At 34.7% G+C, this 42,714-nt stretch carries 32 protein-coding genes and 1 pseudogene; 10 read left to right on the top strand and 23 right to left on the bottom strand.

All coding sequences use genetic code 11. The features are described from left to right. Window positions 1-122: 122 nt before the first annotated feature. The 7 genes from F6K27_RS17230 to F6K27_RS17260 all read right to left on the bottom strand — a co-directional run bounded on the left by F6K27_RS17230 (window position 123) and on the right by F6K27_RS17260 (window position 11,397). Window positions 123-1,334, bottom strand: coding sequence for a CHAT domain-containing protein (locus tag F6K27_RS17230; RefSeq protein ID WP_287277015.1), 1,212 nt, complete (start codon window positions 1,332-1,334; stop codon window positions 123-125). 139 nt (window positions 1,335-1,473) lie between these two features. After that, entirely contained in the window at window positions 1,474-1,665 is a 192-nt protein-coding gene (locus F6K27_RS17235; RefSeq protein ID WP_287277017.1) for a hypothetical protein, read from the bottom strand. Window positions 1,666-1,839: 174 nt separating this feature from the next. Next, window positions 1,840-3,930, bottom strand: a complete 2,091-nt coding sequence (locus F6K27_RS17240) for an amylo-alpha-1,6-glucosidase (RefSeq protein ID WP_287277020.1) — start codon at window positions 3,928-3,930, stop codon at window positions 1,840-1,842. Between the two features lie 774 nt (window positions 3,931-4,704). Further along, window positions 4,705-6,432 (bottom strand): hypothetical protein, encoded by a 1,728-nt coding sequence (locus tag F6K27_RS17245; protein ID WP_287277022.1) that lies wholly within the window; start codon window positions 6,430-6,432, stop codon window positions 4,705-4,707. Between the two features lie 705 nt (window positions 6,433-7,137). Continuing rightward, the gene (locus F6K27_RS17250) at window positions 7,138-7,545 is read right to left on the bottom strand and encodes a hypothetical protein (protein WP_124145649.1); all 408 of its coding nucleotides are present in this window, start codon (window positions 7,543-7,545) and stop codon (window positions 7,138-7,140) included. 268 nt (window positions 7,546-7,813) lie between these two features. Further along, window positions 7,814-9,430 carry a glycosyltransferase family 39 protein gene (locus tag F6K27_RS17255; RefSeq protein WP_287277023.1) on the bottom strand — a complete coding sequence of 539 codons (1,617 nt, stop codon included), beginning with the start codon at window positions 9,428-9,430 and terminating at the stop codon, window positions 7,814-7,816. Between the two features lie 425 nt (window positions 9,431-9,855). Then, window positions 9,856-11,397 (bottom strand): DUF6798 domain-containing protein, encoded by a 1,542-nt coding sequence (locus tag F6K27_RS17260; RefSeq protein WP_287277025.1) that lies wholly within the window; start codon window positions 11,395-11,397, stop codon window positions 9,856-9,858. Window positions 11,398-11,707: 310 nt separating this feature from the next. Between F6K27_RS17260 and F6K27_RS17265 the strand changes: the two genes are divergently transcribed. The 4 genes from F6K27_RS17265 (at window position 11,708) to F6K27_RS17280 (ending at window position 13,211) form a co-directional block, all read left to right on the top strand. Beyond that, window positions 11,708-12,049, top strand: coding sequence for an IS630 transposase-related protein (locus F6K27_RS17265; protein WP_287277026.1), 342 nt, complete (start codon window positions 11,708-11,710; stop codon window positions 12,047-12,049). A gap of 36 nt (window positions 12,050-12,085) precedes the next feature. Further along, window positions 12,086-12,229 (top strand): hypothetical protein, encoded by a 144-nt coding sequence (locus F6K27_RS17270; RefSeq protein WP_287277028.1) that lies wholly within the window; start codon window positions 12,086-12,088, stop codon window positions 12,227-12,229. Window positions 12,230-12,355: 126 nt separating this feature from the next. Next, a complete protein-coding gene (locus F6K27_RS17275) occupies window positions 12,356-12,556 on the top strand; it encodes a transposase (protein ID WP_287277030.1) in 201 nt (66 codons plus the stop codon). Window positions 12,557-12,656: 100 nt separating this feature from the next. Then, complete coding sequence (locus tag F6K27_RS17280; protein ID WP_287277032.1) at window positions 12,657-13,211, top strand: hypothetical protein; 555 nt, start codon at window positions 12,657-12,659, stop codon at window positions 13,209-13,211. Between the two features lie 108 nt (window positions 13,212-13,319). On the opposite strand, the gene F6K27_RS17285 is transcribed toward F6K27_RS17280, so the two are convergent. The 6 genes and pseudogenes from F6K27_RS17285 to F6K27_RS17310 form a co-directional block, all read right to left on the bottom strand. Next, window positions 13,320-15,221: a hypothetical protein gene (locus F6K27_RS17285; RefSeq protein WP_287300898.1), complete on the bottom strand. Its 1,902-nt coding sequence runs from the start codon at window positions 15,219-15,221 to the stop codon at window positions 13,320-13,322. 390 nt (window positions 15,222-15,611) lie between these two features. Next, a complete protein-coding gene (locus F6K27_RS17290) occupies window positions 15,612-17,159 on the bottom strand; it encodes a glycosyltransferase family 39 protein (protein WP_287277035.1) in 1,548 nt (515 codons plus the stop codon). Window positions 17,160-17,757: 598 nt separating this feature from the next. After that, window positions 17,758-18,732, bottom strand: coding sequence for a lysylphosphatidylglycerol synthase transmembrane domain-containing protein (locus F6K27_RS17295; protein ID WP_124145640.1), 975 nt, complete (start codon window positions 18,730-18,732; stop codon window positions 17,758-17,760). 55 nt (window positions 18,733-18,787) lie between these two features. Further along, a complete protein-coding gene (locus F6K27_RS17300; RefSeq protein ID WP_287277036.1) occupies window positions 18,788-18,958 on the bottom strand; it encodes a hypothetical protein in 171 nt (56 codons plus the stop codon). After that, window positions 18,936-20,753 carry an aspartate kinase gene (locus tag F6K27_RS17305; RefSeq protein ID WP_287277037.1) on the bottom strand — a complete coding sequence of 606 codons (1,818 nt, stop codon included), beginning with the start codon at window positions 20,751-20,753 and terminating at the stop codon, window positions 18,936-18,938. Before F6K27_RS17305 ends, F6K27_RS17300 begins: the two co-directional genes overlap by 23 nt. A 181-nt stretch (window positions 20,754-20,934) precedes the next feature. Continuing rightward, window positions 20,935-21,309, bottom strand: a pseudogene (locus F6K27_RS17310) (sulfotransferase domain-containing protein); the annotation flags it as partial. Window positions 21,310-21,713: 404 nt separating this feature from the next. On the opposite strand from F6K27_RS17310, the gene F6K27_RS17315 reads away from it, so the two are divergent. Further along, window positions 21,714-23,498, top strand: coding sequence for a metallophosphoesterase (locus F6K27_RS17315; protein WP_287277080.1), 1,785 nt, complete (start codon window positions 21,714-21,716; stop codon window positions 23,496-23,498). A gap of 251 nt (window positions 23,499-23,749) precedes the next feature. On the opposite strand, the gene F6K27_RS17320 is transcribed toward F6K27_RS17315, so the two are convergent. Next, entirely contained in the window at window positions 23,750-24,907 is a 1,158-nt protein-coding gene (locus tag F6K27_RS17320) for a DUF819 domain-containing protein (protein WP_287277039.1), read from the bottom strand. 487 nt (window positions 24,908-25,394) lie between these two features. Here F6K27_RS17320 and F6K27_RS17325 point away from each other — a divergent pair, with 487 nt between their 5' ends. The 4 genes from F6K27_RS17325 (at window position 25,395) to F6K27_RS17340 (ending at window position 28,858) form a co-directional block, all read left to right on the top strand. Continuing rightward, window positions 25,395-26,327, top strand: coding sequence for a lipid kinase (locus F6K27_RS17325; protein ID WP_287277040.1), 933 nt, complete (start codon window positions 25,395-25,397; stop codon window positions 26,325-26,327). A gap of 304 nt (window positions 26,328-26,631) precedes the next feature. Beyond that, window positions 26,632-27,255 (top strand): 7-carboxy-7-deazaguanine synthase QueE, encoded by a 624-nt coding sequence (locus F6K27_RS17330; RefSeq protein ID WP_287277042.1) that lies wholly within the window; start codon window positions 26,632-26,634, stop codon window positions 27,253-27,255. A gap of 697 nt (window positions 27,256-27,952) precedes the next feature. Then, the gene (locus F6K27_RS17335) at window positions 27,953-28,138 is read left to right on the top strand and encodes a hypothetical protein (RefSeq protein WP_287277044.1); all 186 of its coding nucleotides are present in this window, start codon (window positions 27,953-27,955) and stop codon (window positions 28,136-28,138) included. Window positions 28,139-28,279: 141 nt separating this feature from the next. Continuing rightward, window positions 28,280-28,858 carry a hypothetical protein gene (locus tag F6K27_RS17340; protein ID WP_287277045.1) on the top strand — a complete coding sequence of 193 codons (579 nt, stop codon included), beginning with the start codon at window positions 28,280-28,282 and terminating at the stop codon, window positions 28,856-28,858. A 352-nt stretch (window positions 28,859-29,210) separates the two neighbouring features. On the opposite strand, the gene F6K27_RS17345 is transcribed toward F6K27_RS17340, so the two are convergent. From F6K27_RS17345 to F6K27_RS17375, 7 genes are all read right to left on the bottom strand, one after another. Continuing rightward, window positions 29,211-30,971: a bifunctional serine/threonine-protein kinase/formylglycine-generating enzyme family protein gene (locus F6K27_RS17345; protein ID WP_287277047.1), complete on the bottom strand. Its 1,761-nt coding sequence runs from the start codon at window positions 30,969-30,971 to the stop codon at window positions 29,211-29,213. A 691-nt stretch (window positions 30,972-31,662) separates the two neighbouring features. Then, window positions 31,663-32,982, bottom strand: a complete 1,320-nt coding sequence (locus tag F6K27_RS17350) for a HEAT repeat domain-containing protein (protein WP_287277049.1) — start codon at window positions 32,980-32,982, stop codon at window positions 31,663-31,665. A gap of 517 nt (window positions 32,983-33,499) precedes the next feature. Continuing rightward, window positions 33,500-34,924, bottom strand: a complete 1,425-nt coding sequence (locus F6K27_RS17355) for an NADP-dependent isocitrate dehydrogenase (protein ID WP_287277050.1) — start codon at window positions 34,922-34,924, stop codon at window positions 33,500-33,502. A gap of 571 nt (window positions 34,925-35,495) precedes the next feature. Then, complete coding sequence (locus F6K27_RS17360) at window positions 35,496-35,987, bottom strand: FxLYD domain-containing protein (protein WP_287277051.1); 492 nt, start codon at window positions 35,985-35,987, stop codon at window positions 35,496-35,498. Window positions 35,988-36,004: 17 nt separating this feature from the next. After that, window positions 36,005-36,370, bottom strand: coding sequence for a hypothetical protein (locus F6K27_RS17365; RefSeq protein ID WP_287277052.1), 366 nt, complete (start codon window positions 36,368-36,370; stop codon window positions 36,005-36,007). A gap of 9 nt (window positions 36,371-36,379) precedes the next feature. Beyond that, a complete protein-coding gene (locus F6K27_RS17370) occupies window positions 36,380-38,017 on the bottom strand; it encodes an FAD-dependent oxidoreductase (RefSeq protein WP_287277054.1) in 1,638 nt (545 codons plus the stop codon). Between the two features lie 35 nt (window positions 38,018-38,052). Further along, the gene (locus F6K27_RS17375) at window positions 38,053-39,768 is read right to left on the bottom strand and encodes a flavin monoamine oxidase family protein (protein ID WP_287277056.1); all 1,716 of its coding nucleotides are present in this window, start codon (window positions 39,766-39,768) and stop codon (window positions 38,053-38,055) included. Between the two features lie 120 nt (window positions 39,769-39,888). Here F6K27_RS17375 and F6K27_RS17380 point away from each other — a divergent pair, with 120 nt between their 5' ends. Beyond that, on the top strand, window positions 39,889-40,779 hold the full coding sequence (locus tag F6K27_RS17380) for a PPC domain-containing protein (RefSeq protein WP_287277057.1): 891 nt from the start codon (window positions 39,889-39,891) through the stop codon (window positions 40,777-40,779). A gap of 513 nt (window positions 40,780-41,292) precedes the next feature. Here the strand turns inward: F6K27_RS17380 and F6K27_RS17385 are convergent. Both F6K27_RS17385 and F6K27_RS17390 read right to left on the bottom strand, forming a co-directional pair. Then, complete coding sequence (locus tag F6K27_RS17385) at window positions 41,293-41,997, bottom strand: Uma2 family endonuclease (RefSeq protein WP_287277059.1); 705 nt, start codon at window positions 41,995-41,997, stop codon at window positions 41,293-41,295. A gap of 88 nt (window positions 41,998-42,085) precedes the next feature. Beyond that, on the bottom strand, window positions 42,086-42,714 hold a 629-nt coding region (locus tag F6K27_RS17390; RefSeq protein ID WP_287300899.1), incomplete at its 5' end, for a Uma2 family endonuclease.

Raw genomic sequence — 42,714 nt, forward strand, 5'->3', positions numbered from 1 at the left:
ACGCATCCTTAAAACTTTAACCTTTAGCGATCGCCTAATTTATGAAAAATACAGCTCATACAGTTACTTTTATGTTACATTATCAATATTTATGTAATATGTAAAGATGCCAGCGCTCATTGCTATAATACTCCCAACCTATCATCTAACTTAAAAGCACGGAGACAATTTTGTAACTGACGGCGACGACCCACAAAATCTTGACGAGTTGCCACCCTAAGTCTACCTTCTGGGTCTCTAAATTCAATAGTTTTCTGGTAACGGGGTGCAGGTTTCCTACCTGGTTTTCTCAAGGGAGTTACTAATACTCCCGGTAAACTACCCGCCACATAAAGTCGTAATTTATGCCAGTCTCTAGCATTAACCTTAATTAATTCCTGGTAAGTTTCTGCTAATGCTTCAGTTACTTTATTGCCAGAAGACAACCCCTGATATAGCTTTGCTGCTACTGTTGTTGCGTCTGTATCTAATACGCGATCGCCCCATCCTAAAACTGCTGTTGCACCTTGACTTAATAAAGATTCTGCCATTGACGGAATATTTTCCTGATGTGAATATCCACTCCGACAACCCGATAAAAAAATTAGTTTCGGGTGCTGAAATTGTAATTCTGTGGCAATATCTTCCGCACTACTATATTCTGCATCTCCATATTCTGTCTCAGTAATAAAGCAAGGTTTGTTATCCTCAAAAGTTGCATGACCTGTGAGATGAACAACATCAAAAAAATTCTCTTCCTGACTTTCCACCAGATAACCTAACTCAGTCAAACAACCACTTTCTTCTACTTCTAAATATAGAGGTGTTCTTTTAGTTGCCTCTAAAATACTTCCCTCCTCCGCTTCAAAATCAAGTTCAGGAAAATCGTCTCTAGTATTGCGGGGGGAACTTGCCATAAACACAACATTTAATGCTCGGTTATGAGGTTGATTTTGAAAATAAATTTGTTGACTATCTGTCATCCAACGAACAGGAATAATGGCAGGTTTACGCTGAACTAAAAATCCATTATCATCATGGAGCAATTCCCAAGGTAAATGAGCTAATCTTTCTGAGGTAGAAATTGCTAAGACAATTCCTTCCCGTCGATACTTATTGAGTTCTCTTTGCAAAATACGGTCATTTCCATCCAACCAATTATAAAGTCTTTGACCAGTTTTGGCGTAGTCGTCTGGCAGTCTTGTGTAATAACCTCTCTCTAACTTTTCAATTAGAGCAGAAATTTCTGTCAGAGATAATTGATAAGATTGGTAATCGTTAGGATGATTCCAAAAGTGTCGAAATTCAGTATAATTATCTCCTATTAATTTCAAGTTTAGGTGTAGAATTTGCATAGCTATTTTCTCAGAAACTTTCCAAAATATCTTTGATTTGTTCTACAGTTGCATCCTTCAGTAAAAGTAGTTTTTCTCCAGAAACAATTTCGATCTTATTTAATTTTTTCTCATGTTTTTTTAAACACTGAAAAATCTTCTATGCAATGGTCAGAGTATTATTAATAATGACAGAAGTTCCTGCACCAATTCCAACTATTGTCGCGATGGTTGCTAAAAGATCTGCTCTTTCATTACCAACTATTTCATAACTACCTTCTATACCTTCAATTGCCAGAATTTCTTCAATAACTTGGACAGCATCTAAACCATCAATGGCTATTTTAAGCATTGTTCAACTCACTAACTTTTTTGGTTTGATTATAACAAATAGCTAAAATGGTACGTTACGACGGATTGTTAAATGCCTTTGAGAGCTTATATTTTTGCCGTCTAACGCACCCTACTGGAGTACTTTCTAACTCATTTGATGAATAATTATTAATTATTAATTATTCATTATTCATTATTCATTAATTACTGACCACGCTCGTAAAACTTCTGCAACACTCCACGCTTGAGCAATACAACCACGGGGTGTCATCGGTTCATTACCATCAAAAATTTCACTGATATTGCCAATACCATGCACCATTAAATGTTCTGCCATCGGTTTTAATAACTCCTCAACTTTTGCTTGGTTGTTATAAATTCGTAGATGCGCTACAGCATAATGACCAATCAACCAACCCCAGACAGTACCTTGATGATAAGCACCATCTCTTTGATAAATATCACCTCCATAAACACCTTTGTATTCAGGATCGTCACTAGCTAAACTGCGTAACCCATAAGGAGTTAATAGCTTGTATGTGCATATATCCATCACTTGTTTTTCCTGCTCTGGAGTTAGTAGAGGTGGATAACTAAATTTCCCGATCGCTGGTAATGATAAGGCAAATATTTGATTAGGTCGCAAAGCAGCATCATTACCATTCGGTGTATCAAGTACATCGTAACAATAACCTTTCTCTTGATTCCAGAAACGAGCAAAACCCTTTTCCTTTATCAACCTTGCCAACCTTTCATAATCTAGATTATCCTTACCCAACTGTTGGGCAAACTTATCCATGATTTGCAGAGCATTATACCAAAGCGCACTAATTTCAATGGGTTTACCAATACGCGGTGTCACTACCCAATCACCTACTTTGGCATCCATCCAAGTAATCTGTGAACCTGTTTCTCCGGCATAAATTAAACCATCGTCAGTATCCAACTGAATATTGTAGCGGGTGCCTCGGCGATAGTAGTCAATGATTTCTGCTAAAGTTGGAAACAATTCTACTAAAAGTTGGCGATCGCCTGTAGCTTCATAATATGCACGAACTGCTTCAAAATACCAAAGTGTGGCATCTACAGTATTATAATCTGGTGTACTACTACCGTCGGGGAAGCGGTTTGGCAACATTCCTTGGTCAACATACTCAGCAAAGGTGAACAGAATAGACCGGGCGACATCAAATTGTTTTGTACAAATAGTTAAACCAGGTAAACTAATCATTGTATCGCGACCCCAGTCTTCAAACCAATGATAACCTGCAAGGATAGTTTTGCCGTATGGATGTTTGGACGATTTGCGATCAACAATAAATTGGTTAGCTGCTAATACTAATTGGTCGATCCAGTCTGGTGTTATTTTGGCTGTAGGTTGAGCTTTTGTCTGGGTAAATGATTTCCAGAATTTAATGACTGGATTTTTGACTTCTGAGTTAGATGTTTTGGTAGTGGCAAATTTTTGGATTATTTGTTGTTCGTAATTATGATGAAAAGCTAGTTCTCTCTCGCCATTAGTAGTAGCATTTTCTTTTGTGCTGGCAACTATTGTTAGAGATTTACCTACTTCAATTTGTGCATTAAAGGTGACAGCGTGTAGGTGGTCTTCTAATTCTTGTTGACCGCGATATTTTTCTACTGCTAAATTAAATCCGTAATACCAATTATTGGCAGGTGTGGATACTAATTTTTTGTCATCTCGATGAGTATCTGTCAGAAGATATAAGGGTGTTGCTTCAGGAAAAGCTCGTATACAGATTCCCTTTTTAATGTTTTCGGTGCTGATTTGCCAATCTTGAGCGTTGGTATGATGATGATGATCGCGATGGTTAATTAATGCTTTAATTTCCAAGTTTAAGGGTTGACTACCATTGCGCAAATTATAATGAATATAGGTGGTGTTTTCTCCTTGTTCCATCCAGATCCGCTTTTCCAATACCACATCTGCAAATGTAAATTTCCATACTGGTATTGTTCCTTCTAGGTGGAAGCTTTCTGTTTGTTGATAACCTTCTGGGTTTGCTGTGCCATCAGCCCAACGGTTACAGTAAAGAGGATAGTCTAGACCTTTATACTTGGCAGTTTCATCTAGTTTTGTTAGCAATAATGTACGCCCTAATGGGGGTTTGAGAGCTGCTATGAGTAATCCATGATAGCGACGGGTTAGGATGTTAGCTACTGTGCCAGAAGCGTAGCCTCCAATACCGTTTGTTACTAACCATTCGCAGGATTCAGCTATGTTGAGATTACTACAAGTTTCTTGATCGAAACTGATGACCATAAAATCAAATATTCACAATATATAAGTGCAGAGGTTTTTGTTAAAACCCGATTTCTTTATATCATAAAGGAAGAGGTAAGAAGGAAGAGGCAAGAAGGAAGGAGAAAGGAGAAAAAAGAAGAGAATAAGCAAAATACTAATACTAATTTTCTTAATTTTTTAGACAATCCAGAAGCAATATTTTAGGTACAAAATTCTATTGATTTGAAACTGGTTTGAGTTTCCAACCACACTGATGATTTTTGGTTCTACTATTTCTTTGTTGAATAAAAAGTCATGCGTATGGGCGAGTGACACCTAATAATAAAAGTGTATCAGAATTTTTGGTACCGCGCAACCCTAATTCCCTTCCGCCGCGCCACTTTTTTAGATCTCCACAAAATGACAAAATGTGATTATTTCTAATTCTCTGTATTGCGATCGCCGATCAAAACATGATTTTTAGTTGAATAAAAAGTCATGCGTATGGGCGAGTACCACCCAATAACAAAAGTGTATCAGAATTTTTGGTACCGTGCAACCCTAATTCCCTTCCGCCACGCCACTTTTTTAGAGCTTCACAAAATGACAAAATGTGATTATTTCTAATTCTCTGTATTGCGATCGCCGATCAAAACATGATTTTTAGTTGAATAAAAAGTCATGCGTATGGGCGAGTACCACCCAATAACAAAAGTGTATCAGAATTTTTGGTACCGCGCAACCCTAATTCCCTCCCGCGCCGCTTTTTTTTTTAGTGCTTAATGCAATGAAAAATCTAGTAATTTCTTTTATTTAAGATTGAAGCTCTAAAATACATTTTGCTTCTAATAAAACTAAGTCTGGAATATCTAGAACTTGACAACTTTTCTGAACATTTAACAAACTGGGAACGACACCATTTTCCATCTGCATCTTAACTACAGCAGCAGCAGTATTATTTAATTGTCTAAGACGATGATTTTTCGTGACATATTCTAAAGTCAACCCTTGAGAATCTAATAACCAAAAATCAATTCCATATTTTTCAATAAAATTTTGTACCTGTTTTAAATCAGGACTATATTGTGCTTGGATTAAATCCTTAGCTCGTTGTTTTATTTCCCGATAATATCCCTGATGATAAGGTAAAGCATATTCCGAACCTACTAATATTGAACGTTGAGCAAAAGTAGGAATATTATTAGCTTCTAATGCTAAAGAAGCAACCCGAATATCTGAAGGTTGTTGGGCTAAATATTCATAAAGTTGGGGTACTTTTCCCACAACATAATTAGTCACAGGAAAGTTGTTGGTTAAAGCTGGATATAAAAGGAGGAGAATTAGCACTATATATATAGATATAGTTTTGATTTTGGCTACTGGTTTTGTTTTCGAGGACTGGTTGAGTAGACGAAATTTGTGCCAGACAAAATCAATTATCAAAGTGAAGGCTATGCCACCCGCTAAAGCCATAATTATTCTGAGACTATGTTGACTGTAACGACTGGGATGATGTAACCGAAATAGTAAAAAGTGAGCAGCTAAAAATATTCCGGTTGATGCTAATAATAATTCTGGTAAAAGGATTATTTTATGAGTGATTTTTTTGGGTAGGGGGAAGTATTTTGAAAAATATTTTAAGCTTAATAAAATGAGTAATAATCCTGCCCAAACTTGAGGAGGTAAGAAAGATTGAGATAACCATTCTGGGGGGATAATGCCTGAGCGATCGCCTGTTAACCAAAAGTCAAAACTATTATTTGAAAAGAAGGAAGCTCTACCCCCTGGCCAGAATTCCGGTAAATTTTTAGCTTCAGCTAATGTAATAATCGGACTATATTCGGAGGTATTCAAAGCATAGGGTAAAAGTACGAAAAAACCTGTAGTTAAACCAATAGCTAAAATGATAAATTTTGGGCGACTTCGGAAGTGGATAAAATCTAAGACTAAGACAGCAAGACAGAGTAAAACTCCTTGGGGATAAAATAATCCGAGCAGAGCGATCGCTACAGCAATTCCTAACCAAGAATGTCTGAGGAAATAGTATAAAAATGCCAAAAATAAAGGATAGAAAAATGCTCTGGGGGTAGCGGAGATTAAGTCATCTTTTAGCCAGAGATTTTGATTCAAAAATAATGTGCTGAGAAACCCGGCAATTGGCACTGGGAATATTTCTATTTCTACCCTAAAACAATAGGCAGTTGTGATTAATCCTAATACGATTGGCAGAAATTTATTTAATAGTAAAGGTGAAATGCCGATGAGGGAAAATAATTTATAAAAATAGGTATATCCGGTGGGAGCAACAGATTGAAAATAGTCAGCAATAATATCGTTAGGAAAAAGTTCGGGATTGAGAAATCTTGCCATCCAAAAAACGTGGGAGCGAGCATCATCCTGGACTACATATTCATTACTAAAAGCGGGAATAATTCCTAAAATTCCACAAATTGCTGCTAAACCCAGACTTAAATAAAACCAAAATCTGACTGGAGTGGGTGCAGTTAAAAACTTATGCAAATTAATTTTTCCATAGTCCATAGATAGTTACAAAAAAATAGTTGTCAACTACTAAATTCCTATAAAAACAGCAAAAAAAATTATTTCCAGACAAAAAGTGACGGTACTCTAAAGATAAATTCTGACCTAATATAGCAACCGCCATAACTGTCGCCATAACTGTTAGGACGCTTGACGCAAGATAAATTCTATTCTGTGTGAGAATTGATTTGATTTTTGATTTTTAGAGATGTCTATTCATTTTGACTCCTGACTTCTAAGAAATAACCTAGTTATTTGTAGCAAATATTTATCAAATTGGTGTAAGACAGAGAAATATTTTTCTCACTGTTCCTTGTTGTAGAGTAGTACCAAAGTTTCTAAAGATTCTATGAAGACAAACACTTCGTATCTATATAAAAATACCATAAGTAAAACTTATAGTAATGAACGTATTTATGTTGTTACACGGTTTTTACTTCTATGAATAATTAATAAAAATCAATATTATTTTGCTAATAAATAAAATTGTGACTCTCAACAATTCAGATATTAAATCTAAAAAACTGGAGAGTATTGTGTATGAATAATTATGTTAATTTGACACTTAGAATCAAGCAAATATGATAATAAAACCGTCAAAGTAAATAAACTATAACCCCGCGCTTCTTGAGCATATAAGACCAAAATTGGAGAAGTTGCCGTCAGAGCGATTGCTACTTCTCCAACTAATGATTTATTAAATAATTATCGGCATAACCAATAAACACAAGGAAATACTAACAAGCTAACTACAGCAGAAAAACTTCTGATTACTTCTATAGAGTTATCAAATAATTTTACCCACCATCTCAAAAGTATAAAATATATGGGAACCTGTTCGGGATTTTCTGTTGCTAAAGAGTTAATGGTACTAATAAAAGTTTTGTTAGAGTCGATATTTAGATATTGTTGTAAATTTTCCTGCTCGACTACACCAGATTTTTTCAGAATGTCAGAAAAATTTTCTTTTGTATAGCCAGCTATTCTTACAGAAGTAATTATCTCATCGTGCCAGTAAACTTTTCGGTCAATATTGATGAATCCGAAGTAGACTCCTAAGATTAAGATGATTATAATTAAGACTCTTAACCAATGAAAGTAAGATTTTTGCATCGAATATTCTGAGGTTTAAGTAATACCATTTCTCAAAAACTTTTCAACCCGTATCTTGAGTAGGGGAGTAGGGAACTAACCCCTAACCCCTCCCAAGAGGGGAAGTAAGGGAGTAGTCAACATAATAATAATTAATGCACTCCTAGGGTGCTAATTATCAAAAAAGTGATAAGGCTAGTGTTAATTACTTAATAATTGAAGTACTACCTAAGTATAGCTTTAATGCATGGTAATTGGTATAAATATTTATCCTGAATAACTACTTGATTTATTTCCGCTGACTCTTTTTTTCTGATGCTTTTAAAATCCAGAGTTCTCCACTGTTATGAACTAATTCTAGTGGGGAGTTTTCTTGTGTTTCTAATCCTGAAATTAAACTCCATTCTGGGCGAAATACAAACACATGACTAAAACCATCAGGAATTTCTGGTATATCACCCACTTCAACAAATTTAAATTTAACTTGAGGATTAAGTAAATAACTTAGAGAAGCTAATCTCAGGGAATGATTACTAATTACAAGTGGGTTGTTTGTTTGGTTAATTATTTTTGCTACTTGAGGGTCATAATAACTACTATATTTATGCCACCAAGTTTCTGCTTGGGAACTAATTCCACAAGATATTACTCCTACAGAAATTAGAGTAACTGTTACTATTTGCCAAAGTTTATATTGAACTTGGTTACTAAAGTTGGTTAAATTAGTAGCCAAAAGATAAGCAACGGATATTTGAATTCCTAAGTAAGTAGGGATGAAATAACGAGGAATAGTTGAACGTTGTCCCCCAGAGATTAAATCGGGAATTATCAAAGTTATAGGAGTTAATAATATCAAGGTTAAAATGAATATACTTACTGATTTAGGTGCATTCCGACAAATAAAATAAATTGAGTATATGACTAAGACTACAGTTATCAATAATAGATACGGCCAGATTGTATTGAGACTTAATAAAGCATCATTATCAAAAACAATATTTTTGACATCAAATAATCTTTCTGGAGAGCCAATTTGAATATCAATAAAAGTAAAACCTAAATTAATCAACCATCTTTTCAACAAGGTTAATAAAGGTGCTGCTTGAGATACCCATTTTGTGCCATCGAAATGCTCAATTATTACTATTAGCCATGGTAAAAAAATTAAAAATCCAGAAACAGATGCTAGGAGATAAGATTTTGATTTTTTGGTTAATTTTAGTTTTTCGATTAAAAGTATATATAATCCATGACCCAAGACTACTAATATGGAAAAAAGATGAGTATATAACGCAAAGATTAAACTTACTGTGTAAATTTTCCAGTTACGTTTAGTGGGGATTTTCATTGCCCGAAGTAAGGCAATACTTGATAATAAAATTGTGACTGTAAATAAACTATAAACCCGTGCTTCTTGAGCATATAATACTGAAATTGGAGAAACTGCCGTCAGAGCGATCGCTATTTCTCCAACTAATGGTTGATTGAACAATTCTCGGCATAACCAGTAAATACAAGGAAATATTAATAAGCTGGTCAAAGCTGAGAAACTTCTGGTTACTGCTACAGAATGACCAAATAATTTTACCCACCATCTGAGCAGTACAAAATAAATCGGCAAATGTTCGGGGTTTTCTGTTGCTAAAGAGTTGATAGTATTAATGACATTTTTATTAGGGTTAGTTCCTTGATACTGCTGGAAAAATTTCCCACTAATTATGCCAGCTTCATCGGTTATATCTTCTAATTCGCCCCTAGTATAACCAGCAATTCTTAAGGAGGTAATTGTTTCATCGTACCAGTAAACTTTGCGGTCAATATTTATGAATCTGAAACATATTCCTAAGATTAAGGTAATGGCAATAAATATTTTTAGCCAAGTAAAATAAGGTTTTTTATAGAACATTAAATCAGTTATCAGTTATCAGTTATCAGTACCTCCTGTAATAAGGAGGCAAGAAAATACGGAATCTTCTTTTTCTCTTTGTCTCATAGGTATGGCTCCGAGACCTCGCCATTCCACCCTACGGAAAGCTGCAAAGATTAACCGCTTTTTATCCTCTTAAAAGAAGAAGCTTCAGACTTAAATTTTTCGGTGATATATGGTAGGTTTTACGTTCAATTTCATTAGTAATTTAAACCTCACTGACTTCTGACTCCTAATAAAGAACCTAGTCTGCTGTAATTATTTTTTTGCTTTCCCTAGATTAATTAGAGATTTTTCAGCATTTTTTGTTAGTAATTTTTTTGAACTTTATCAAACAGGGAATATTTTGTCAATGATAACTGTTTATATAAAGGAAGAAAAGAAGAAAAATTTTTCAATAGTAGCTATTTTTCAATAATTTGATACATCTTATATAAATTATCGATATAAGTTCTTTCTACTCCTGAACATTGAATAGAATCATCATTTTTAATAATTATATGAGTTATCTGATATTTATCAATTAAATTTTGCAAAGCCTGACATTTAGCTATGGCAAAATTATCATAAAACTGCTGTGCCATTAATAATCTATTGTGCCATTCAATAACTTCTGTATCTTTGTAGGGATGAGATTTAAGATTAATCAAAATTGGCGCACCTGTAGCAATTCTAAAATCAACGAATTTTCCAGAAGCGTAAGGAACTAAATATATATCTCCCGCCTGTTTATTTTCTTTGACATATTCCATAATAATTGGCGTATCTTTTTGATTAATAGTTAGCTTTTCTAGTTGTATTCCCACTCCTGACAATATGAACAGATATATTCCTACTAAACTGCCAATTTCAAGTGTTTTTTTGTATTTCATAATTTGAGGATAATATCTATCAAAAATAACAGCCACAATATAGGCACTTATCATACAAGTAGAAATCGGAACTAAAAAAGCGGATACTCGCCAAGGGGTAAGAAACGCCAAAGTATTACTGACAGAAATTATTTGAATTATTGTCAGAATAGTAGCTGTGGCAAAGGGCAAAAATAAGATAAAAAATAGTCTAGTTTTGCGGAGGAGATAGAGAGCGATCACTACTACTAAGATTTGAATTGGGGCGGCAGGTTCAGTTAACCAAATATCGGGGAAGGAATGATGGGGAATTCGATTTACAAGTAAGCTTTCAGAAATTTGAAAAAGCTCTGGAGACGTGGGTCTAAAAGTAATAGTCATATAACTGACTACTGGTAATACAGATATAAATGAAACGACAGCTATTAATAATGATTTTTTGAGATTATTTTCATTTTTATAAGTGAGAATCAGATAAGCTAAAGTGAGTAAAGCTGCACTAGGGAAATATGTGGGATGAAAGGTTGCAGCTATTCCTAAAGCTAAGACTGCTAAAAAAGGTTTTTTTCTGAGAAAGGCATATATAGAAAAGATAATTAAGACTCCAAATGTACAGGGTTGAAAATATCCACCGAGAATATATTGTTCGGCTAAACCATAGTGGAGATGTACATGAGTTTTAAAGTCAAATATTCTAATTTGTAGACAGTGGATAGTCAGGAGCAGGAGAAAATAAATTAGTAGTTTGAGTCGGGAAGTATTAATTTTAAAAATTACTGAAGCAATGCCAAGCATACTGTAAATATAGATGCCAAAAATGAGGATGTAATAAAAGTAGAAAAAGTTTTCATGAAAGTAAGTGTAAGTAATTTGAACTAAAAAAGTAAAAGCGGGTAAAGGGTCGAGTCTATTAGCTAACCAATCTTGGTTTAAATAACCTAAATCAGCTTTAGCTAATCCTTGTAAAAATTTAGTATGTTGATTTGAGGTATATAGAGGGTCTTGAGTATAGGAAATTCCGAAAATTAAGCCTAATATAAAAATTTGAGCTATCGGATTGAGGATTTTATCTTTCAAAGTGTTAATTTTCACCATTTCATTACCTTAAAGAAGGAAGAAGTAAAAAGTGGATAGGGATACTGAAAAGTTACTACTTCATGGAATTAACCCTAACTAATTATAGACACCGTGTAGATATAAGGTATTAAATCCAGATAGAATTCATATAGAAAAGATAATACTAGAAAATTTACAACTGATAACTGAAATAACACCATATTGTAAATTTATTTAGAAGTTAATCTTAATCTCTGTTGCCCAAAAACATAGAACTATAGTCGTTTAACTTAAGGATGAGAAAAAAATAGGGTAAAATACTCAAATAGAATTGAGGAGAGTTTAAAGAATGAGTTATAGTTTAGACTTAAGAAAAAAAGTGATAGATTACGTAGAAAGCGGTGGTAAAATCACCAAAGCAGCGAAACTCTTTGGAATAGGAAGAGCATCCATATATAGATGGTTAGATAGGGAAGAACTTGAAGCCACAAAAGTAAGGAATCGTCACAGAAAACTAGATATAAAAGAATTAGAAAAAGATATAAAAGAAAATCCACAAGCAAAACTTAAACTCATAGCAGAAAAATTTGGAGTCAGTACAACAGCAATTTGGGGTGCCCTGAAAAAAATAAAAATAACTAGAAAAAAAAAGAACTGCGTTATAGACAAAGCAATAGAAAAGAAAGAATAAAATATGATAGCTCCTGGAGAGAATTAATAAAAATATATGGAAGTCAAAGTAAGGGTATATATTGATGAATCAGGATTTGAGGAGGAAAGCAGTTGTATTTATGCTTGGTCAAAAACAGGTAAGAAAATTGATGGAGACAGACAAGGAAAGGGAGGAAAAAGAGAACACCTATTAGGTTAGAGAAGAAAAAGAAAAAAGGACCTAATTGCCCCAATGATATTCACAGGAAGTTTAAATGCAGAAGGCTTTGAAGGCTGGCGATAAAAATATTTATTAGTCTCATGAGAAATTCCTTGAGTATTAATTATGGATAATGCTCCAATCCATGGCAAAAATATAATTAGAGAAATGGTAGAAGAAACGGAACATCAAGTAATATTCCTCCCCAAATATTCTCCTGATTTAAATAACATTGAACATGATTTTAGTGCATTAAAGAGAGCCAGAATGTATGGCGATTCACATAAATCTTTAGATGAAATTATGCGTGATTATTGTATAGTTTAATGTCTCATTCTTAAGTTAAATAACTATATATAGCCGATCGAGCGATAAATTTTTGTATAATTTTCAAGAAGTCTACTAAATATTTATCTGATGATAAGCCATGTCAAAAAAAATTAATCTTCCTGAACCTATAGGTTTTATTTTTGCCTTTGTATTAGGATTATATTTGTTATTTGGTTCTGAACTGACAACCCTAAAATGTAAACGCTTCCAGTTAAACCAAAAAGTAACCTGTGAAGTTACTTATTTTGGCTTGCTTGGAAAACGTATTACTGAAATTATTCCAGGACAGCTTCAAGGTGCTAAAAAAAAGCGAATGGGTCATAAACGAAAGAGTGGATATGGAGTATTTCTTTTGACTGAATATGATGAAATTCCAATACAAGAAGCTTTTTCTGCTTCAAGTGAATTAGTAGCTACTCAAAAAGTAGAGCAGGTTAATAATTTTATTAACAACCCAGAGCAAATTTCGCTTGAAATGCTACAGCATCCTAACTGGTTTATAGTTTTTTGGGGAATTATATTTGTTATTTCGCCTATGTTATCATTGGTACTTATGTTGTTAGGATCTGGAGAAAGGAAATCTAGCATCCGGAGAATTCAAAGAGAACTTTCCTATCCTTATCATGAGGATGAAAAATCAGATATAAGTTAGCTATAAGCGAGTTTAAATTTAACAAAAGAATAGCAAAAATGTAATCTTGATAACGATAAATTAAATATAGAAGAAAAAGGTTGCTAATTTCAGTATTTTTCTTATTGCTTATTCAAGCAAAATACATTTACTTTCCAAAACCCATAATTTTTCTGTTTCTAAAACTGAACATTTATCTATAGTGCCAACTATGGCAGGAATAGTTCCATTTTGGAGGTTAATTCCAATCTGATTTCCCATTTGATGATACCACTGTCTCAACCAACGATTCTTCAGAACATATTTTGGCATAAATGCTTGACGATCTAAGATTAAAAAATCTATTTCATAAGTATTGATAAAATTCTGAATCAATTGAATATCTGAATGATACTGAGCAAAAATAAATTCTGTAGCTCGTTGTTTAATTTGATTGTAATAACCGAGATGATAGGGAATGGCATATTCCCAGGCAAACAATACCGAACGTTGAGAAAATGTAGGGATATAATTCACCTCTTCTGAGAGAGAAGCAATGAGAATATCTTTTGGTTGTTGAGCAAAAAATTCATAAATTTCTGGAGATTTACCTTTTTGATAATCAAGGTCAAAAAAATTTTTCCACAAGCTAAAATTACCAATAAGTAAAATCCCTAAAAATCCCATAAAAATTAATCCTGCAACTATTCTACTTTTGTCGGATGGTTGTTGAGTTACCCACTGAAAGACGGCATCTAAAATTATGCACAAAACAACGGCAGTTGCTATAGCTAAAATTATCCGAAAACTATGATTTGTGTAACGACTTGGTAAATGTAACTTGAATAATAAAAGATGAGCTGCCACGAATAAAACTACACCAGCAAAAAAAATCTGAACTAACAATTTAATATTCGGTGTTATTTTTTGAATTAAAGGTGGTCTTGTCAGAAAAATTCTTGCCCCATCAAAGTTATGGGTTTTATCTTCTTCCTTCTTCCCTCTTCCTTCTTCCTTCTTCTTGCTTCCCTCTTCCTTCTTCCTTCTTCCCTCTTCCTTCTTCCTTCTTCTTGCTTCCCTCTTCCTTCTTCCTTCTTCCTTCTGAAAAAGTATTGGCAAAAATAATCCAAGTATTAATATGTGAGGCAGAAATAATTGTTGAGGTAAAATGCCACTACGACTGCCGAAGATGAAAAAATCCCAAGAATTTTGTAAGAAAAAAACACTTCTACCAGCTGCACCAAATTCTGGCAAAACTTTTGCTTGGGATGCTGTAATTACAGGTTCATAATTACTAGAATTTAAAGCATAAAAGAAAATTACCAACAAACTTAATCCTAAACCTACTCCACTAAATAGATAATCCTGTGGACTTTTGCTCAGACAAAACCGCCTTTTTTCCCAATTTAAAAGTCTAATAATTAAAATCAAAGCAGTCAGGATAACGTATTGAGGATAAAATAATCCCAATAGAGCGATCGCTACTAAAAATGGAACTAATGATTTTCGCAATAAATAGTATAAAACTGCCAGAAATAAAGGATATAAAAAAGCTCTTGGTGTGCCAGAAGCTATATCATCTTGAAGCCAGATATTTTGACTTAATAATACTGAGGCAATAAAACCAGCAAAAGGTATGGGCAATATCTGAAAAAAAATTCCAAAACAGTAGGCACCAGTTATCAAACTTAAAGGTAATGGTAATAATTTATTCAGGAAAATTGGGTCTATTCCTACTTGGGCAAATAACCAATAGAAAATTTTATAACCCCATGGTGCAACAGACTGAAAATAATCAGCAATTAAGTCGTTGGGAAATAATTCTGGGTCTAAAAAACGACGCATCCAAAAAACGTGCTGTCGTGCATCGTCTTGCACAATATATTCTTCACTAAATGCTTGTTGAAGTGCTAATAAGCTATATATTGCTGCGAAGGTTAAGCTGAGAATTAGCCAGAATATTTTCTGATTTGTTTTTGGGGTATTTGATGGGATTAAAATTTGTTTAAGCTTTTGGATATACATGATTTTGTAGTAACGGTGTAGATTCAAAGCGTGCCTTGCTGACAGCCTGCCTCAACCTTATTTTTACTATGTTATATTGATTTATGGTAATTGCTTATCTATAGCGCTACGCGCTAGGGAATAACGAAATAATCTGTAGGGACGTTGCATGCAACCTTCCTACCTATTCCTTAAGCACAAAAATCATAGCTAAATTCACCAACACCTTGAAAATTTGTGAGTTATAAAGGGAGTTACCTGAAATTTAAGATATATCCCCCTAGAAATAAATTTTCTACCCCACACTTTCTAGGGTTTTTTAGAATTTTACTTCATACAAATAATTCAAACAAAACTGTATTGTTTTTTTGTTATAGCAAGCAAGGAGTTGGTTAGGACTTATGCGGATGATTAACCTTAGATAAAGAAATGCTTTTCCTACTGTTCCCTGCTATAACTCATATTATATAGATATACATAAGACCCTGGTTTTTCAAAGGTATCCATTCTCAGACCAATTTCATCCAAATAATAATTTAAAAATCTCCTTTCTGCGGGAATATGAGTATGAGAAAATAATAACCAAACTCTTTTATTCCCCCGCAGTTTATCTAAGTCTTTTTCATATCTTGTCATTTCAGCAATTGATAATTCTTGACCGTCATATTTATCTAAGTCATCCACACCAATAATATAATCTCCCTCTTGATAACCATATTTTTCTGCATAATACTGAAACTGATATATACCTCGTTGATAAATATATAAAATGTCTCCTGGTTGCTGATGTTTTTGAATATAATTCAGCACAGGTTTAATTTCTGAATAAGTTCTCGGGTCTTCTATCGAATCAATAGCTTTTGATAAGGGTTTATATAACAATAAGATAACCAATAAAATCCCAATAATTTTTATCGGTCGAGATTTAGGTTTACTCAGAATATAACCTCCACCTGCTGCAATGAGAAAAATTACGAATGGTGTGAGAAATAAAACTAGACGACTCCGAAATGGGTATTGGTGTAAAAAGGATGCTAAAAAAGTTACGAATAATGGAGAAAGTAACAACAACAAAATTTCTTTTCTGCTCAACCAACAAGAAATACAACCTACTAAAAAAAGGATAATAGCTAATCCATCCATCCATTTAGTAAAACCCAAAGGTTTATAGAAAAATTTGCCAAAAGTATCTAACATCCAAATAATATCAAATGGGGAATTAGGAAAACCATCCCCCCAAGAAGTTGTGAGAGTTTCGTTGCCAGTTAAATTTATCAGAGATACAAAATAGAAAATGATAAAACTTAATAACCAACCTGAGTAAATTACTAATAACTGTTTGGTTTGACTAAAGTTTTTATGCCATAAATTAATTAGTAAAGCACTACCCCCAATACTTGCCAAAATCAAGATAGAAGGATGAGAAAACCAAATAGCGATCGCTCCGAGCAAACCAAATTTAATTATTTGACCAAAGTTCAATTTTGCCTTAACCAAAGGTAGTAATAATAGATATAAAAGGAGAGCGATCGCTACATCACTAGAATATTGTTTTACTTCTGCGGAATAGTAGACTAAGTATTCCAAACTGGCAAACAAAATTAAACCGATAGGAATAGCAGATTTAGGAATCAACTTTTTTGCTAATTCATAAAATACAAACAACGAACCTACGCCACAAATAAAAGGAAATAATCGTAGAGCATACTCGTTATTCCCTAATATCTTAACTGCCAATTTTTCTACCATCAAAAAACCAATTGGGGCACCTTGGTCATAATCCAAAGGTTGGAATAATTCCAAATAAGAACGATTGACAATATTCAAAGCCAAAACCGCTTCATCCGCCCAAAGAGAACGATTAGATAAATATTGAACTAACCTTAAAGCTACCCCAAAAGCAATAATTAAATATGGCAGTATTTGATTTTCAAGGAAAAACTTAAAATCTGGTAAACCAAACTTTTTATCCCTAATAATTTCCATGTTAATTCAAAAGTCAAAAGTCAAAAGTAAGATTTTATAGAGCTACAAAACTTTAATTTTACAGTAATTTACCGAAATTATTGAACATTTAAAGTTGAAAGTTATTTGTGACATAGTCAATTCAAAAGTTAAAAGTTAAAAGTTAAAAGTAAGATTTTATAGAGCTACAGAACTTTAATTTTACAGTAATTTACCGAAATTATTTACAGCATATTTCGGGCAAATGAGGTACAAGCTTGAATAGTAAAATCATTGTAGTGCGGGCATCTTGCCCGCGACAGGTGTACCTCATAACAACGGGAAGCGCTTTAACATTTAAAATTTGAAACTATTATACCAATTTGAAAAAAGAATGCTATATTTAAGTGACATTTCAATTATTAAGTAATTAACACAAGCTGAATTTTTTTTCGATAATTATTAGCCATTTATTGTTAATTATTCTTATTTTACCTCTCCCCTACTCCCTCACTCCCCTACTCCCCCGCTGAATAAAATGTACAAAACATTTATCAAATTGGTATTAGTCAAGCTTTTATCTAGAACTAAAAAAAAGCAATGGCTGATGGCTGATTGCTGATTGCTGACAGCTAAATGCTTACTGAGATTTTCTAATATTCTGCATTTTTTCCATAGCCATTAAATATTGTCCGAAAAATGGTAAACCAGCAATTGCTGGTAATACATAACGGGATGTACAAAGTAATCCTAAAGCTGCTCCAACTTCTGTAGAAAAATAAGGTTGATAAAACAGAATAAAAGCAGCATCACGAGTACCAACTCCAGCAAAAGTTAAAGGTAATAATCCAGCCAAAATTGCTAAGGGAGATAATGCTAAACTTGCCAAAAGTGGAACCGAAACATTTAACGCTAGAGTAAAAAACCAAATTTGTAATAAATGCCCGAACCAGATAAATATTGAAGTAGTAGCAATTTTGGTTAATTGTGCTTTGTCGTGCCAAAAATATCTGTGCATTTCTATCCAAGAATGCTCTAAACTATCAATCTTTGAATCTATTTTTTTCGGAGCAATTTTTCGTGCTATTTGAAAAAATATATTGGTAAATTTGCGAGAAGATAATAATAATAATCCAATAATTAATCCTAAAGTGACTCCGGCAGTCATTACCCAAAATAATAAATCTTTTTCTGGATAAACAATCAATCCAAAAGCACACCATATTAACAAAGAAACTAAATCACAAGCCTTTTCAAATATCACTAGAGAAAGAGATAAACTTCCCTCTAAATGTCCTCTTTGTTTCATAAAATAAGCTTTGACAATATCTCCCATTTTTGAGGGTAATATCATATTTAATACACTGGCAGCTAAAATTAATTGATTTGCTTCTCTAAAATTTAGATAAGATGATGATTTACTCCCTCTTTTTGGCATTAATTGTTGTAACCGCCAAGCAGTTAACATTGTCAATGGCGCTATCATACTAACACTGATTACCATCCATACAGGGTGAGAATTTTGGAATACTTTTATCAGTCCAGTAAAATCAATTTTCCAATAGATAGCTGTCAGAATAAGTAAACTGATAATTATAGAAATTAGTCGTTTCATAAGGGATGCTCAAGTCTTTAACTTAGTCTAAATGTAAGCATTCAGCTATCAGCAGTCAGCTATCAGCTAAATGCTTACCATTTTTTCCATTATTTTCGGATAATAACTTATATCCAGTCCGCCTAATTAGTAATAAAAAACTTTCTTCTTCTCTTCCTTCTTTTTTCCTCCTGACTTCTGACTCCTGACTTCTGACTCCTTCTTCAATATGCTGGAACTTTAACAACCTCACTACCAGACAAACCAAAAGCTTTATGAATAGCTTGCAACGCTTTTACACCATCCTCCTCTTCTACCACACAACTAATTTTAATTTCCGAAGTAGCAATCATCAAAATGTTGATTTTACTTGCTGCCAACGCCTCAAACATTTGTGCTGCCGCCCCTGGATGGGCAATCATTCCAGAACCGACTACACTCACTTTAGAAATAGCATTCTCCAACACCACTTCTCCCCAACCAAACTCTAATGCTGCATTTACCAAAATTTGATATGCAGTTTCTCCCTCTGGTTGGGAGACAGTAAAAGCAAGATCGCGAGTCAAAACCCCATCCACACTATGACAACGTTGTGACTGGATAATCATATCCACACTAATATTATTCTGCGCCAACAAACCAAATATTTTGGCTGCCATTCCTGGGCGATCCGGAATTTGACGCACTGCGAGTCTTGCTTGCTTTATGTCTAAAGCAACTGCTCGCACTGGTGAGGAAACTTCTTCCGACTCAGAAGCAGCAGAGTTACTAGAAATATCTGCAACATCCACATCAAATGCTTGACACAAAGAATGAACTGCCTTTTCACAGTCTTCTGCATCAACCACACAACTGACCTTAACTTCCGAAGTAGAAATCATTAATATATTTACTCCTGCTGCTGCCAAAGTCTCAAACATTTTTGCTGCTACTTGTGGTCGTCCGATCATTCCCGCACCCACAAGACTGACTTTAGCAATAGGTAGCTCTTGTGTTTTGACTTCCGGTTCGCCCAAAGTGGGGTCAGAATTCTTACCTAAAGCAGGTAGTATAGCATCCGCTACCGCTGCCGCTTGTTTCAAGGTATCTTTCCCGACAGTGAAGGCAATATCATTAGTATTACTTTCGTGAATAGACTGAATAATCAAATCTACATCTATATTTTGTACGGCAATACCAGCAAATAATTTAGCTGCCACACCAGGGCGATCGGGAACGTGCAACAGAGAAACTCCTCCTTGGTTAATGTCATATTCCACAGCATCTACAGATTTTGTCAACTCCAAATCTTGCAAAGCACGATGTTGGGGTATTGGGGAAACTACACGAGTACCAGGAGCATCGCTCCAACTAGATAAAACTACTAATGGCATTCCATAATTTCTAGCAATTTCAACTGCCCTGGGATGCAGCACTTTTGCCCCTAAACTTGCCAACTCCAACATTTCATCACAGGTAATGTCTGACATTAACTGTGCTTCGGGTACTATGCGGGGGTCGGTTGTTAAGATTCCAGGTACGTCTGTATATATTTCGCACCTTTCTGCTTGGAGTGCTGCTGCCAATGCAACTGCAGAAGTATCCGAACCGCCTCTACCTAATGTTGTGATTTCCTGGTGGCGAGTCTGACTAATACCTTGAAAACCTGCAACGACTACAACTTCTCCCATTTGGAGATGTTCTTCTATGCGTTCGGTTTGAATATGTAAAATACGAGCGCGGGAATGTTCAGCTTCTGTGACTATTCCTACCTGCGCTCCGGTAAGAGAAATAGCTGGCACTCCCAACTCTTTCAAGGCCATGCTCATCAGAGCGATGGTCACTTGTTCCCCTGTGGATAGTAGCATATCCATTTCTCGACGACAGGGGTTGGAAGAGATTTCGTTTGCTAGTTTAACTAAACCGTCTGTGGTTTTTCCCATTGCTGAAACGACTACTACTACCGAGCGATCGCTGGCTGTTTTAGCAATACGTTGGGCCACTGCTTTAATTCTTTCCACAGACCCGACTGATGTACCACCGTATTTTTGGACTATTAGCATATTGATTTGAGAATTAGACTATTAAAATATAAACTGTATTAATTTAAATTCTTCCGTTAAAAGTTGTAAACCGGATTGATTAAAGTGTATCTTTTTATATTTAATTTGGTGTGATAACTTTAATTTCAGAACATTAAGAAAAATTGTATTAGTTTGATGGAGCAGAACATTATGAACAATATTATTCAGGAATTTGCCATAAATTTTCAGCTTCAGTACCAGCAGTTCTCATCTTCAATTTTTGACTTAATCTCTGAGTTTGATAAACTGAGAAATGTGAATTCCAATCTCCCACTTTTCCTTGACGAATAAATAGAGTCATCTTAGCAGGACGTTGACTAGACCAACGACTTTTATTTTTGCTCATGCGAGTAAAATTTGTATGGTAAAGAATGCTTTCTAGAATTTGTGAATTTTCGATTTTTTCTACATAGCGATCGCATAAAAATTTTGCTATAGCAATAATATTTATTTTGGGGTTATTTTTCATAGATTCATAAGTTAAAAACAGCACATTTTTATCGCTTTTATGTTGCACCAAACCAACTAAATGCTCGAAGTAATCTCCTCAGTCTACTTCTCTATTAATAAAACATTCAAAAAAAATCATCAAATGTACCTTCAGCAAAATCATAATGTTTGATGAATCCTTTTGATTTTGATAATCAAAAGAAACAGTACAATCAAAAGGATTACGGTAAGTATTCAGCTATCAGCTTTTGAAATAAAGAATCAAACAATGACCAAGGTTAGCTGAAAGGACTATTTCATTTCCTAGGTCATGCTGCGCAAACATATTTCACTTCTTGAATACTAATTCCTTCTTCCAAGATAATGACTTAATAACTCATAGCTGATAGCTGACCGCTAACCGCTGAATGCTTATACTCACTTTAAACATCTATAATCAAGATGCACTTTCTTGTAGTATTCTTTTTTCAAACTGGTCATATTATTTCTATGTTCTATCCTCCTCCAGAAACATTTGAAAATCCCAGAGATTCTTATCGTAATCCATGGATTTTTGGTATTTTAATTATTATTGTTATTTTCATATTTATAGTTATGTATTCTCTCGAATCTCCAGCTCAATTTTTAACAGATCCATTTCTCCAAGCTCCGACAGAAAATTCTGTACAAGTTGTTTGGTTTACTGAATTTCCTGGCAAAGGTCATTTTGTAGTTTATGGTGAAAATTTGAATCAAGTTATTGAGGCAAATACTACTAAACTTAGTCGTACTAGAGAAGACCAAGATTCTCGCGTAGGAAAACAAACAGAAAAAGGTTTAATTTATCAACAACCTATTATGCGAAATATCTGGCGACATGAGGCAAAAGTTATTGGTTTAACACCTAATATTTCTGTGCCATATAGAATTATTAGCGAAAAGGAAAATGGGGAAAATATTAGCAGTAAAATTTTTACTTTAGCTGCTCAACCAACTCCAGATACATCTTTAAAAATTCTCCTAACTTCCGACCATCAATTAAAACCAATGACTTCTGCAAATCTACAAAAAGTCACAGAAACTTTTGATAAATTAGACGCTATTTTTTTTGCTGGAGATTTAGTTAATATTCCTGACCGTGCTTCAGAATGGTTTGACGATAATCGAGGAAATGCTTTTTTTTGTAATCTCCAAGGTAGAGCAAATTATGAACTAGAAAAAAATGGTAAAAAAACGATCTACACAGGAGGAGAGTTAATTCAAAATATGCCTCTCTTCCCCACAATTGGCAACCACGAAGTTATGGGTATATTTTCCATGAAAAATTCTTTGAATTACCAATTTCGTCAACCCTACCCACGAGACGCTGCGTCAGATTTATATAGGCAAAATTCTACAAATATCAATCCTGATATAGCTTGGTTAAAAAATAATTCTTTTAATACTGATACTTACCAAGAGATTTTTACCCTGCCTAAAAATAATTCAGAGGAAAAAAATTACTATGCTGTAACTTTTGGCGATGTACGTTTAATAGTTTTATATATTACGAATATCTGGAGAGTTCCCCGTTTAGATGATAATGCTAGAGGCAAATATCGGGAACAGAAAAAAGATTTTGATAATCCGGCTGAATGGGGTTATGGTCAACATATTTTTGAACCTATTAATCAAGGTAGCGAGCAATATAATTGGTTGGAAAAAGAGTTGGCAAGTCAGGAATTTAAACAAGCTAAATATAAAGTCGTAATGTTTCACCATCCGCCCCATTCTTTAGGTGAAAATGCTATTCCTGCTTATACTAATCCCATCCAATATATTGACCGCGATGAAAATGGTAATATTACGATGATTCGTTATGAATATCCCCAAAAAAATGACTATATTATTCGAGATGTTTTACCATTATTAGAAAATGCTGGGGTACAGTTAGTATTTTACGGACATTCTCATCTTTGGAATCGCTTTATTAGTCCGAGTGGAATGCACTTTCTAGAAACATCCAATGTAGGTAATAGTTATGGAGCTTATGTAGGAGATAAAAAGCGAAATATACCTTTAGATTATCAGGAAAAATATGCTGAAATTGGAAATCCTAATGGTTTAGAACCGATAATTCCAACCATTGCACCTTTGCTAGATGAAAAGAGAAAAGCTCAACCTTATATTGCTAGTAATGATATTACAGTTTTTAGTATTTTTGAGACCGAGACAGGAAAAGTTAGTAGTTACTATTTTGATACTAGACAACCTAATTCTGAAGTAGTAAAATTTGATGAATTTAAACTTTTTTAGGGAGTAGGGAATAGGTAGGGTTTGCCGATCAAATAGCAAAGCATTGACAGATAAAACTTTGAGCAATTTTAGGTCTGGAAAAAGTACCAGCTTTTCGATCAATAGAGCTGAAAAAGTGAGGATTTTGGGGTAACGCGAGGCAAAAAAATTAAGGGACTATTCTTCTGTACGGGCGATTCAGATAGATGCCCCTACAACTCCCCGTTCCTCCTGACTCCTGACTCCTGACTCCTGACTCCTTACCCTATTTTTTAACCCAAAAAATTAGCTAAAGCAACTCCAATAAAAGTAGCTAGAGCATAACCAAAAATACCACAAAGAATGGCAGGAGTTACTAATTGATACCAATTTTTCGCTTTTGCCATAGCAGCAGCAGTAGTAGGACCTCCCAAATTGGCGTTAGAAGCGACAACTAACTCAGCCAATTCTAAGTTTAATAATTTACCAGCTAGTAACAGAAAAAGTAAATGAACTGTCAAAATTACCCCAGCGAAAAAAAATAAAACTGGTCCAAATTCTAGAACTTTCCAGATATTAGCACTAGCTCCAATTACGGCAAAAAATATCTGCATTAACAAAGTACCAATTTTGTCTGCTACTGTTAATTTTCCTAAATATTGGGGAAATATTGTGGCTAGAGAAACTATTAAAATAGTGGTGAATAAAATTGCTGCTTTAGGAATACCTAATAAACTAGCAATACTAATGCCTAGTGCACCTGATATTCCACTAATAGCTAATGCTTTACTCATATCTAGAACCGATAATTCTTGTGTGAGTGACTCAGAAAAATTCCTTTTACTTTGTTCTAGGAAGCTTGTATCTTGAGGCAAATTATTACCAGGAAAAAATTGTTTTACCCATTTCAGAGAAGGTAAAGCAAATAAAAGTAGAAAAAACAAAGTCATAGCCAAATTATCTGCTGCTGTTCCTGCAGCTAACAAATCTCCTGAATCTAAATTTAATTCGATAATTTGAGCAGTGGCAAAAAAATTCACAGATCCACCTATATAAGTAGCACAGAAAACTCCAGCTAATTTCCAATCTAACTCGCCTATAGGAATCAAATAATATGCTAGTATAGTTCCCAAAATTGTTCCCAAAGCACCTAAAAAATAAGCAATTAAAACTCGCCCACATTCATGCATAATTTGTAGTATATTAGCTTGAAATAAAAGCAGAGGAATAGAAAAGGGAACCAGAAAAGACCAAACTACATTATAGACAGGAGCATCAATAGGTATAATTCTTAGATTCGACAGAAAAAATGTTACTAGCATAGTTATGACAGCACCAGATATACTTGCACCCCACTTTTTCTGTTCTGACCAAAAACCAATAGTTGCTGCTGAGAGAAGAATTGCCCAAATAGCGAAATTTTGCTCAGGTTGAATCAAACTGTTTGTCATAACCAGTCAAAAATTCTTTTTCAAAGATAACAAAATTCTACAAAAATATGTTATTAAATTCAATAAATATCTCCAGAAAAGAGGGAGTAGGGAATAGGGGGAAAATAATTGACGGTTTCTACTTGATAATTGATTTGATTTTTTATTTTTGGAGATATCTAATATGAAATCCGGTTATATAGCAATCAGAAATGATTTTGATAGAATTTAAGAACAATTAAGATTAATCAAAATCCTTTGATATTCTGACTCCTGTACGGGTTATTTCCTAGGGAATGCTCCTAATTACGCGAATCACCCTGACGATTTATGACTCCTAATTAGCACTAAAATCTCACAAATGAAATATAATTGCTATACAGTTATTCCATTTGCTACTTCCCATCAAAACAGACCTTACTCAGTAAACTATTAAACAATTTACTTACTTAAATCCTGCCTTTTTTTATTACTTTAAAATTTTGAATTTTAACTTTTAATTTTCTTTATGAACCCAGATAAGATAGAATCAAAAAAAGCTCTTTTATTAGTAAATTATCATGCCAGAAAAGTTCAAGATAATCTAAATTTAGCCTTAACTTATTTACAAGATTTTGGTCTAGAAATTATCTGCAAAGAAACTCAATATCCCCAGGATTTTAACCATTTTATTCAAAACTATAAAAACCAGGTAAATATGGTAATTATTGGTGGTGGAGATGGCACATTAAACTTGGCAGTAGATGCTCTAGTAGACACAGGTTTACCCTTAGGAATTTTACCACTAGGCACTGCTAACGATCTAGCTAGAACTTTAGGAATTCCTGTTTCTTTGTTTGAAGCTTGTCGAGTGATCGCTACAGGTAAAAAACGTTATATAGATTTAGGTGTAGTTAATGGAAAATATTTTTTCAATGTTGCTAGTATCGGATTAAGTGTAGATATTACTAACAATTTAACTAAAGAAGCAAAACGTCGATGGGGTGTATTAGCTTATGCTATTACTGCCAGTAAAATGATTTTAAAAAGTCGCCCTTTTACTGCAGAAATTTGCTGCAATGGTGAAACAAAAATAGTTAAAACTTTGCAAGTTGCGGTAGGAAATGGCAAACATTATGGAGGTGGTATGACTATTGCTCACGATGCTGCTATTGATGACCAAAGACTAGATTTATACAGTTTAGAAATCAAGTATTGTTGGCAATTTATTGGTATGTTGCCTTCTATATGGCAAGGAAAATATCAAGAAAATTTTGGATTTCGTTTCCTCTCTGGTTCTGTATTTAATGTTTATACCCGCAAACCTCGTCCTATTAATACAGACGGGGAAATTGTTACTTATACTCCAGCACATTTCCAGGTAGTTCCTTTAGCTTTAGCCGTTATTGTACCCAGGAAACTAACAACTGAAAAAGAAAAACTTAACCCTGTAATTGATTAAAATAAGGAAGAAGAAAGAAGGAATAAAATTAATTTAAAAGTTGATAATATAATTGATAACTATTCAACTGGACATGATATACAGCAGACTGCAGATATATGAGGTACAAATATTAAGGTTAGAGTCTTTGTCGTGCGGGCATCTTGCCCGCAACAGATGTATCTCACCGAGCTGAAATATGCTGTAAGTTCTAAAAATTACTATATTTTTACCATAATTAAAAATATTTTATAAGAGAAGAAAATATAGGTATAGATAGCAATACCCGACAAAAAAACACTTTATTTTATTTTGTTAATTTCTGATGACAGAAAAACTAATAATTCCCATACATGAAACTTTCCAAAAAACCATTCAAGGGGAAGGCCATTGGGCAGGTACACCAGTAGATTTTATTCGTCTTGCTGGTTGCCCAGTAGGCTGTCATTATTGTGATACTGGTTATGCCAATGGAGGAGTTGATTTACCAAGGCAAATTAGAACTTTTGATGAGTTAATTAATGAGTTATTTTCTCCCAGAGTTGTTATTTCTGGTGGTGAACCTTTTATCCATAAACAGTTACCTAATCTAGTGAACAAAATAGAAGCTACTGGCAGACAAGTTTCTATAGAAACATCCGGTTGCTATTGGCAAGAAATTTCACATCAGACTTGGATAACCCTTAGCCCTAAACAACATATTAGTTCTAAATATCCAGTTGTAAAACAGATGTGGATGCGGGCATCAGAAATAAAATTAGTAATAGAAACTGGTAAAGAGTTAGAATTTTATAGTAAAATTTTACTGGCAAATAATAATATTCCAGTTTTTCTCCAGCCAGAATGGTACAGTCGTAATCTTGCCTTACCATTGGTCCTAGAATTACTCCAAGAATATCCTAATTACCGCCTATCAGTGCAGTTACATAAATATTTGGGAATACAATAATTTATAGTATGAAATTTAGGGATAAAAACCATGTAAAACGTAAGTTTAAACCCAATTAAAATTCAAGAGCATTACATTTTTTTAAGGCTGAGAAGATTTGAACCTAATATCTGTTCTAGAACTTAATAAAGACCTGATTCAAAGTTTGGGACTTGAGTTCGATCCTTCCTACTTATTCCGTCTTTCTTTCCTAAGACCTCTTGCAAAAGTTTTAATTAAATCAATTAAATATATGAAATCAACAATTCCCTATTCCCTATTCCCTATTCCTTGACTTCTGCAAGAAGTCTCTAGAAAATGCTGTACAAACCAGTAAACCCTCAAATTAAAAAAAGCTGTCTATTTATAAAATAAACAGCTAGTTCAGAACTGCAGATGGAGATACACCCTGATAGTTAAATGAAATAGTAGATGCCCCTGATGGATAACTCCTAGATGGACTAATTACCTGATGGTTTAACTCCCTAATGGCTTAGTCTCCACATCCCAAATAGCAGGATTGGGGAGAAAATAGTGATTAAGACTACTAACACCTCACTTCCGGCTTTTGTGATCCATCAGGTCGTGCCTATGCTTCTTTTATAATTGCAGACTGGTTCATTGGAAGACAAGAGGTCTTTTGCAACAACCCACTTTTTACAGGTTGCAGAGCATCGCGAGTCTATCTAAAACAACTAAACAGGGTTCATCTACTACTATGAAACAGAATATTATCATTTTTGGGTTAATAGCCTCCGCAGGCTTGACGTTTTGCCAACTACCAAAGGCCACAGCCTATAATTTGAGGCCATCTACTGAAAGTACCATTGAAAAGAGTCAGATAATTAGTTATGAAGGCACTGATGAAGATGGTGAAACGGAAGAAGTGGAAAAGAAAAAATAATCAGGAAGGCCGAAATAACTTCCTGGAGACAGTAAAGACAAATTAGAGTTGATATTCAGATATGGGTAGAACTATATGTTACTAATTAGGATTCTACCCTAGATTATCCTTGTATGATGTTCTGATTACTATTATCGAAAAATGATGGACACAACGACTACTACACGAAGAAAAAGGGTTATTACAAGAACTGCAGAAAGAAGACAAGCCACTCCTAAAGAAAGACAATTAATCCATTTGTTAGCTAATCTTGGTTGTAGTTGCGCAAAATATGCCTTCCAACACTCCTCTAGTAAAGGGAAAATACCTCCTGAAGACCGAAAGCATTTGGCAGAGTGGCACTATCTCCGGTTACAGCAAATTCGCCGGGTAGAAAGGAGTCTAGAACCTGTGGCCCAACTTAAGCGTGTTTACTATCGAAGTCAACTCAGTCCCAGAGCTCTTAAGTCCCTAAAACTCCTGTGGGCTGAGGAGGACAAACCAAGAGTGAAGAGGGTTGCTCCTGAATTGGATGAGCTATTAAGTTTAGCCCTTAATTTAGGAGATACCCTCAAACAGATATTTCATACTGTTGAATGTGGGGAAAGGGTTTTTTCTAGAACTCCTATACAAGGGGTGGGAGTAGTGCCATTGTGGGTTAATGAGTGGGAAGAGTCCGACTATGATATTAATTTCTTTCCTCCTTCTTTCCCTGATTGGGCTCAAATTGTTGATGACTAAGTTTCTGACACAAATTAAGTCATAAATTCTAGAATTAGAAACTACTATGTTCTAACCAATTCAATATTTGCTATAGTTTTCGGTCAAACTCTCCCATAAAATTTTTGCTAAATATTATCTAAATATTTAGGTGGGGAGAGCTGACAAATTTCGGTCGGGGATTTGAAAGTTACAAAAATTAATTTTTTTCAATAAAATTTTAAATTCCAACTTATCCATGAGGAATTTACCAAGATTTTATTTTTTGTTAATTTTTTTGCCTGTACCTCCAAAAATATTTGTGATATGTCAAGTAAAGCATAGGGATTAGAACATCAAAATAGTCAGTTTTTCCTCTAAAGTCTCTTCATTCCTAAATTGAAAAAATATGAGAAACTGCCACTCTAAAACCTACTGACTTACACTTACTTCTGGGAGTTTTCCAATTTCTATTTGCACTACGACAACCTTTAGAATAATTCAAGTATCCTCCTCCTCTCAACATTCTGTAGTTATAATTGCCATCTTTTTCCCACACATTACTATCTGAAGGAGCACCCTGATAATTATTATGCCAGGGGTCGGCACACCACTCCCAGACATTGCCATGAAGATCGTATAATCCAAAAGCATTGGGTGGAAAACTACCCACATCTGTTGTTTGTTCGCGATAATTTTGTTGTAATGAACAAGCATAAGCTTCTTCGCCATTATAGTTTGCTAGGTCAGTTATCAGACTATTACCAAAGTAAAATAATGTAGTTGTTTCTCCACGACAAATATATTCCCATTCTGCTTCTGATAGTAACCGATAAGTTTTTCCAGTTTGAGCAGATAGCTGACGACAAAATTCAATTGCGTTATACCAAGACACCATTTCTACTGGTCTATTTTCTCCTTTGAAATAAGCTGGGTTTTTGCCCATTATTGCTTGCCACTGTGCTTGAGTAATGGGATATTTGCTAACAAATAAAGGTGTTATTGTAACTTGATGTTGTGGACTTTCTGTTTCCCATTTTTCTGCTGCTGTTTTTGAGGAACCCATTAAGAAAGTATTGCCAGGAATAGATACCATTTCTAGGAAAATATTATTGGCAATATTTTCAATAAATTGTTGATTTTTCCGTTGTTCTTTTATGGTTTCAATTATTTCACCTTTTGGGTTAATTTTGATTGTTAAATATTCAAATTTAAAAGTTTGCAATTCGAGTTCAAAACTAGAATCAACAGTTAGTAATTCGGGAGGAGTTTCGGAAATTATTGGCAGAGTTGCTGGCAAAGTTGAGGGTAAATTAGTTATGACAAATTCTTCTAGTGGTGACAATAAAGTTAACCATTCAGCAACAAATTGAGGCCGTTCTTCTGGCTCTAATTTCATGCCTTTAATAATTGCATCATTGACTCGAACGCTAATTTGGGAATTATATTTTTTTGGTGGAATTAATGGTATTTTTCCTTCTTGTCTGACTTTTGCTGGTGTTGGCATTTCACCTGTCAATAAAACGTATAGAGTTGCTGCTAGAGCATATATATCAGTAAAAGCTCCCCGTTTTGCTCGTCTTTCGTACTGTTCAATTGGTGCAAAATACAATGTACTATCAGTTGTATGAGTTTGTACGCTGCCGCTATTAAATTCTCGTGCTAAACCAAAATCAATTAATACTGCTTCTAAATTATCTCGACGTAGCAGAATATTTTGAGGTTTAACATCCCGATGCAAAAATCCTTGATTATGTATAAATGTTAGTGCTTCTCCTACTTGTTTAATTAGATGTATTGCTTTACTTTCTGATATAACTCCGTGTTGCTCTTCACGATAAATTCCTAAGTCATCCCCATCTATATATTCCATCACCATGCACCATAATTTATTTTCTTTAAAAAGGCGATGAACTTCTACAATATTGGGATGACGGCATTTTGCTAAACATAAGGCTTCATTTAAAAAATTTTCTTGATGTTTGTCAAAATTGGGTTTACGTTGTACTCGATAATTGAGAGTTTTAATCGCAACTAATTGATTAGAGCTTTGTTCTAAAGCACGATAAGTAATACCGAAACCGCCAATACCAAGCAGGTCTTGAATTATATATTTGCCATTTTGTAGTTGTTTACCTGATTTCCAGTATTTCATTTTATTAATAGGGGATTCAGGATTTTAAGTTATACCATTTTGAAAAAAGAATGTTACGAATAATAAGCATTATTAAAAGACTTTAAAGGAGATGTCCCTTTGACAAAAAAGAGAATTACATAGGTAAAAAATGGTATTGAAGCCATTCCCGTGTGACTCCTGACTTCCCCTCCCAGGGGGGGGAGGGGCGAGGGGTGGGTTGACTCCTCAGAAATATCCTAGTTATTTGTAGCAAAAATTTATCAAATTGGTATTATCCCTGGAATTAGAGCTAAAAATAGGAGCAAATTATACCTCAGATAATCATATAATAACATAGTTTTGACTCAGTTAGTCAATCCAGGATGAAAACTGTTTATCTCAGTGCTTAAATAACTGATAATTAATACTAATTCGAGCCAATAATTTTACTGATTGAAGAAGGAAGAAAGAAGAAATAAGAAGGAAGAAAGAAGAAATAAGAAGGAAGAAAAAATGGATGGGGATAGTCAACGACCTGCCACTTCCTGTCTACAAAGCCCAACCAATTGTAAACACCGTGTGGACGGTAGGGTATTAAACCCAAAATAAAAAGATAATTTTTCATTTCTCTTGAATACTAATTCCTTCTGCCAAGATAATAAGTTAATAACTCATAGCTGAAGTGCTGACTGCTGAAGTGCTGAATGCTGAATGCTTACCTAACACCTTCTTAATAATTCCATTCAGCAATAGCTGTAGCTATTCCTGTTTTTAACTCATATTTGATGTTTGCTTTTTGAGATAAATAAATAAGTTGTTGATATGCTCTTTCTGAATCTAATTGTTTCAATGCTGCTATACAATGAAGCCTAACACTAGCATCATTTTCTTCTAATAACTGAATGAGATAATCTAGAGCGCGAATATCTCCCAAATATCCCAATGCTAAAACTAAAGAATTTTTGACACGGACGCTTTCTAAAACTGAATTATTACTTCTGAGAAATTCAATCAAAATTTCTGTAGCTTTTGGCTTTAATTCCTGACGCTCAATTTTACCTAATGCTGTAATAATTTCATTAACAATTTGTGGTTGATGTTCAACTGTAACTAATAAATTATCTCCGAGTAAACTTTGTAGATATTCCACAGATACTTGAGTTTCAACCCAACCTAAAGCACGCACCGCATCCAGCTTTAAAAAAACAGGAACATTCGTTGTTTGTAACAGTTCAAATAAAGCCGTTGCTGCTGTATTTGTACCGATTTTTCCTATAGCGATCGCCACTTGTTGACAAACTTCAAAATTAATATCCCACAGTAAAGGTTGTAGCAACTTCACCAAACTTAATTCTTCGTGTAAATTACCATAAGAACTTAACCCTATTACTGCTTCTTTTCTAACTTGAGCTACTGTATCTTTTAAAGCCGAAATTAAGACAAAAGGCAACCGAGAATCATGGTAATTACTCAAGGCAGTAATAGCATTTTTTCTAACTTCATAATTGCCGTCTTTTACTACAGTTAATAACGGTTTTATGGTGCTAGAAGAATTAATTTTAGCTAAAGCTTTTGTTGCTAATAATCGTGAATCTGGCTTGGCCAATAAATCTGTTAAAATATCAACTGCTGAATCTCCTAAAATTGCCAAAGTATCTGCTGCTATTTCTTGTAAATCTTTCGCCTCTGAACTAATAATTATATTTTTCAGAGCTTCTCGAACTTCCTCACTGTTAAAATCTGCCAATATCCGAGCTACAAACCAACGTCTTTCTAAGTCTAAATCTTCATCTTGAACCATTTCAATTAATGGAGCGATCGCTGGTTTACCAATCTGTTTAAATAGTTTATAAATATCCCATCTTTCTTGAAAATCCCCATTTTTCAGAACTGTTATTGCTAGGTCTATTGCTACATCTAAATCTGCATTTTCTAACAACTCAACACGGGTCTTTTGAGATGCTAATAAAAATTGTTGTAAATACTGATTAACTAAAGACCAATTTTTTTCTTGGCTAGCTGTTTTTGCTTGTTCGAGAAGATTTGACATAACTGAATAATTTTTTAAATATTAAGCTTTAAGATATAGCAATAGATATTTTCAGAAAAGAGAGAACAGGGAACAGGGAACAGAAAAAAATAATTGATAATTTATAGATAAGAATTGATTTTATTTTTAATTCTTACGCCTGTGTATAATCGAAGGAAAGGGCGCGGATATATCAAAAGCTAATATGAAATACTAAATCTCCTAGATAACAAAAACTTTCTTCTGCCATATCAGGTATTAGCTGAAAAGTTAATAGTACTAGTGCAGAATTGCGGAAATAATTGACCAGTTACAAAATCCTAAAACAATTACAAATCAATACTTTTGACTTTTGACTTCCGCGTAGCGACACTAGATGAATAACATTTGTACCTATTATTTACCGAATAATTAAGGTTTAAAGCCTCTCCTTTAAAGAAGAAAGAAGAAAAAATTTTCCTTTTAGTCAATCCTCTTCTTTTCAAGGAGAAGTAATTGTTAATTATTACTTATTAATTGTTGAACACCTAACACTTATCTAATCTTGAAAATGTTTGATAATTGCATCAGCAAACTCAGAACATTTTAAAGCTTCCACAGGTGGTTCCATTAACCTTGCCAAATCATAAGTAACCTCACCATTAGAAATAGCAACCTCAAGACCTTTTTTAATCAAATCTGCCGCTTCTTGCCAACCCATATATTCCAACATCATCACACCAGAAAGAATCAAAGAACCAGGATTAACTCTATCTAAACCTGCGTGTTTTGGTGCAGTGCCATGGGTCGCCTCAAAAATAGCACATTCATCACCAATATTAGCACCAGGCCCCATACCTAAACCACCAACAATAGCAGCAGCAGCATCAGATAAATAATCCCCATTCAAATTCATAGTTGCCAGAATAGAATATTCCCCTGGTCTAGTTTGAATTTGTTGGAAAATACTATCAGCAATACGGTCATTTACCATTATTTTATCTTGCCATTTTCCATCCCCATGACTATCCCAAATAGCTCCTAATACATCCTCAACTTCTTGACAGATTTCAGCTTTTTTTTCTGCTGTTAAAGCATCATAACCAGGGTCAATTTTTCGAGCATTTTCTTCACTACTAATATTAGGATTTTCTTCCTTATTAGAAAGAATCCAAGATTCTCTTTCCGTCACACATTCAGTCCGAAATTCAGTAGTTGCTAATTCATAACCCCAGTCACGAAATGCACCTTCAGTGTACTTCATAATATTACCCTTATGCACCAAAGTTACCATTTGTTTTGACTTGGGTAAACGTAAAGCATTTTGGATGGCACGTTTAACTAACCGTTGCGAACCAGTTTTACTAATAGGTTTAATACCGATACCCGAGTCGAGGCGAATTTGCTTTTTGCCATGTTCGGGAGTAGCAGGAATTAATTCTTTGTTTAAAATGTCAATCAACTTACTAGCAATATCAGTACCCTCGCGCCATTCTATTCCTAAATAAATATCTTCGGTATTTTCCCGATAAATAATCACATCTAATTTTTCCGGACTTTTGTGAGGAGAAGGGGTACCTGTGTAATACCTACAAGGGCGAACACAAGCATATAAATCGTTAATTTGACGCAATGCCACATTTAAGGAGCGAATACCCCCACCGATAGGAGTTGTCAAAGGACCCTTAATGGCAATACCGTATTCTTTAATAGCGTTGAGAGTATCTTCCGGCAAATATTGGAAAGTGCCATATTTTTCACAAGCTTCGTCACCAGCGTAAACCTTAAACCAATTGATTTTGCGTTTATCTCCATAGGCAGTAGCGATCGCGGCATCAAAGACTTTTTGAGATGCTGGCCATAAATCTACCCCTGTACCATCGCCCCGAATAAATGGGATAATGGGGTCGTCTGGAACATTAGGTTGACCGTTGCTGAAACTGACTTTAGAACCTGTGGTTGGGGGAGTTATTTTTTCGTACATACTTCGATCGTCTGGACTACAATATTTTTCTTTGTGTCCAGATTATGGATCTATAATTGTATATCTTTAAATATATCTATGATTTTTTTATAATTTAAGTTGAAGTTAAGAAGAAAGAGGGAAGAGAGAAGAAGGGAAGAAAGAGTTTAATTATTTTTGTAGGTTTTTGCCGGATAAAAGTAGCATAAATAGCAGAATTTTGCTATAGCAATTCTCATACTGGTGAGGTACAAAATTTGAGGCTTGAGGGAACAGGGAACACCGGAGCTGGGAACAGGGAATAAAAAGACAAAAAGATAACTGTACCTCACGACCTTGGGAAACGCTATAGTATATTATCTTTGCAAAAGTATATTACTTTTAAAGACTCAAGAAAAATCCTAATGTTGATAGAAAAACAGATGGAGATATTTGAATTACAAAAACAGGCTTACAATTATGCAAATGAATTATAAGTAATTACCTAAATAAACAAAAAAATTCAAGCAACAAAATTTCTAATACTGTTAATTATCACACATCATTTTTGAACTTCTGAATTCTAAATTCTGAATTCTAAATTCTAACTTCATTATTCACTCCATTCAACAAAAGTTGTTTCTACTTTAGCTCCTGGGGAAACATTACCTTTAAAATATGCTACTTTTCCTGGCTCAACCGTACTAGGTTCAGCATAAATAAACCCATTATCAATAATATTTCCAGCATCATCTAATACTTGATAAATAACCTTAATTTGCTTCACAGTTTGACAACTTTGATTAGCAACTTTACCAGTTAAAAAATTACCATCGTAGTTAATATTACTAATCGGTATTTCTGTAGCTTTAACTTTTTCTGATTCTGATTTGCAGCTAACTTTTTTACTTTCATTAATAGCTTCTCGATCGCCACATAGATTAACTAAATTAATAATTTTTCCCTCTGTAGTTTCCATATAACAAATTGGGTTATCAAATTCAGATTTTTGAGCAAATATATTCACTATATTACTCTGTAATAATTGATCATAAACTCCCCCGTGTAACAATGGTATTAATATAGTAAAATAGAAGTATTTCATAGTAACTATTAATTATATCATGTCTGCTGGGGGGCGTTTGTGTAAAACCAAGGGTGAATGTCTACAGGAAATTTACGTTTTTTCAATCTTTTAAGCCTTCTTCTCTCTTCCTTCTTCCTTAGCTTCACGCTTACAATACCGATGCTATCAGACATGATATTACTGGTAAATTTATTTTTACGCTTTTCAGATAGTTTTAAACCACTAATATCAAATCCGCTCGGGTTCGGTATAAAAAATTTTTCATCCTCAGCGCAAATGTGCAAATCTTTCGCGCATTCTCTTCCCTCCTGACTCCTGACTCCTGACTCCTGAGTTCCCATCCTGGGAGGGGGAGGGGCGAGGGGTGGGTTGACTCCTAAGTAATGCGCGATTAATATCATACACCCGCTTCACCAACGCCGCTGACTTCTCATTGCTTCAACACTACCTTTTAAACCTAAATCTTGTAAAATTTCCATAGCAGCTATTTCACCTGTCTGACACCCACCTTCCATATAACCTTGATTTTCTAGAAAAGATGTATGCTCCCCGGCAAAAAATATATTACCCACTCGCTCTCTTTCTACACCATAAAACTTTGTCCACTCCCCCGGTTTGTAACATAAATAAGAACCGTGAGTATAAACTTCTCCTGGCCAATAACTACGAATTGTTCGATCTGACATGGAAATATTACTAATACCAGGAAAAACCTGTTCGAGTTGGGAATTCAATTTTTGAGCATGAATTTCAGGACTACCAGTTCCTATTGCTACACCCTCAGTACCACCAACAAATTGTGTAATCAAACCCATACCTGGATGATAACGACTCTCAGAAGTTTCCCAAGTGTTTTGAAACCCTAAATCTAAATAGATATCAGCTGTAGAATTGTAGCGAGTACGCCAAATTTTTTCTTGATAAGTAGTAGTTAACTTAGAATTAGTTCCGTAACTAGCAGTATCTATAGATAACTTTTTCAAAGGTGGCAAATCTACATTAAGCTGAACTTCTCTTAACAAAGTTAAGGGTAATGTTAGCAAAATTCTCTCATAAGTACGCTCAAAGGTACTATTGCCCGACCTTAATACCACTCGATACCGACCATCAGAAAGATCATTGATCGCCTCTAATATTGTTCCCGTCTCAATAGAATTGGAGACTAAACTTGCCAACTTTTGGGGGATCAGTTCGTTACCTCCCTGTACATTAAAAAGTTGCTCCATAACACCAATAATGCCAAACTTACCTACTTGAGTACCTATTATATAGATTAAATTGAGACTAGACTGCTCTTCCATATCTAGACCGTAGTAAGTTTCATAAGCAGCTTTGACTAGCTGGCGAATTACTGGTGTAGTTTGAGGAATTTGGTCTAAATATTCGGCAATTGAGATATTATCTAGTTCTACTGCTGCTGGAATTTTTGTGGTATAATCCTTAAAATTAGCGATCGCTTTAAAATCTCTGTTAATCTGCTCTGCAATTGGTGCAAAGTCTGTGGTAATTTCTGCTAATGAAACCTTGCGACCTTCAAAAAAGTAAGTCTCTTGTGTTTCCAAGTTTTCATCGACTGCCTGCAAATCTACAAGATGTAATCCTAATTCCTCAATCAAACTGCGCAGATAAGTATGCTCGGTGTAGATAAATTCCCCACCAAGTTCAACGGCAAATGGAGTACCTAATGCTTTTTGGCGAGTTCGGATTCTACCTCCTACCCGGTTACTAGCTTCAATCACGTTTACTGGAACTCCCGCTTGAGTTAGACGATAAGCAGCAGTTAATCCGGCAATTCCTGCTCCTACTATTAATACTGGAGTTGTTTGAGATCTTGCTCTTTCTCCACCCTTGGACAAAAGGGAAACTTTAAATTTTTTAGCTAAGTCTAAACCACTTTTTAATAAGCGAGTGCAAGTATTCGGAAATTTCCTAGCTTTAGCTTCTTTTACCATTCCTAATAATTCATCACTAGGGATACCAGTTTCTCTTGAGATTCTGGCAATAGTATGAGCACGACTTAGTATTGTCATCACCGAAGATTTAGTCATTTTTGAGATCTCATTTTCTACAGTTAGCCTTCTGATTATTTTATTTGTGGCAAATTCCGTTTTTCCCGAACATACTTAGCTCCAGGTAGTCTGCGAGGTTTAGTTTGAATTTCCGACTGTACAGATCGTTTAACTCTTAACGCTTCAGTAGTTGCTATTAAACCCAAATCATCTAAAATTTCTATCGCAGCAACTTCACCACTATCACAACCACCTTCTATCCAACCTTGATATTCCAAAGAAGTATGTTCGCCAGCAAAAAATATATTCCCCACACGCTCTCCCTCCACACCATAAAATTGCGTCCACTCCCCTGGTCTGTAACACAAATAAGAACCACGAGCAAAAGGATCTCCAGGCCAATAACTACGAATTGCTTGGGATGGCATCGCCACGCTACTGATATCAGGAAAAACAAGTTCTAGTTGAGCATTTAACTGTTGAGCGTGGGTTTGAGCAGTAGCAGATCCTATTGCTACACCCTGAGTACCACCAACAAATTGTGTAATCAAACCAGGACCTGGAATGTAACGACTTTCCGCAGTTTCCCAAGTAGCTTGAAATCCTAAGTCTGAAATAACATTACCTCTGGAGTTGTAGCGAGTACGCCAGATTTTTTCTTGATAAGCAGTAGTTAACTTAGAGTTCGTTCCGTAACTAGCAGTATTTATAGATGACCTTTTCACAGGAGGGATATCTACATTAAGCTGAACTTGTCGCAGCACACTGAAGGGTAATGTCAGTAAAATTCGTTCATAAGTGCGGTCAAAGGTACTATGACCCGACCTTAATGCTACTCGATATCGACCATCAGAAAGAGAGTCGATCGCTTCTAATACTGTTCCTGTCTCAATGGAATTGAAAAGTATATTTGCCAACCCTTGGGGAATTCGTTCGCTCCCCCCCTCTACATGAAAACGTTCATCACTGGTACCAAGAGGTTCAAACTCTCCCGGTTCAGTACCTATTAAAAAGAGTAGATTCAGACAAGACTGTTCTTCAGTGTCGAGACCATAGTCACCCGTGTAAATAATTCGGATTAGTTGACGGACTGTTGATGTAGTTTCAGGAATCCGGTCTAAATATTCGGCGATGGAGATATTATCTAGTTCTACTGCTGCTGGTATAGGTGTGGTATAGTCTTCAAATTCATCGATCGCTTCTAAATCTGCATCAATTTGTTGAGCAACTGGCGCAAAGTCTCTAATCAGTTCTTCTATTGGTACTCTACGATTTCCAATAAAGTAAGTGTCCTGTATTCCTAAGCTCTCATCCACTGCCAATAAGTCTACCAGATTTAATCCTAATTCTTCTGCTATACCACGGGTACAAAAATGATCTGTATCAATGAATTCCCCACCCAATTCCACTGAGAATGGTGTACCTAACGCTTTTTGGGTAGTTAGCATTCTACCCCCTACTCGGTTCTTAGCTTCTATCACATTTACTGGTACTCCTGCCTGAGTAAGGCGGTAAGCTGCAGTTAATCCCGCAATTCCTGCCCCCACTATTAATACTGGCGTTTGTTGAGCCATTGCTCGTTGTCCACCCTTGAAGAAATTAGAAGCTGCCATTGCTCCAGCAAATCCTAAACCACCTTGTAATAAACGACGGCGAGTAGTCCGAAATTTATTACTTTGAGCTTCTCTTACCATTCCTAATAACTCATCGCTGGGAATGCCAGTTTTTTTAGACATTCTGGCAATACCATAAGCGCGACGCAGGATGTTCATTAAAGAAGATTTACTCATAATTAATGTCCCTTAATTTTTAATTATAAATTTTGAATTTAAAGCATACAGAAATGAACGATTGTAGTAAGATAACATTGCTTAGGTTGCAATGTAAACTCAAAAATAAACTTTTAAGAAATGTTAACTATTGAAACTCTGTTTGATGAAGGATTTTATTTATTTCAAAACCCCGATGTTGTAGATGAAATTGCTGCGGGTAATTTCAGTAGTGGTTTGGAACATTTTGTGAATGTGGGTCAATTTGAAAATCGCGACCCCAATGCTTTATTTGATACTAGCTTTTATCTCGAAATTAATACTGATATAGCTGCTGCTATTGAGGAAGATAATCTGACGGCAGTGGAACATTTTCTTAGGTTTGGTCAATTTGAATTGCGCGACCCTAGTCCTTTATTTACTAATTTATTTTATAGAGCAAATCCTGATTTTGCTACAACATTAGAGTCAGCAGGATTAACACCTTTTGAACATTTTGTCAGATTTGGTCAATTTGAAAATCGCGACCCTAGTTTTTTCTTTAACACCGATTTTTATCTTGCTCAAAATCAGGATGTAGTGGAGTTATTAAATAATGGTATTTTTAGTAGTGCAATTCAACATTATATTTTAGTTGGTTTGCCAGAAAATCGTTTGAGTACTCCTCCCGATTTTAGAGATGATTTGTTAAATATTAATGCTGATTTTGGTGTTTTGGGAACTGCAGAATTTAACAATTTTATTGGAGATGGAAATCCGGTTGATGTTTATAGTTTTATGTTGAATACTCCTAGTAGTTTAGATGTTGTATTAACTGGTTTAGTTGGGGATGCAGATGTGGAGTTAATTGAGGATATTAATAATAATGGAGTGGCAGAAACTTTAGAGATTTTTGCTGAGTCAAGAAATGTTGGTACTATTGATGAAATAATAGGTGTTGATTTCTTACCAGAGGGTAATTATTTTGTCCGAGTTTCTGAGTTTAGTGGTCACACAAATTATTCTTTGTTTTTAGAAGCTAGTCCAATTTAGAGTAGTTAATCATAGTAGGGTAGTTCAACAATTAATAATTAATAATTAATAATTAATTATTACCTCTCCTTGAAAACGGATAGGATTGACGAACAGGAAAATTTTTTCTTCTCTTGGTCGATTGGATATGGCTTTGAGACCTAGCCATCCAAACCTACGGGAAGTTCCTAAGATTGACCGCTTTTTTCTCGTTTAAAGGAGAGGCTTGAAACCTTAATTATTCGGTAAATGTTGAATTATCATCAAGTAACTATAAATTTTGCCTCTTTCTTTGCCTGCCCTAAATTAAATTATCAGTTATCAGTTGAAGAAGGAAACCCAACAAAAATATCTTTAGAAAAGTTTCCAAACTGTTCCCCTAGATAAATTAATATCCTTAGATACTTTGCTTTCTCCCCTACAAATAAATCCAAAATTGGGAATCATATCATTTGCTCATAACTTATTCAATAAAACCAATCATTGCTGTTAACTTTCAGGTAATTATCCAAAGCGATCGCGATAACGAGCTAATCAAAATTCTAATTCTTCGGTTCGTTTTTCTGCTTCTTGCCGTGCCCCAATTTCCTGATTCAAAACTTCTCGTAATTCATCATAAATTACCAATTTTGCTCCCGTATCTTCCCGATAAAATCTGATCAATTTATCCTCAACTTCTAATTGTAATCCTAAAGGTTCGCTCCGACCATCTGTAATTAATTTATAATTTGTTTCTCCCAGACGATACCCTTGCAATTTTTCTTCTATCCATTCACCTTTGGGGTCAAATAACCAACATTCCTGTACTTTTAATTGTTCGTAAAATACTTTTTTAAAACCCTCATCATCTCTGCGGGTATTTTCAGTTGTGACTTCAAAAATAACCGCCGGAATTTTAAGTTCTTCAAAAAGAAGATAACTATCTCTTCCCCCTGGTTCAATATCAAAAACTACCATCACATCGGGAACAGTTCGTAACTTAGGATAACCATTGGAAAAATATAAAAATTGTTTGCTGAATACATTGGCTTTTTGACCTTTTAAATACTCTTTCAAAGTTTCAAAAATAGTTGCAACAGCTCGTAAATGATCGTAACTTTCACCCCAAGTTTTTTCATCCTCGTTAGGATAAAATACTTCTTTTTTTTCAGTTATAGTTTGATTCTCTGAAGTTGTTTGATTTTCTGGTTTTTCGATTACAGGTTGATTGTCTGAAGTTGTTTGGTTTTCTGATGTCATAGTTTTATATCAAGCGTGATAAATGTTTGTTACAAGTGGTAGGGATGTTGCATGAAACATCCGTTAACCCTTAACCTAATTTTTTCTGTCAATTTTCAGGTAATTCTCCAAAGCGATCGCGATAACGAGACAATAAAGATTCCAATTCTTCAGCTCGTTTTTCTGCTTCTTGTCTTGCCACAATTTCCTGATTTAAAGCTTCTCGTAATTCATCAGGAATTAACAATTTTTCTCCTGTATCTTCTCGATAAAATCCGATTAATTTATCCTCTACTTCTAACCGTAATTTTAAAGGTTCGCTCCGACCATCTGTAATTAATTCATAATTTTTTCCTCTCAGACGATACCCTTGCAATTTGTCTTTTATCCATTCTCCTCTCGGGTCAAATAACCAATATTCTTTCACTCCTAATTGTTCGTATAATCCTTTTTTAAAATCTTGGTCTACTCCTTTTGTTCCCGGATAAGTCATTTCAAAAATCACTACTGGAGTTTGACCTTCTTGCCATATTTTATAGTTATCTCTTCCTCCTAGTTTTACATCAAAAATTACCATCACATTAGGAGCTACTCGCAAACTAGGAAACTTCTGAGAATAAAACAAAAATTGGTCGCTTAATACAGTTGCTTGCTGACCTTTTAAATATTGTTTAATTACTTCTAGGGATGTCAGAATAGCATACAAATGGTCGTAGGTTTCAGCCAAAGGTTCTCCGT

Origin of the sequence: Okeania sp. SIO2F5 (assembly GCF_010692685.1) — a bacterium.
GTDB classification, from domain to species: Bacteria; Cyanobacteriota; Cyanobacteriia; order Cyanobacteriales; family Microcoleaceae; genus Okeania; species Okeania hirsuta.

Excerpts from the sequence above, each read along its gene's own strand:
- F6K27_RS17365 (WP_287277052.1), bottom strand. The coding sequence starts at position 36,370 with ATGATATTAATCGCGCATTACTTAGGAGTCAACCCACCCCTCGCCCCT.
- F6K27_RS17255 (WP_287277023.1), bottom strand. The coding sequence starts at position 9,430 with ATGTTCTATAAAAAACCTTATTTTACTTGGCTAAAAATATTTATTGCC.
- F6K27_RS17290 (WP_287277035.1), bottom strand. The coding sequence starts at position 17,159 with ATGGAAATTATTAGGGATAAAAAGTTTGGTTTACCAGATTTTAAGTTT.
- F6K27_RS17330 (WP_287277042.1), top strand. The coding sequence starts at position 26,632 with ATGACAGAAAAACTAATAATTCCCATACATGAAACTTTCCAAAAAACC.
- F6K27_RS17240 (WP_287277020.1), bottom strand. The coding sequence starts at position 3,930 with ATGGTCATCAGTTTCGATCAAGAAACTTGTAGTAATCTCAACATAGCT.
- F6K27_RS17385 (WP_287277059.1), bottom strand. The coding sequence starts at position 41,997 with ATGACATCAGAAAACCAAACAACTTCAGACAATCAACCTGTAATCGAA.
- F6K27_RS17360 (WP_287277051.1), bottom strand. The coding sequence starts at position 35,987 with ATGAAATACTTCTATTTTACTATATTAATACCATTGTTACACGGGGGA.
- F6K27_RS17380 (WP_287277057.1), top strand. The coding sequence starts at position 39,889 with ATGTTAACTATTGAAACTCTGTTTGATGAAGGATTTTATTTATTTCAA.
- F6K27_RS17345 (WP_287277047.1), bottom strand. The coding sequence starts at position 30,971 with ATGAAATACTGGAAATCAGGTAAACAACTACAAAATGGCAAATATATA.
- F6K27_RS17295 (WP_124145640.1), bottom strand. The coding sequence starts at position 18,732 with ATGAAACGACTAATTTCTATAATTATCAGTTTACTTATTCTGACAGCT.
- F6K27_RS17370 (WP_287277054.1), bottom strand. The coding sequence starts at position 38,017 with ATGACTAAATCTTCGGTGATGACAATACTAAGTCGTGCTCATACTATT.
- F6K27_RS17325 (WP_287277040.1), top strand. The coding sequence starts at position 25,395 with ATGAACCCAGATAAGATAGAATCAAAAAAAGCTCTTTTATTAGTAAAT.
- F6K27_RS17235 (WP_287277017.1), bottom strand. The coding sequence starts at position 1,665 with ATGCTTAAAATAGCCATTGATGGTTTAGATGCTGTCCAAGTTATTGAA.
- F6K27_RS17270 (WP_287277028.1), top strand. The coding sequence starts at position 12,086 with ATGGAAGTCAAAGTAAGGGTATATATTGATGAATCAGGATTTGAGGAG.
- F6K27_RS17275 (WP_287277030.1), top strand. The coding sequence starts at position 12,356 with ATGGATAATGCTCCAATCCATGGCAAAAATATAATTAGAGAAATGGTA.
- F6K27_RS17320 (WP_287277039.1), bottom strand. The coding sequence starts at position 24,907 with ATGACAAACAGTTTGATTCAACCTGAGCAAAATTTCGCTATTTGGGCA.
- F6K27_RS17355 (WP_287277050.1), bottom strand. The coding sequence starts at position 34,924 with ATGTACGAAAAAATAACTCCCCCAACCACAGGTTCTAAAGTCAGTTTC.
- F6K27_RS17265 (WP_287277026.1), top strand. The coding sequence starts at position 11,708 with ATGAGTTATAGTTTAGACTTAAGAAAAAAAGTGATAGATTACGTAGAA.
- F6K27_RS17245 (WP_287277022.1), bottom strand. The coding sequence starts at position 6,432 with ATGGACTATGGAAAAATTAATTTGCATAAGTTTTTAACTGCACCCACT.
- F6K27_RS17375 (WP_287277056.1), bottom strand. The coding sequence starts at position 39,768 with ATGAGTAAATCTTCTTTAATGAACATCCTGCGTCGCGCTTATGGTATT.
- F6K27_RS17315 (WP_287277080.1), top strand. The coding sequence starts at position 21,714 with ATGTTCTATCCTCCTCCAGAAACATTTGAAAATCCCAGAGATTCTTAT.
- F6K27_RS17250 (WP_124145649.1), bottom strand. The coding sequence starts at position 7,545 with ATGCAAAAATCTTACTTTCATTGGTTAAGAGTCTTAATTATAATCATC.
- F6K27_RS17230 (WP_287277015.1), bottom strand. The coding sequence starts at position 1,334 with ATGCAAATTCTACACCTAAACTTGAAATTAATAGGAGATAATTATACT.
- F6K27_RS17305 (WP_287277037.1), bottom strand. The coding sequence starts at position 20,753 with ATGCTAATAGTCCAAAAATACGGTGGTACATCAGTCGGGTCTGTGGAA.
- F6K27_RS17340 (WP_287277045.1), top strand. The coding sequence starts at position 28,280 with ATGATGGACACAACGACTACTACACGAAGAAAAAGGGTTATTACAAGA.
- F6K27_RS17350 (WP_287277049.1), bottom strand. The coding sequence starts at position 32,982 with ATGTCAAATCTTCTCGAACAAGCAAAAACAGCTAGCCAAGAAAAAAAT.
- F6K27_RS17335 (WP_287277044.1), top strand. The coding sequence starts at position 27,953 with ATGAAACAGAATATTATCATTTTTGGGTTAATAGCCTCCGCAGGCTTG.
- F6K27_RS17260 (WP_287277025.1), bottom strand. The coding sequence starts at position 11,397 with ATGGTGAAAATTAACACTTTGAAAGATAAAATCCTCAATCCGATAGCT.
- F6K27_RS17280 (WP_287277032.1), top strand. The coding sequence starts at position 12,657 with ATGTCAAAAAAAATTAATCTTCCTGAACCTATAGGTTTTATTTTTGCC.